This is a genomic window from Streptomyces sp. NPDC005262, from assembly GCF_042872425.1.
GTDB lineage: Bacteria > Actinomycetota > Actinomycetes > Streptomycetales > Streptomycetaceae > Streptomyces.
Window position 1 is genome coordinate 113304 of the sequence record NZ_JBIAKK010000015.1, and the last position, 55252, is coordinate 168555.

General features: G+C 67.2%; 57 protein-coding genes, 3 pseudogenes and 1 riboswitch (2 of these 61 only partly in view). Of the genes and pseudogenes, 22 read left to right on the forward strand and 38 right to left on the reverse strand.

What is annotated here, in order from left to right; genetic code table 11:
- Window positions 1-449: the 3' portion of a TetR/AcrR family transcriptional regulator gene (locus ACFYP5_RS29840; protein WP_389041902.1), read on the forward strand. Its footprint begins 109 nt before the window's first position; only the last 449 of its 558 coding nucleotides appear in the window; its start codon lies beyond the left edge, outside the window; it ends in the stop codon at window positions 447-449.
- A 212-nt stretch (window positions 450-661) separates the two neighbouring features.
- Here the strand turns inward: ACFYP5_RS29840 and ACFYP5_RS29845 are convergent.
- Window positions 662-1201 (reverse strand): annotated as a pseudogene (locus ACFYP5_RS29845) (peptidoglycan DD-metalloendopeptidase family protein); the annotation flags it as partial.
- 200 nt (window positions 1202-1401) lie between these two features.
- Between ACFYP5_RS29845 and rpsB the strand changes: the two are divergent.
- The 5 genes from rpsB (at window position 1402) to ACFYP5_RS29870 (ending at window position 6026) form a co-directional block, all read left to right on the forward strand.
- The gene (rpsB, locus tag ACFYP5_RS29850) at window positions 1402-2313 is read left to right on the forward strand and encodes a 30S ribosomal protein S2 (RefSeq protein WP_389041786.1); all 912 of its coding nucleotides are present in this window, start codon (window positions 1402-1404) and stop codon (window positions 2311-2313) included.
- Between the two features lie 102 nt (window positions 2314-2415).
- The gene (gene tsf, locus ACFYP5_RS29855; RefSeq protein WP_030928372.1) at window positions 2416-3252 is read left to right on the forward strand and encodes a translation elongation factor Ts; all 837 of its coding nucleotides are present in this window, start codon (window positions 2416-2418) and stop codon (window positions 3250-3252) included.
- 160 nt (window positions 3253-3412) lie between these two features.
- Entirely contained in the window at window positions 3413-4189 is a 777-nt protein-coding gene (pyrH, locus tag ACFYP5_RS29860; protein WP_376266742.1) for a UMP kinase, read from the forward strand.
- A 182-nt stretch (window positions 4190-4371) separates the two neighbouring features.
- Entirely contained in the window at window positions 4372-4929 is a 558-nt protein-coding gene (gene frr, locus ACFYP5_RS29865) for a ribosome recycling factor (protein ID WP_030928366.1), read from the forward strand.
- Window positions 4929-6026 carry a phosphatidate cytidylyltransferase gene (locus ACFYP5_RS29870; RefSeq protein WP_389041789.1) on the forward strand — a complete coding sequence of 366 codons (1098 nt, stop codon included), beginning with the start codon at window positions 4929-4931 and terminating at the stop codon, window positions 6024-6026. Before frr ends, ACFYP5_RS29870 begins: the two co-directional genes overlap by 1 nt.
- 157 nt (window positions 6027-6183) lie before the next feature.
- Here the strand turns inward: ACFYP5_RS29870 and ACFYP5_RS29875 are convergent, their stop codons facing one another.
- From ACFYP5_RS29875 to ACFYP5_RS29890, 4 genes and pseudogenes are all read right to left on the reverse strand, one after another.
- Window positions 6184-6477: a hypothetical protein gene (locus tag ACFYP5_RS29875; RefSeq protein ID WP_389041791.1), complete on the reverse strand. Its 294-nt coding sequence runs from the start codon at window positions 6475-6477 to the stop codon at window positions 6184-6186.
- A 26-nt stretch (window positions 6478-6503) separates the two neighbouring features.
- Window positions 6504-6845, reverse strand: a complete 342-nt coding sequence (locus tag ACFYP5_RS29880) for a DUF6233 domain-containing protein (RefSeq protein ID WP_376266752.1) — start codon at window positions 6843-6845, stop codon at window positions 6504-6506.
- 552 nt (window positions 6846-7397) lie between these two features.
- Window positions 7398-7997: an SMI1/KNR4 family protein gene (locus tag ACFYP5_RS29885; protein WP_389041793.1), complete on the reverse strand. Its 600-nt coding sequence runs from the start codon at window positions 7995-7997 to the stop codon at window positions 7398-7400.
- A gap of 74 nt (window positions 7998-8071) precedes the next feature.
- Window positions 8072-8323, reverse strand: a pseudogene (locus ACFYP5_RS29890) (IS5/IS1182 family transposase); the annotation flags it as partial.
- Between the two features lie 307 nt (window positions 8324-8630).
- Here ACFYP5_RS29890 and ACFYP5_RS29895 point away from each other — a divergent pair.
- Complete coding sequence (locus ACFYP5_RS29895; RefSeq protein WP_389041795.1) at window positions 8631-9044, forward strand: hypothetical protein; 414 nt, start codon at window positions 8631-8633, stop codon at window positions 9042-9044.
- On the forward strand, window positions 9028-10404 hold the full coding sequence (locus ACFYP5_RS29900; RefSeq protein WP_389041797.1) for a caspase domain-containing protein: 1377 nt from the start codon (window positions 9028-9030) through the stop codon (window positions 10402-10404). The genes ACFYP5_RS29895 and ACFYP5_RS29900 overlap by 17 nt, the downstream gene beginning before the upstream one ends.
- Window positions 10405-10494: 90 nt before the next feature.
- On the opposite strand, the gene ACFYP5_RS29905 is transcribed toward ACFYP5_RS29900, so the two are convergent.
- From ACFYP5_RS29905 to ACFYP5_RS29985, 17 genes are all read right to left on the reverse strand, one after another.
- Window positions 10495-12213 (reverse strand): DUF4231 domain-containing protein, encoded by a 1719-nt coding sequence (locus ACFYP5_RS29905; RefSeq protein ID WP_389041799.1) that lies wholly within the window; start codon window positions 12211-12213, stop codon window positions 10495-10497.
- 103 nt (window positions 12214-12316) lie between these two features.
- Window positions 12317-12703 carry a hypothetical protein gene (locus tag ACFYP5_RS29910; protein ID WP_389041801.1) on the reverse strand — a complete coding sequence of 129 codons (387 nt, stop codon included), beginning with the start codon at window positions 12701-12703 and terminating at the stop codon, window positions 12317-12319.
- A 203-nt stretch (window positions 12704-12906) separates the two neighbouring features.
- Window positions 12907-13401, reverse strand: a complete 495-nt coding sequence (locus ACFYP5_RS29915; RefSeq protein WP_389041803.1) for a hypothetical protein — start codon at window positions 13399-13401, stop codon at window positions 12907-12909.
- A 177-nt stretch (window positions 13402-13578) separates the two neighbouring features.
- Window positions 13579-14847, reverse strand: a complete 1269-nt coding sequence (locus ACFYP5_RS29920; protein WP_389041805.1) for a tyrosine-type recombinase/integrase — start codon at window positions 14845-14847, stop codon at window positions 13579-13581.
- 80 nt (window positions 14848-14927) lie between these two features.
- Complete coding sequence (locus ACFYP5_RS29925) at window positions 14928-15170, reverse strand: helix-turn-helix domain-containing protein (protein WP_389041807.1); 243 nt, start codon at window positions 15168-15170, stop codon at window positions 14928-14930.
- Between the two features lie 299 nt (window positions 15171-15469).
- The gene (locus ACFYP5_RS29930; RefSeq protein ID WP_389041809.1) at window positions 15470-17011 is read right to left on the reverse strand and encodes a YfjI family protein; all 1542 of its coding nucleotides are present in this window, start codon (window positions 17009-17011) and stop codon (window positions 15470-15472) included.
- Entirely contained in the window at window positions 17008-17388 is a 381-nt protein-coding gene (locus tag ACFYP5_RS29935) for a hypothetical protein (protein WP_389041811.1), read from the reverse strand. Before ACFYP5_RS29935 ends, ACFYP5_RS29930 begins: the two co-directional genes overlap by 4 nt.
- Window positions 17385-18254, reverse strand: a complete 870-nt coding sequence (locus ACFYP5_RS29940) for a bifunctional DNA primase/polymerase (RefSeq protein WP_389041813.1) — start codon at window positions 18252-18254, stop codon at window positions 17385-17387. Before ACFYP5_RS29940 ends, ACFYP5_RS29935 begins: the two co-directional genes overlap by 4 nt.
- Window positions 18251-19102 (reverse strand): hypothetical protein, encoded by an 852-nt coding sequence (locus tag ACFYP5_RS29945; protein ID WP_389041815.1) that lies wholly within the window; start codon window positions 19100-19102, stop codon window positions 18251-18253. The genes ACFYP5_RS29940 and ACFYP5_RS29945 overlap by 4 nt, the downstream gene beginning before the upstream one ends.
- A gap of 87 nt (window positions 19103-19189) precedes the next feature.
- Window positions 19190-19789, reverse strand: coding sequence for a hypothetical protein (locus tag ACFYP5_RS29950; protein WP_389041817.1), 600 nt, complete (start codon window positions 19787-19789; stop codon window positions 19190-19192).
- Window positions 19790-19800: 11 nt separating this feature from the next.
- On the reverse strand, window positions 19801-19989 hold the full coding sequence (locus ACFYP5_RS29955) for a hypothetical protein (protein WP_389041819.1): 189 nt from the start codon (window positions 19987-19989) through the stop codon (window positions 19801-19803).
- Between the two features lie 25 nt (window positions 19990-20014).
- Window positions 20015-20266, reverse strand: coding sequence for a hypothetical protein (locus ACFYP5_RS29960; RefSeq protein WP_389041821.1), 252 nt, complete (start codon window positions 20264-20266; stop codon window positions 20015-20017).
- 141 nt (window positions 20267-20407) lie between these two features.
- Window positions 20408-22636, reverse strand: coding sequence for a cell division protein FtsK (locus ACFYP5_RS29965; RefSeq protein WP_389041823.1), 2229 nt, complete (start codon window positions 22634-22636; stop codon window positions 20408-20410).
- Between the two features lie 291 nt (window positions 22637-22927).
- The gene (locus tag ACFYP5_RS29970; RefSeq protein ID WP_389041825.1) at window positions 22928-23314 is read right to left on the reverse strand and encodes an RRQRL motif-containing zinc-binding protein; all 387 of its coding nucleotides are present in this window, start codon (window positions 23312-23314) and stop codon (window positions 22928-22930) included.
- The gene (locus ACFYP5_RS29975; RefSeq protein WP_389041827.1) at window positions 23314-23961 is read right to left on the reverse strand and encodes a GGDEF domain-containing protein; all 648 of its coding nucleotides are present in this window, start codon (window positions 23959-23961) and stop codon (window positions 23314-23316) included. Before ACFYP5_RS29975 ends, ACFYP5_RS29970 begins: the two co-directional genes overlap by 1 nt.
- Window positions 23958-24968 carry a DUF2637 domain-containing protein gene (locus ACFYP5_RS29980; protein WP_389041829.1) on the reverse strand — a complete coding sequence of 337 codons (1011 nt, stop codon included), beginning with the start codon at window positions 24966-24968 and terminating at the stop codon, window positions 23958-23960. Before ACFYP5_RS29980 ends, ACFYP5_RS29975 begins: the two co-directional genes overlap by 4 nt.
- On the reverse strand, window positions 24965-25258 hold the full coding sequence (locus tag ACFYP5_RS29985) for a hypothetical protein (protein WP_389041830.1): 294 nt from the start codon (window positions 25256-25258) through the stop codon (window positions 24965-24967). The genes ACFYP5_RS29980 and ACFYP5_RS29985 overlap by 4 nt, the downstream gene beginning before the upstream one ends.
- Before the next feature lie 674 nt (window positions 25259-25932).
- On the opposite strand from ACFYP5_RS29985, the gene ACFYP5_RS29990 reads away from it, so the two are divergent.
- Together ACFYP5_RS29990 and ACFYP5_RS29995 are read left to right on the forward strand one after the other, a co-directional pair.
- On the forward strand, window positions 25933-26703 hold the full coding sequence (locus ACFYP5_RS29990; protein WP_389041832.1) for a helix-turn-helix domain-containing protein: 771 nt from the start codon (window positions 25933-25935) through the stop codon (window positions 26701-26703).
- The gene (locus tag ACFYP5_RS29995; protein ID WP_389041834.1) at window positions 26700-27173 is read left to right on the forward strand and encodes an NUDIX hydrolase; all 474 of its coding nucleotides are present in this window, start codon (window positions 26700-26702) and stop codon (window positions 27171-27173) included. The genes ACFYP5_RS29990 and ACFYP5_RS29995 overlap by 4 nt, the downstream gene beginning before the upstream one ends.
- Here ACFYP5_RS29995 and ACFYP5_RS30000 read toward each other — a convergent pair.
- Both ACFYP5_RS30000 and ACFYP5_RS30005 read right to left on the reverse strand, forming a co-directional pair.
- The gene (locus ACFYP5_RS30000) at window positions 27161-27727 is read right to left on the reverse strand and encodes an HD domain-containing protein (RefSeq protein ID WP_389041836.1); all 567 of its coding nucleotides are present in this window, start codon (window positions 27725-27727) and stop codon (window positions 27161-27163) included. The genes ACFYP5_RS29995 and ACFYP5_RS30000 overlap by 13 nt on opposite strands.
- 11 nt (window positions 27728-27738) lie before the next feature.
- On the reverse strand, window positions 27739-28185 hold the full coding sequence (locus tag ACFYP5_RS30005) for a GntR family transcriptional regulator (RefSeq protein WP_389041838.1): 447 nt from the start codon (window positions 28183-28185) through the stop codon (window positions 27739-27741).
- An 866-nt stretch (window positions 28186-29051) separates the two neighbouring features.
- Here ACFYP5_RS30005 and ACFYP5_RS30010 point away from each other — a divergent pair.
- The 3 genes from ACFYP5_RS30010 (at window position 29052) to ACFYP5_RS30020 (ending at window position 32068) form a co-directional block, all read left to right on the forward strand.
- On the forward strand, window positions 29052-29504 hold the full coding sequence (locus ACFYP5_RS30010) for a DUF4282 domain-containing protein (protein ID WP_389041840.1): 453 nt from the start codon (window positions 29052-29054) through the stop codon (window positions 29502-29504).
- A 262-nt stretch (window positions 29505-29766) separates the two neighbouring features.
- Complete coding sequence (locus ACFYP5_RS30015) at window positions 29767-30177, forward strand: NPCBM/NEW2 domain-containing protein (RefSeq protein ID WP_389041842.1); 411 nt, start codon at window positions 29767-29769, stop codon at window positions 30175-30177.
- 865 nt (window positions 30178-31042) lie between these two features.
- Complete coding sequence (locus ACFYP5_RS30020; RefSeq protein WP_389041844.1) at window positions 31043-32068, forward strand: hypothetical protein; 1026 nt, start codon at window positions 31043-31045, stop codon at window positions 32066-32068.
- Here ACFYP5_RS30020 and ACFYP5_RS30025 read toward each other — a convergent pair.
- A complete protein-coding gene (locus ACFYP5_RS30025) occupies window positions 32001-32423 on the reverse strand; it encodes a hypothetical protein (protein WP_389041904.1) in 423 nt (140 codons plus the stop codon). The two genes, ACFYP5_RS30020 and ACFYP5_RS30025, sit on opposite strands and share 68 nt — an antisense overlap.
- Window positions 32321-32773, reverse strand: a complete 453-nt coding sequence (locus ACFYP5_RS30030; RefSeq protein ID WP_389041846.1) for a hypothetical protein — start codon at window positions 32771-32773, stop codon at window positions 32321-32323. The genes ACFYP5_RS30025 and ACFYP5_RS30030 overlap by 103 nt, the downstream gene beginning before the upstream one ends.
- A gap of 835 nt (window positions 32774-33608) precedes the next feature.
- On the opposite strand from ACFYP5_RS30030, the gene ACFYP5_RS30035 reads away from it, so the two are divergent.
- Entirely contained in the window at window positions 33609-34619 is a 1011-nt protein-coding gene (locus ACFYP5_RS30035; protein WP_389041905.1) for a Kelch repeat-containing protein, read from the forward strand.
- A gap of 330 nt (window positions 34620-34949) precedes the next feature.
- Here the strand turns inward: ACFYP5_RS30035 and ACFYP5_RS30040 are convergent.
- Both ACFYP5_RS30040 and ACFYP5_RS30045 read right to left on the reverse strand, forming a co-directional pair.
- Window positions 34950-35108, reverse strand: a pseudogene (locus tag ACFYP5_RS30040) (transposase); the annotation flags it as partial.
- 156 nt (window positions 35109-35264) lie between these two features.
- A complete protein-coding gene (locus ACFYP5_RS30045; protein WP_326817832.1) occupies window positions 35265-35606 on the reverse strand; it encodes a DUF6233 domain-containing protein in 342 nt (113 codons plus the stop codon).
- Window positions 35607-35836: 230 nt separating this feature from the next.
- Here ACFYP5_RS30045 and rlmN point away from each other — a divergent pair, with 230 nt between their 5' ends.
- From rlmN to ACFYP5_RS30070, 5 genes are all read left to right on the forward strand, one after another.
- Window positions 35837-36943, forward strand: a complete 1107-nt coding sequence (rlmN, locus tag ACFYP5_RS30050; RefSeq protein ID WP_389041848.1) for a 23S rRNA (adenine(2503)-C(2))-methyltransferase RlmN — start codon at window positions 35837-35839, stop codon at window positions 36941-36943.
- A 35-nt stretch (window positions 36944-36978) separates the two neighbouring features.
- Window positions 36979-37095: riboswitch (TPP riboswitch) on the forward strand.
- A 73-nt stretch (window positions 37096-37168) separates the two neighbouring features.
- On the forward strand, window positions 37169-38290 hold the full coding sequence (locus tag ACFYP5_RS30055; protein ID WP_389041850.1) for a thiamine ABC transporter substrate binding subunit: 1122 nt from the start codon (window positions 37169-37171) through the stop codon (window positions 38288-38290).
- 116 nt (window positions 38291-38406) lie between these two features.
- Window positions 38407-40020, forward strand: coding sequence for an ABC transporter permease (locus tag ACFYP5_RS30060; RefSeq protein WP_389041906.1), 1614 nt, complete (start codon window positions 38407-38409; stop codon window positions 40018-40020).
- Between the two features lie 22 nt (window positions 40021-40042).
- Entirely contained in the window at window positions 40043-41068 is a 1026-nt protein-coding gene (locus ACFYP5_RS30065) for an ABC transporter ATP-binding protein (protein ID WP_389041852.1), read from the forward strand.
- Between the two features lie 171 nt (window positions 41069-41239).
- Window positions 41240-41692, forward strand: coding sequence for an SRPBCC domain-containing protein (locus tag ACFYP5_RS30070; RefSeq protein ID WP_389041854.1), 453 nt, complete (start codon window positions 41240-41242; stop codon window positions 41690-41692).
- 220 nt (window positions 41693-41912) lie between these two features.
- On the opposite strand, the gene ACFYP5_RS30075 is transcribed toward ACFYP5_RS30070, so the two are convergent.
- The 4 genes from ACFYP5_RS30075 to ACFYP5_RS30090 form a co-directional block, all read right to left on the reverse strand.
- Entirely contained in the window at window positions 41913-43097 is a 1185-nt protein-coding gene (locus ACFYP5_RS30075) for a hypothetical protein (RefSeq protein WP_389041855.1), read from the reverse strand.
- Entirely contained in the window at window positions 43079-43816 is a 738-nt protein-coding gene (locus ACFYP5_RS30080) for an ABC transporter ATP-binding protein (protein WP_389041856.1), read from the reverse strand. The genes ACFYP5_RS30075 and ACFYP5_RS30080 overlap by 19 nt, the downstream gene beginning before the upstream one ends.
- Window positions 43817-44096: 280 nt before the next feature.
- The gene (locus ACFYP5_RS30085; RefSeq protein ID WP_037823046.1) at window positions 44097-45476 is read right to left on the reverse strand and encodes an aspartate aminotransferase family protein; all 1380 of its coding nucleotides are present in this window, start codon (window positions 45474-45476) and stop codon (window positions 44097-44099) included.
- Complete coding sequence (locus tag ACFYP5_RS30090; protein WP_030928325.1) at window positions 45461-45952, reverse strand: Lrp/AsnC family transcriptional regulator; 492 nt, start codon at window positions 45950-45952, stop codon at window positions 45461-45463. The genes ACFYP5_RS30085 and ACFYP5_RS30090 overlap by 16 nt, the downstream gene beginning before the upstream one ends.
- A 178-nt stretch (window positions 45953-46130) precedes the next feature.
- On the opposite strand from ACFYP5_RS30090, the gene ACFYP5_RS30095 reads away from it, so the two are divergent.
- From ACFYP5_RS30095 to ACFYP5_RS30105, 3 genes are all read left to right on the forward strand, one after another.
- On the forward strand, window positions 46131-47570 hold the full coding sequence (locus tag ACFYP5_RS30095; RefSeq protein WP_389041859.1) for a gamma-aminobutyraldehyde dehydrogenase: 1440 nt from the start codon (window positions 46131-46133) through the stop codon (window positions 47568-47570).
- A gap of 180 nt (window positions 47571-47750) precedes the next feature.
- A complete protein-coding gene (locus ACFYP5_RS30100; protein WP_389041908.1) occupies window positions 47751-48914 on the forward strand; it encodes a spermidine/putrescine ABC transporter substrate-binding protein in 1164 nt (387 codons plus the stop codon).
- Between the two features lie 55 nt (window positions 48915-48969).
- Window positions 48970-49515: a hypothetical protein gene (locus ACFYP5_RS30105; protein ID WP_389041861.1), complete on the forward strand. Its 546-nt coding sequence runs from the start codon at window positions 48970-48972 to the stop codon at window positions 49513-49515.
- A gap of 1 nt (window position 49516) precedes the next feature.
- Here ACFYP5_RS30105 and ACFYP5_RS30110 read toward each other — a convergent pair whose 3' ends face one another.
- The 6 genes from ACFYP5_RS30110 to ACFYP5_RS30135 all read right to left on the reverse strand — a co-directional run.
- Entirely contained in the window at window positions 49517-50710 is a 1194-nt protein-coding gene (locus tag ACFYP5_RS30110) for a serine hydrolase domain-containing protein (protein ID WP_389041910.1), read from the reverse strand.
- A gap of 96 nt (window positions 50711-50806) precedes the next feature.
- Window positions 50807-51514 (reverse strand): response regulator, encoded by a 708-nt coding sequence (locus tag ACFYP5_RS30115; protein WP_389041863.1) that lies wholly within the window; start codon window positions 51512-51514, stop codon window positions 50807-50809.
- Entirely contained in the window at window positions 51511-52722 is a 1212-nt protein-coding gene (locus ACFYP5_RS30120; RefSeq protein WP_389041864.1) for a sensor histidine kinase, read from the reverse strand. The genes ACFYP5_RS30115 and ACFYP5_RS30120 overlap by 4 nt, the downstream gene beginning before the upstream one ends.
- Window positions 52723-52735: 13 nt before the next feature.
- Entirely contained in the window at window positions 52736-53542 is an 807-nt protein-coding gene (locus tag ACFYP5_RS30125; RefSeq protein WP_389041912.1) for an SAM-dependent methyltransferase, read from the reverse strand.
- Between the two features lie 74 nt (window positions 53543-53616).
- Window positions 53617-54321, reverse strand: a complete 705-nt coding sequence (locus tag ACFYP5_RS30130; RefSeq protein ID WP_389041866.1) for a glycerophosphodiester phosphodiesterase — start codon at window positions 54319-54321, stop codon at window positions 53617-53619.
- Between the two features lie 23 nt (window positions 54322-54344).
- Window positions 54345-55252: the 3' portion of an adenosine deaminase gene (locus tag ACFYP5_RS30135; RefSeq protein WP_389041867.1), read on the reverse strand. The gene runs 127 nt beyond the window's last position; 908 of the gene's 1035 nt are visible here — the last part of the coding sequence; the start codon falls outside the window, past its right edge — the gene reads right to left on this strand; the stop codon is at window positions 54345-54347.

Below are 55252 nucleotides of genomic sequence, written 5' to 3' on the forward strand. Positions count from 1 at the left end.
CGGGCCTCGCCAGGTCCTCCGTCTACGAGTACTTCCGCTCCCGCGCGGCCGTCGTCGAGGAGCTGTGCGCCGTCGACTTCCCCGTCTGGGCGGCCGAGGTCGAGCACACCATGGAGCGGGCCGGGACCCCCGAGGGAAAGATCGAGGCCTATGTGCGCCGTCAGCTCGACCTGGTCGGGGACCGGCGGCACCGGGCGGTCGTCGCCATCTCCGCGAGTGAGCTGGACGCGGGTGCGCGCGAGAAGATCCGGGCCGCGCACGGCGGGCTGATCGCCATGATCGTCGAGGCGCTCGGCGACCTCGGCCACGAGCAGCCGAGGCTCGCGGCGATGCTGCTGCAGGGCTCGGTGGACGCCGCCGTGCGCCGTATCGAGCTGAGCGTGGCGGAGGCACCGGACGTGATCGCGGACACCGTTGTCGCCATGATCCTGCGGGGCGTCCGGGGCTGATCCCCGGGCCGCAGGGCCGCCGTGGCGAGCAGCGCGGCAGGGGCCGCGTATCCGATGGCGCCCGGTGGGTCCGGCGCCGGTTCCGGTACGCCGACGACCGGCAGCAGCCGGGACGGGCCGCGTCGAAGCAGTGACGGCGGCAGCAGGGTCAGCGGGTCCAGATATGCGTCACCGCGCCGCAGCCCCCAGTGCAGGCACCCGGACGCACAGTGGAACGGTCCGGCCTCCAGGACCGCGACCACCTGCCCCGCGACGGCCTCCTCGCCCTTCTCGACCCGCGCGCGCACCGGTTCGTACGTCGTGCGCAGCGGTGGATCACCCGTTCCCGCCACCTCGATCGCGACAACCCCACGTCCCGCGACGCGCCCTGCGAACGAGACCCGGCCGGAGGCGGCGGCGCGCACCGGCGTGCCCGGCCCCGCGGCGAGATCGACGCCACGGTGCCCCCGTCCGTAGGCACTGGCCGGCGGTTCCCACCCCCGTACGACCGCAGGGTGCCCCTCGAGCGGCCACACGCGCTCGGCGCCGGGCCCGGAGCCGGCAGCGGTGGCGGTGTGCGCACCGCACAGCAGAGTGAGTACGGCCAGAGCCACCCCCGCGAGCAGGCTCCGCGCCCGACGGGGACGGCTCGGCGCACCGCATCGGGAAGCAGGCGGTTCAGGTGTGTATCGCATGACCGGAACCGTCCCGCATCCCGCGGATCCATGGGGATCATGGACCGGATCTGTGGACCACCGGCCGGTTGTGGACATCGCCGTCACCCGGCACCCGACGGGTCCCGTACACTTCTTGTGGCGATCCGGGTCACCGGGTCGACTTCGCACGCCCCGCCACCTCCCTCTCTGCGGACGGTGGCCGCGCTCCTCGGTCCCTTGTGGCACGGCGCGTCGGGGCGTCAGGCGCGACAGCAATCCTGCGGTCGCGACAACCGAGCACCTCAAGGAGTACGGCCATGGCCGTCGTCACGATGCGGGAGCTGCTGGAAAGCGGCGTCCACTTCGGTCACCAGACCCGTCGCTGGAACCCGAAGATGAAGCGCTTCATCTTCACCGAGCGCAACGGCATCTACATCATCGACCTGCTCCAGTCGCTGTCGTACATCGACCGCGCCTACGAGTTCGTCAAGGAGACCGTCGCGCACGGCGGTTCCATCATGTTCGTGGGTACGAAGAAGCAGGCCCAGGAGGCCATCGCCGAGCAGGCGACGCGCGTCGGCATGCCGTACGTCAACCAGCGTTGGCTCGGTGGCATGCTCACCAACTTCTCCACCGTCTACAAGCGCCTTCAGCGTCTGAAGGAGCTCGAGCAGATCGACTTCGAGGACGTGGCCGCCTCCGGCCTCACCAAGAAGGAGCTCCTGGTCCTCTCCCGCGAGAAGGCCAAGCTGGAGAAGACCCTCGGTGGTATCCGCGAGATGCAGAAGGTGCCCAGCGCCGTCTGGATCGTCGACACCAAGAAGGAGCACATCGCCGTCGGTGAGGCGCGCAAGCTCCACATCCCGGTCGTCGCGATCCTCGACACCAACTGCGACCCCGACGAGGTCGACTACAAGATCCCGGGCAACGACGACGCGATCCGCTCCGTCACCCTGCTCACCCGCGTGATCGCCGACGCCGTCGCCGAGGGCCTCATCGCCCGTTCCGGCGCCGCGACCGGCGACTCGAAGCCGGGCGAGAAGGCCGCCGGCGAGCCGCTCGCCGAGTGGGAGCGCGACCTGCTCGAGGGTGAGAAGAAGGACGACGCCGAGGTGCAGACGTCCGCCGAGACCGAGAAGGTCGCGGACGCCGCCGAGACGCCGGCCGAGGCCGAGACGCCGGCCGAGGCCGCTGCCGAGGCTCCGGCCACGGACGCCGAGCAGGCCTGACCACTGCGTCACGGCTGAAAGACGGCGGGGGCCGGTGCCACAAGCACCGCCCCCGCCGTTCACCCGTAGATCTTTCAGACTTCGAGAGAGAATCACAGACTCATGGCGAACTACACCGCCGCTGACGTCAAGAAGCTCCGTGAGCTCACCGGCGCCGGCATGATGGACTGCAAGAAGGCGCTCGACGAGGCCGACGGCAGCGTCGACAAGGCCGTCGAGGCCCTCCGTATCAAGGGCCAGAAGGGCGTCGCCAAGCGCGAGGGCCGTTCTGCCGAGAACGGCGCCGTCGTCTCCCTCATCTCCGAGGACAAGACCTCCGGCGTCCTGCTCGAGCTCAAGTGCGAGACGGACTTCGTCGCGAAGGGCGAGAAGTTCCTCGCCGTCGCCGACGCGCTCGCCGCCCACGTCGCCGCGACCTCGCCGGCCGACCTGGCTGCTCTGCTCGCCTCTGAGATCGAGGCCGGCAAGACCGTCCAGGCGTACGTCGACGAGGCCAACGCCAACCTCGGTGAGAAGATCGTCCTGGACCGCTTCGCGCAGTTCACCGGCGGTTACGTGGCTGCGTACATGCACCGCACCATGCCCGACCTCCCGCCGCAGGTCGGCGTGCTCGTCGAGCTGGACAAGGAGAACGCCGAGGTCGCCAAGGACGTTGCGCAGCACATCGCCGCCTTCGCCCCGAAGTACCTCAACCGCGACGAGGTCCCGGCCGAGACGGTCGAGAACGAGCGTCGTGTCGCCGAGGCCACCTCTCGCGAGGAGGGCAAGCCCGAGGCCGCCCTTCCGAAGATCGTCGAGGGTCGCGTCAACGGCTTCTTCAAGGACGTCGTCGTCCTGGAGCAGGCCTTCGCCAAGGACAACAAGAAGTCTGTCCAGAAGGTCCTGGACGAGGCCGGTGTCACCCTGAAGCGCTTCTCGCGCATCAAGGTCGGCATCTGAGTCCGTCCGCGAAAAACGGTGGACCCGGATAGGGTCTGGTGCAGTCGTACGGCCGCACACCTGCCGTACGACCGCAGATCTGACGAGGAGGCCATTGCCGCTGAGGGACACCAGACCCACCGGCAATGGCCTTCTTCGTATGTGCACGAGGAGAAACTCCATGAACAAGGGCGCGGACGCCGCAAAAGGTGACCAGAAGCGCGAGGACGGCAAGGTGCCCGGGCGCTTCATGCTGAAGCTGTCCGGCGAGGCGTTCGCCGGCGGCGGGGGTCTCGGTGTCGACCCCGATGTCGTACACGCCATCGCCCGGGAAATCGCGGCGGTCGTCCGGGGCGGTGCCGAAATCGCGGTCGTCATCGGCGGCGGCAACTTCTTCCGCGGCGCCGAGCTCCAGCAGCGGGGCATGGACCGGGCGCGCTCCGACTACATGGGCATGCTCGGCACGGTCATGAACTGCCTCGCGCTCCAGGACTTCCTGGAGAAGGAGGGCATCGACTCCCGGGTCCAGACCGCCATCACCATGGGCCAGGTCGCTGAGCCGTACATCCCGCTGCGCGCCGTGCGCCACCTGGAGAAGGGCCGCGTCGTCATCTTCGGTGCCGGTATGGGCATGCCGTACTTCTCCACCGACACCACTGCCGCCCAGCGCGCCCTGGAGATCGACGCCGAGGGTCTGCTGATGGGCAAGAACGGTGTGGACGGTGTCTACGACTCCGACCCCAAGACCAACCCCGACGCGGTGAAGTTCGACGCTCTGGAGTACAGCGAGGTGCTCGCCCGCGATCTCAAGATCGCCGACGCCACCGCCATCACGCTCTGCCGTGACAACCGGCTGCCGATCCTTGTCTTCGAGCTCACCGCGACCGGCAATATCGCCCGTGCCGTCAAGGGTGAGAAGATCGGCACGCTCGTGAGCGACCAGGGCACCCGGGCCTGAGAACCGGGGGACGGCTCCGGGGGACCCCCGGTGCGGTCCCGGGGCCCTTCGGGAACACTCCTGGAGGGGCCCCGAAGGATGGACAACGGCCTGCCGGTCGGACACCGTGCAGGTGAGGACGCGACGCAGGACCCGCCGGGCCGGAGCAAGCCGGGCCCACTCTAGACACGCAGGAGCACGTGGTGATCGAAGAAACCCTCCTCGAGGCCGAGGAGAAGATGGAGAAGGCCGTCGTGGTCGCGAAAGAGGACTTCGCCGCGATCCGTACCGGCCGTGCGCACCCGGCGATGTTCAACAAGATCGTCGCCGACTACTACGGCGCGCTGACACCGATCAACCAGCTGGCCTCTTTCTCGGTTCCCGAGCCGCGGATGGCCGTCGTGACGCCGTTCGACAAGAGCGCTCTGCGCAACATCGAGCAGGCGATCCGCGACTCCGACCTCGGCGTCAACCCGAGCAACGACGGCAATATCATCCGGGTGAACTTCCCGGACCTCACCGAGGAGCGTCGCCGCGACTACATCAAGGTCGCGAAGACGAAGGCCGAGGACTCCAAGATCTCGATCCGGGCCGTCCGCCGCAAGGCCAAGGAGACCCTGGACAAGCTGGTCAAGGACAAGGAGTCCGGCGAGGACGAGGTGCGCCGCGCCGAGAAGGAGCTCGACGACACCACTGCGAAGTACGTCGCGCAGGTCGACGAGCTGCTGAAGCACAAGGAAGCCGAGCTGCTCGAAGTCTGATGAACGACTCTTCCTGGGGCGCGCCGCAGGCCGGCTACCGGGGTACGCCCGAGATGCAGGCTGCTCCAGCTGGTCCTGCATACGATGTGCATGACGCCCAGCACACTCGGCCCATGCCCGTCGTGCCTGACGTTCCCGACGCAGGTAGAGACGCTGACGACCGTGACGACCGTGACGACCGTGACGTGCGGGACGGGGGAGCCGCCCGCCGCGGCGGTGGCCCCCTGTTCCGTGACGAGAAGCCGCAGGAGCCCATGTCCACCCCGCCGCCCCCGCAGAAGAAACGTGCGGGCCGTGATCTGCGTGCCGCCATAGGGGTCGGCGTGGGGCTCGGTGCCGTCATCGTCGCCTCGCTCTTCGTCGTCAAGGCCGTCTTCATCGGCGTGATAGCGATCGCCGTCGTCGTCGGCCTCTGGGAGCTCACCTCCCGGCTCGAGGAGCGCAAGGGCATCAAGGCGCCGCTCGTGCCGCTCGCGGTCGGCGGCGCGGCGATGATCGTGGCCGGTTATGTCCGTGGTGCCGAGGGCGCGTGGGTCGCGATGGCGCTGACCGCCCTGGCGGTGCTCGTCTGGCGGATGACCGAACCGCCGGAGGGGTACCTCAAGGACGTCACGGCGGGAGTCTTCGCCGCGTTCTACGTACCGTTCCTGGCCACCTTCGTCGCGATGCTGCTGAGCGCGGACGACGGGCCGCAGCGGGTCCTCACCTTCCTGCTGCTGACCGTGGTCAGTGACACGGGGGCGTACGCCGTCGGCTGGCGCTTCGGCAAGCACAAGCTCGCGCCGCGGATCAGCCCCGGGAAGACCCGCGAGGGCCTGTTCGGCGCGGTGGCCTTCGCGATGGTCGCCGGTGCGCTGTGCATGCAGTTCCTGATCGACGGGGGCACCTGGTGGCAGGGTCTGCTGCTCGGCCTCGCCGTCGCTGCCAGCGCCACCCTCGGTGACCTGGGTGAGTCCATGATCAAGAGGGATCTCGGAATCAAGGACATGGGCACGCTGCTGCCGGGCCATGGCGGGATCATGGACCGGCTGGACTCGCTGTTGCCGACTGCTCCGGTGGTCTGGCTGCTGCTGGTGCTTTTCGTCGGCGCCAACTGAACGGTCGGGTCGCCAGCCATCCTGACCTGCGTTTTTGTGAGTGAGGGTCCGTTGCCCACAGGGCGACGGGCCCTCACTCTTCTGTCTGTGAGACCGAAAGAACCATGCCTATTCACCGCCACGGCGGCGGCGTGAAACCGGACTCCCGAAGCGGGTGTCAGCCGACCTGTCCCGACTCGGACGTCGCCGTGGGGTCCACCTGAAGCGGCGGGCCGAGCGAGCCGGCAGCCTCATCGACAGCGGCCTCGCCGTATTCGTGCGGGCGGCCGCCCTGCCATTGCACCCATCGTGGGTCGTCTAGTGCGTCACCGGCGTCGGGGAGGCCGGCGCGGCGCAGGAACTCGATCACGTCGTTGTCGCTGCGGGCGAGGCCGGCGACCTGGGTGCGGATCGTCACCCGGCGGCCACCCGCGCCGGCTGGGCGGTGGATGACGATGGGTGTTTCGCTCATGTCCTCGGGTTCTGGCGGTCTCGGGTTCACAGCACTCCAAGCTCTCTGTCCGGCCGGCAGTACGGGCAGGCCGTGATGCCGTCTTCCGTGAGCGCGCGCAGGGCCTGCTCGCGGGTCATCGGTTTTGTTCTCTTGCCGCCCATGCCGCAGTCGCCCGTGTGGACGGCGTCGGCATGGGACGTGCCCCCCGCGCGCTGCAGGGAGAGTTTCCAGTCGGGTGCCGGTGGCGGCAGGGTGCGTGCTGCCCGGGCGGCTGCGGCCTCGCGTTCTTCCAGCTCGGCGATAGTCCGATCGGTTCGGCCGAGCTGGTACGCCTGCCACTCGCGCACGATGCGCAGGCGATCCAGACGAGAGAAGTTTTCGGACACGTATTCGATTCTAGGTCTCGGTGGAACGCCGTGCGTACCACTCGCCTTTGGTGCGATCGGTCACTGTCGTGCACGCGGCCCGGGCCGTCTGTGGGCCGTGGGAGGGCCGACAAAGGCCCCCGACAACGGGCGATGCCGATCGGTCGCGGTCGAGCGTTGCCCGCCTGAGCAGGCGACGGCCGTTGGTACCACGGCGTGTCTGCAACACTGGAGGAACCATGCCTAAGCCCGGAGAACTGGCAGCGAACGGACAAGAGTAGGCCCCCTACCTGCGCGTTTGGCGCACATGAGGGGTCTGCTTTGGGTGGCTGGGCCGTCTCTGGGCCGTCTGGGTTCAGCTGGGCTCACTCTCGGCCGCGCTCGATGCCCAACGGCCCTTTGGGCTTTTCGGCCCTACTGATCATCTGGCTGACCGCCCTGTTCTGGTCGAGCATCAACCCTTAGGCGCCTTCCGCCTCGACATACGCAGGCGGCTCGACCTGCCTATGTCCCCCGTGGTGCCCGGACCGCCCCCTTAGAGGTGATCTCCGCTGCGACCGGACCGGTGGTCTCTCAGACGCCGCGGTCTGGGCCGTACCAAGGCTCGGGGCGCTCGTCGGCGGACATCGGCAGGCGCCGCAACTGCACGGGGCCGGGGTAAAAGGCTGCGCTGTTGGGTCCGGTCATGTCTTCGCCGATGAGGTAGCGGTAGAGCCATTCTGCGAAGCTCATGCGATGCTCCGCCCAGGTTTCGTCATAGTTCACCAAGAGCCTTGGGGTATCGGTGGCAGCGTGCAGGAAGATGGTCTCTCCTCGGTCGGTGCTCGCGATCGGCCACAGCCCGTTGCGGGTGCCAAAGCTCAGCTCGTCGAGTCCGAAGAGCTGGCGGGGGTCCTCATCCGCGTCGAGGTCTAGGTCGTCCCACGGCACCTCGGACCACGCCTGGATCTGGCCCCGGATGTGTTGGCCCAGGTTCCATCGCTCGGTCGCGGGGTGGGAGAGATACAGGTGCCCGTTGATCTGAATGGGGGCGAACGCGTCCACAACGATCCTGTAATCGGGAGGCAGTTGTATGCCGAGCTCTGCGTGGAGACGGTCCCAGGCAGCCGGGTCCGCATGGCGGTTCTGGGCCGGGCCGAGCATCGCCATGGCGGCGGACAGATAGTCAGTCATGAGTTCCTCGATGATGTGTGCCCGGCGCGGTCCCTCGCGTGGGGCCAGCGTCGTATAGGGCCGTACTTTACGGATCACCGCGAGTTGATGGCCTTCGCAAGCCTGCGATAGCAGATCAAGATGGCGGCGCTTCCGGCGAAGGCGAGGCAGTGTTCCGCCTTGCGTTCGTACCGACGGTGCAGGCGACGGCACCCGGCCAGCCACGCCACAGTCCGCTCCACGGTCCAACGGTGGCGGCCCAGCCGATGAGAGGGCTCGATGCCCTTGGGGGCGATGCGCGGGATGATGTTCCGGGCCCGGAGCCACCGGCGCAGATGGTCGTAGTCGCCATCTGTCGAGCGCACGCACAGGTTCAGGTGCGATGGCCAGCGCCTCACTGCTTGACCGGTCTACGCCTTTGCCGAAGGTGAGCATGCCGGGCAGAGTCAGCACCCGGGGCCGATCGGCGGACGCGGCTACGTCTTGTTACGCACGAGTCCCCGCCCTGCCTGTCGGGGCTCTCGCTCTGTGGTGCCTCCCGACTTCCGGACGTGCTGCGGGAAGGAGGGCGGCGCCCGCGGGATGGCTCGTCGGGCAGATCTGCGTCTCATAAAGTTCACCACACAAGCCCTCAGGCTCGCCTATTCTCTTCCTATGCACCCTACTGACGAAAAATCGATTCGGTTTCTAGCTACGCTGAAAGAAGCTGAGCCCCACGATTTCATCGAGTCACTCCAGGAGTGGCTTACGCAGGACGCGGAAGCTTCCCAATCATCGACGATTGAGTTGGCGAACAGCGTGAAGAGCCCAGAAAATATGTCCGGCTCCTTCGACACGATACTCGCTGTCGCTGGCCAAATGACTGGGCTGGGGAGCCTTATTCTTGCCTACCTTACTTGGCGAAAGACGATGTCGCAAAGTGTCGAAGTGACCCCGCCCATTAGGGTACGCGCCGAACTTAACGGCATGAGTATCGAAATCGACGGAATGAGTGACACCCAAATTACGGCGTTCGTATCCGGCCTTCAGCGAGACGAGATTGAGATGCCCAATGTTGGACCCGAATAATTCGCGCCTCATTATCGCTGGATCTCACACCTACACGAATCTGGATGACCTCCCTTCGGTGCGAAATAATATTTCACGTCTTGCGGCAGCCTTTACCAATCCACTAACCGTCGGATTGAATCCAGACGTCTGTCGCGTTCTGGAACAGCCGAAGGACCCGCAGGAAATTTTGGACGCCGTATATGACGCGGCAGCCGAATGCACCGATACTCTTATTTTCTACTATGCGGGCCACGGGTTGACCTCACTTAGCGAAGGCGGGCTCTCTCTAGCGTTGCCAACTACTGTGGCACCCAGACCTCACACCGCTGTGCGCTTCGATGACGTTCGGTTGGGGATGCTTTCGGCTCGCAAGGCTCCGCGAAAGATCGTAATTCTGGATTGTTGCTTTAGCGGCAGGGCGATGGTTGGCAGCATGGGCGACTCTTCGGAACTAGCCGCAAAGTCGGAGATTGAGGGAACCTACATTCTTGCCGCTGCAGCCGAGACGAAGACGGCTCTAGCGCCCATGGGGGAGGAATGTACAGCATTCACCGGGGAGATGCTGCATATTCTGGAGAGCGGCATCCCAAACGGTCCTAAGCTACTAACCATCGACCTTATTTATGCAAGCCTGCATGCCCGTCTAACATCCAAGTCTCGCCCTCTCCCGCAACAACGGAACAGGAACGAAGGAGCTAAAATTGTTCTAGCGCGTAATGCAGGATACTCGACTGGTGCTGACAGGGAAGGTCGGATCATTGGCTATATGACGAGTGCAGTCAAGGCAGACATAGAGCCACACGTCGTTCGGGTGGAGATGAATTCATCCGCTCTCTCCTATGCGAAGCGTATTCGAAGCGCTCAATTGCTGGCTTACTACGACTCGGGCCTTAAGGTTGAAGTATGCGCAGCTTTGGAGGGCTTCTTGAAGTCGTCGGACATTAGAGGGATGGAGAGGGTTTCTGCGATTCTGGCAATTGCGACAGTTGATGCATCCCGCACCGATTGGGCTCAAGAAACTCTGATTTCCATCACCGACGACTCCGGAGCTCTACCGTACACCCGAGAAAAAGCATGTGCCGCCCTGCATTCGATCGGAGCAGAATGGCATTCGCTTCAGGGCTATAAATCCATCCTTGCGGATAAGAGTATCGAGCTTGATCGAAGGGTCTCCACTGCCGAGCATATGGTCGAGTGCCACCCCAAAGAGACCGTCACGGCAGTGCAATTTATGTGGTTTGCGTCCAGGAGTGCAGACCTAAATCCGCGCGAGCGTATCGATGTGCTTCGCAAGTTGTGTGAATTGCACCCAGTAAGCATCTCGGCCGCCTCGGAGGAAATCGACAGAATAAATCAAACTCTTCAAAGTGAATCTTAGATTAGGGGTGCTATTAACGAGCGTGTAATCAGCCCCAACTTGGATTCCATGGGCGGCGGGGAGTGGCCTGCGGGGTGCGGCTGCGGCCGTTCAGATGACGTCGTTCTGCCCCTGATGGGGCTGCTCTAGCTGCTGCTCGCGCTTGCGCTGCTCCACCCGCAGTGACTCGACGGTTTCGGCTAGCCGCTCTAGGTTGGCTTGCGCCTCACTGTGGTTGTACGGGGAGATCGCCAGATCGTAGGCGGTGACGTGCTGCTCGATGGCATCGGCCGTCTGTTGGAGGTTGAAGGCGCGTTCCCTGAATTTGAAGTATCCGGTTACCGCCGTGGTGAAGGAAATGAACGCACCGAGACTGATAAGGATTCCCTTACCGGGCTGCGGCGGGTCGTAAACCGCCGCGGTCACCGACATGGTGACGGAAGCGACGAACAGGCTCCACTGAAAAAAGTTGTGAACCCGCCGGTATCGTCGCGTTTCGCGCCGTAACCGGTCGATCTCGTGAGGGATCGTCTCCCGGTACGAATACTGACGCTCATAAGACGAGCGGGCGGAGTGGGCCGCTTCGAGGATGCGACGCTCTTCCAGAAGATCCAGCTCTAGACGCAACTCAGCAACGGACTGTTCTTCTTCGCCTTCCTTCATCCCTGTGTCCATGCGCCTTCCGGTGATGAAGACGATCAGGAGGAGAAGTAGCAAGAGGAGCGCGGCCGTGTTGTACGGGGCCATGTCGAACCGCTTCCAGGTGGAGACGGTGAAGCCGGCCGCGGTCATGAAGGTGACGCACGCGGCAATGGCCGGCCCGACAACCAGCCCCCGCGCTATACGGACCAGACGTATCCGGCTGCGCAGGTGGGCGGCCGCGCGCCGCTTGGTCTGCATTTGCTCGATGCGCTCCTCGCGCGCTTTCTGTGCCGGCGGAGGGGTACGACGGTCGGCAGTGGCCGGTTTGAGCTGTGCCACGCTCGACAAAGTATGAGTAATCAGTTCACCCCAGGTTGGCGCCTCGGAGGCAGGCCAGTGGTCGGCGATGTCTACGGCGGTCCACACACTCTCGGACTCATCATCGTGCAGGTAGCGCAGGGTCGCCTTGCCGGCGTCAATCGGCGTGACAAGCCAAGGGGCAACTGAATCCAGGCCAACGTTCATCGCGGTGTCAAAAGCCACTGCGACGAACTCCCAGTTGGGTTGGCCGGGGTATGGCTCGTCCGCAGCTTCCCTTCCGAGCGTGCGGCCGGCGCGGATGATCTGATCGAGGACATCGAGGACCCATGGCAGGTAGGGCCCGGCATTCTCCTCCGTCGACTCGTCGTCGTCCTGGTCGTTCGCGGGCATCGTCGAGGGCTCCCCTTCAGACCGGTCATGGTCCTCTTCGTCGCCGGGAGCCATTCGGCGGGCGGTTGCCCGGCTGAGGGCTTCCTGGTGCAGGGTCAGGCCTTTCAGACTTGTGGAGGTGTAAGAGACGACGTCAGCCCAGGTAGGCGCCTCGGAGGTAGGCCAGTGGTCAGCGATGTCCTCGCTGGTCCACAGACTTTCTGTGCCGTCGGCGTGGGAGTAGCGGACCACCGCCCTCCGGCCTTTGTTGCGGAACGGGTAGACGAACCAAGAATCGAACGACGACACCTTTGCGCGGGTCGCGGCGTCGATGAGGTCATCGACGATTCCCCAGTCTTCTTCGCCGGGGTACGGCACGCCGGCGTCGGCGGGTCCGAGCGTGCGGCCGTCGTAGGTGAGGTGGGAGAGTATTTCGTACACCCACGGTTCGTAGGGCACTACTGACGGATCGTCGGCATCCGGCTCGGGCGTGGGCATGGTGAAGGTCCCCCTCTGTGTCGGCACGTGGCGGGATGTGGCCCGTCAGGTATCGCCTGGTCAATAGGCAGACGGACACGTCGCCTGAACGACGCCGCCCTGCTCAGCGTCCGCGAAAGCCATTGAGCGTAGTCCCTGCGCCGCTGGCCGACTTCAGGTACTCGTTCTTCGCCACCGACTCCGCCAGCTCAACCAGCAGTCCGCCAGCCATAGACTTCAGTCCCTTGTTCTTCCAGGCGAGAACCCCAATAGTGGCGGCAGCTAGAAGGCCGAGGCCGACCTCAGCCGCGACCCTGCCTTTGCCGGACTTGCCTTCGGTTGGCTCGGCCTCTTCCACAGCCTCGGCGACCTCAGGAGTCTCGATGCCGTCCTCCTCAAGAATGCCGTCCTTCTCGCGGATGCTGACGTGGCCCGTTTGGTGCGAGTGCTGTCGAAGCTCATCGAGATCGTTGCTCCCATAGGAGCACGACCCGCATTGATGATCGGTCACCAGTCAATCCTCCACGAAGTAGTAATAGCTGACGGGAATGCAGGCCACATCAACCCCACGCTTGACCACACAAAGGCTTGCCCCGTAATACCTCGCCGCAGTTGAGATTTTTCGGCATTGCCTGCCTCCGAGACCTGCTCCTCGAAGCTGAGGTTCTACAGGTAGTGGCGGCTGCGGTGGGCAGAAGATGGATGCGGATTACCTTAGGGCTCGATCGAGTCCTTCGTACTGGGCATCGGAGAGCGTTTGACACCGCTGCACGCCAAGAGCTCGGTCCCGGTGGCGTCGAAGTACAGGGTGAAGAACGAGAGCCGGTCCGCTGCGAGGATGGTCCCGGTACGTAGTTGCTCGCCGCGGTGCCGCGCGAGGATTTCAACGGTCTCGTCGAGGCCGAGGGTCTTCGGCAGACCGCGCTTCAACGACCGTCTCAGCCTCGTTGCGGCGATACCGTGGACCATCCAGTGAGGCACCTCCCTGTCCGAGACCTGTACCTCGCCGCCAGCGGCGATGGCGGCGCGTGCTGCCTTGCACGCGCTCGTCTGGTCGGTGAGCATCGCGGCGATGTCGGGGTGACTTGGGTGCTCGTCCTCGATGGCCATGAGCTGACTGTAGAGACTGAATGTGGGCCTTGCTACAGGATTCGGCGTGGTCGCGTCGAACATCACCATGTCGCGCTCGACGCTGCGTTCATCGCCCACGCGCAGAGTCGAGAATGGACTGTTCCGCAGCTCGGTCACCGGGACTTGCTTGCCATGGAAGCCGCGCTATTCGATGACTCCGCGGATTGATGCCGGTGTCAGCTGTCGCTCACACCGGATCCCGCGCCAGAGGTCGTGAGCCTGGCCGCAACGCTGTCCCGCTACCGCGCCTGAGTTCTACGCGGCTTGGGCCGTACCTGGACCGTCATCGCTCTTGCTGGCGCCCTCATAGAGCCTGTTCATGGCCTTTCGCGTACGGCCTTCACTGCTCGGCATGAGGTGCGTGTACACCCTCAGCGTGAAGCCAGGGTCCGTGTGACCGAGGTAGTTGCTCAGGGCCTTGATGTTCTCTCCCGCGTCCAGGAGCACGGACGCGTAGAAGTGCCGTAGTGCGTGCATGCCGTGCTCGCGAGCCGAGGGCAGAGGCTGCCTCTTATCCTCCGGCTTCGTGATGAGCCCTGCTGTAGCTAGGGCGGGTTTCCATGGGCTGATGTTGAAGTTGCTTCGGTAGACGTGGTTGCCGCGCGGGCCTGTGAAGACAAGAGATCGGGTGAGGGGCGGGCCGTCAGGCTTCAGCCAGGGGAGGGTCACGCTGACGGGCGGGTATCGCTTGATGTGCTGCGCCAGCACCTGCCCTACCTGGTCAGGTAGCGGCACATCGCGGGTCTTCTCTCCCTTTGGCAGGGCGAAGAACGACCGGCCCTTCACCACCTTGATTTGCAGACCAACGTGCAGCCAGCCCGTAAGGAAGCCCACCGCATCAACTGGGAGCCCGAAGATCTCGCCCTGCCGCAGACCGCATCCCGCACCGACATCCACCATGGCTTGGTACCGCTGGGGAAGTGCCTCCCGTACGGCGAACGTCTGCTCCCTGGTCCAAGGTGCGACGCGCTCTCCACTCGGCTTCGGTGCGTTGACGGAGCTGGATCGGCAGGGGTTCCGAGGAATGAAGGTGTCGTCAACGGCCGCGGTCAGCACAGCCGAGACCGTCGCGAAGATGCTCCGCCGGTAGGACGATGCCAATCCGGCGTCTTCCAACTGACGCGTCCACGTCCGGATGTGGCTCGGTCGGAAGGACGCGAGCGGACGCGATCCGAGGTACGGGAAGGCGTGCAGGCGAAGCTGTGTCTCCGTCGTCGCTCGCGAGGCCACGTTCGTGGTCTGGGCGGCGATCCAGCGTTCCGCGTACTGCCGGAAGGTGGTCCGGTTGGAGGCTGGATCGATGTAGTGGCCCCGAGCCATGTCGGCTTCGATCTGCGCGAGCCACTGATCAGCGAGGCGCTTTTGTCGGTCGGCGAAGGACTTGGACTTCTCGGTGCCGTCGGGGCCTACGTAGCGGGCGCGGTAGCGCGTGCCGGTGCCGTGACGGTCTGTCTTGACCCGGATGGTCTTGCCGTCGCTGGTGGTTTCGGTCTTGTACCAGCGGTCTTGGATGTGGCCTGCCATGAGTGGCTGCTCCTGGGTGACATGGAGCAGGGGCACGGCTCCGTACAGGCCGTGCCCCTGCTGGTGTGTTGGCCTGTTGGTTAGGCCACGTCCGTCTCGATGAGGCTGTCGGCCCAGGCGCGGACGGCGGCGGGGTCGTAGCGCAGGTGCTTGCCGATGCGCATGGCCGGTGGGCCGGTGCGCTTCTTGCGCCAGGCGTAGACGGTCTCGACGCTCGGCAGGCGGAACATGGCGGTGAGGTCTTCCGGGGTCAGGTAGTGGTCAGGGAGTCCGGCACGCAGGGTGGTGAGCGCGTCAGGTTGCTCGGGGCGGGTGTGGGTCACCGTGGCTCCTCGGGCGCGGCGGGTGGTGCTGAGGGGCTGGGATCGCTGACAGAACTGACAGAACCTCGCCGAAAGCCTGTTGACCTGCTGTTTCTCCGGTTTTGAGTGCTCTGACAAAACCTCGAAAAACTCTGACAGAACCTCCGAGTGGGGGGTTCTGTCAGAGCGCCCGTTTCCGGGTGGGGAGGTTCTGTCAGAGTTTTCGGAGGTTTTGTCACAGCGGTGATCAAGAGTGTTTGTGCAGGTCAGCGGGCTGGAGTGGGGGTTGTGTCAGTTCTGTCAGCGGGTTGGGGGTTCTGTCACGCGCCGGCGAGCGGCGGGGTGATGCTGGGGTGGGTGTCGTAGCGGGGCGAGGGTGGCCGGCCCCCGCGTCCGGTGCGTGGGGGCAGGGGCTGTTGGCGGACCCATCCGTGTTCTTCGAGCAGGGCCAAGGCGGGGTCGAGGTCGGTCATGACGGGGAAGTCCCCGCGTGCCAGTCCTCGGAACAAGTCCCGCTTGGTGAAGCCGGACAGGCGCTGTTCCTTGAGGTGGGTCAGGAGCTGGTGGGCTGCTTCCTGTGCGGGGTCGGCGCCCATGTCGTCGAAGACTTCGAGGGCGTGGGCGGTGAAGTAGTCGCCCAGCTCGGTGGCGGCCGCCATGGTGGCGGCTTCGATCGGGAGCTCCCATCCGTTGTCGGGGTGGGTGGCCAGGTGGAGCAGGGCTGCGATGCGGGCCACGGCCCCGTCCCGCTTGGACGCCCATTTCACGATCGGGGCGAGGGAACCGCCCTTGCCGATACGGGATTCGGTGACCTTCTGGTAGGCCAGCATGACCGCGTCGGCCTCGGGAGTGAGGCTGAGCAGGGCGGGGTCGGTCCAGTCCGCGATGGCCATCGTCAGGCCACCGAGGCGCTGGGCGTAGGTGGCGGTGGTCTCTTCGGTGATGAGGTCCGGGGTGAGGTTGCGGGATCCGACGAGGGAGACGGGCTTGGCGTAGAGGAACCGTGCGAGCAAGCCGCGCCCGTCGGCTCCCTTGACCCTGCCGATCGAGTCCAGGACCTCGGGCTGAATGGCCAGGGCCATGGTGACGGCGGGGTTCTCGATGTGCTGGGCGTCGCGGCCCTGTCGGTTGACGCGGGTCATGTCCCCGGCGTGGCCCTTGAGGAAGACGCCCATGTTCGGGGCGCCGGAGTAGCGGCCGGCGATGATGTCGAAGATCTCGCCTTCAGCGGACATGACGCTGATCCGGCCGCCCTGCTCTGCCAGCAGGGTGGCGAGGCTTTCTGGGGTGACGTCGTCCGCGACCAGTTGAGGCTTGCACGGCACTGCTAGTTCCTCGGCCTGCTGGGCCAGGTGGACGGCTTCGGCGGTGAGTTGGTCCCGCAGCCCCGGTTCAGCCGCTGCCGCTTTCTGAGCGGCCTTGTCGGCTGCTGCCTTGGCGAGGCGAGCGGTGGTTTCGGCCTCGGCCCGCAGCGGTCCGGAGAGTTCTACGAGCGTCTTCTCGACCGCGAGCAGCGGGCCGGTCATGAGGGCGAACACGGCGGACTTGCGGTTGCCGGGCGGTAGGGCGACGGCGGTGTAGAGGTTCACCGGCTCCCGCCAGTGCCCTCGCACGCACACGGTGGCACGGCCGCCAGCCGCCGTGGCGATGACCCCGAGGGCCAGGCACCCGGCGAGATCGGTCGGGGTCTGTGTCTCCTCGGCCACCGCAGCGACCATGTCCCCCAGCCACGGCGGCAGGGTGTGGACGGGGAAGGCGGGGAGCGTGCGGCGGTGGTTGAGGGGTACCGGCTCGTCCCACATGGGGCCGGTGATGGACTCGGGGTCTAGGGCGTCGAAGCCCTCCCACAGATCGGCGGTCATGCGGCCTTGCTCCCTTCCGTGTTGCCGAGCAGCGGGCATTGTGCGGGGTGGTCGGTGTGGGCTTCGATCAGCGCGAGGACCCCGGCTCGGCCTGTGGCCTTCCGGTCGAATCCGCACGCGCACCAGGAGCGGGCGGACGGGGTTGTGGAGTAGGACGGAGGGGCGACGATGTGCAGCCACCGGACCGCACGACGGGGTTGGTCGGTGCCCGTGGGCGGCTGCTGGTCAGGGCGGACAAGACGAAGCGGACGGCCTGCGGCCGACGACTTCTGGGCAACAGCCGCACGCCCGGTACGGGGCTGCTGTTCGGGGGCGTCTGGCAGGCCCGTCAACCCGAGCTGCTCGCCCTTCGGGAGGGCGACGGTTCGGCCGCTCATGCGGCCCTCCCCGTGCTCGTGTTGAGGCCGTTGGTGACGGCGCGTTCCGCGTACGACGCGGGTACACCCACGGAGATGGCTGCGGCGATGATCTGCCGTCCCAGAGCGTCCAGGCCGCACGGTCCGGGGCACTGCGCGTGCTGCGCAGCCAGGAACTGAGCCACCCCGAACGCCTGCGACCCTGCGCCCGATTCGGTGCGGGATCGCACCAGGGCCAGACCTCGTTCCAGGCCGGTGCGCACGTACCGCTCGGTGTGCCGGCAGCCGGTGGCCACCGTCGAGTCCCACTCGGCTCGCCCAGGGGCGGAAGAGACCACCTCCCCACGGGCGGGGGTGGTCTCTTCCCTCTCGACCAGGGCGCGGACGGCCGACGGCAGGTGCGTCATGGTGCCGATGCCGGGCCCGAGCCAACGGGCGTAGGCCATGGCTGACTTGATGTCCACGCCCGGCCGAACCGAGTTCGCCGACCGCATCGCACCCAGGTAGATCCAGTGCTCCCCGCGGGTCGTGGGGACGGTTCGGGTTGCGGGCAGGGTCTGACGCGCCCAGGAGACGGCCTCTGTGTCGTCCAAGTCCAGCACGGTCAACCGGGCGCCCGCCGGGTGGTAGGCGACCGCCTGAGCCTGGCGCCAGGCCCCGGCCCAGGCTGGAGAGGTGAGTGTGTCGGTGTCGGTGGTGGCGGCTGCCCACCCGTGACAGACGCCCGGGCAGGAGCAGGCCCCGGCGTTCTTCATGCTGGGCCGCCCGCCGCAGGCGTTGCCGGCGCATGTGACGCAGTTACCGAACGGAAGCTTCCCCGCCCGCAGGGGCAGTACAGGAACCCCCGCCCTCGCGAGTCCCAGGGCCGTGCGCAGGTGGCTGCTCATGCGGCTTCGCTCCCTTCAAGGGTGGGCTGGTGCCAGGGCGGGATGGCGTTGATGACGTGGGTGCGCCAGCGCATCGCGTAGTCGATGCAGTTCGCACAGTTCTTGTGGGTGTGGCCGGCCAAGGGTGGGCGGTAGCGGGCGTGGGAGCTCCACGCGGCAGAGTCCGCGGACGCGAGCAGGTGGCCGACCTTGGCCAGGCCGAGGGTTTTGAACCCGAAGCCGTGTAACCGCAGGCCGTGAGCGGCCATGGCGGTGACGATGGCCGCTCCTTCGTTCGTGGACTGCAAACGGCATACGGAGCCGAGCCCCACGGTCGGCTCCGCCCGCAGGTCCACCCCGGCGCGTTCGTAGAGCTCCCGGCAACGCTCGTACTCCGGGATCGTGCGGCCCTGAAGTACCGGAATGATCCGCAGGTCCGGGGCGAGGGAACGCAGTTCGAGGAAGTTGGCGACGGTGCGGCGCTGGTGCTCGGTGACGCTGAGGTGTGTGCCGACGAAGAGGTTGGGTCCGGCCTGGCCGCCGTGGATGATGAGGTCTTCGCACATCCAGTCCTGCGGTGCGGCCCAGTCGTAGGGGCCGACGCATTCCCAGATGCGCCGCAGATCATCGATGTACTGGCGTGGGGTCCGGGTCCAGCGGCCGTGGCGCTGGAGTTCGGAGAAGCCACCGGAGTCCACCGCGTAGGGGCCGAGCGCTTCCGGCAGGGTCCGTGCGACGGCGAAGTGCTCCGACTTCAGGAACAGCGGCTTGTTGGTGAGCTTCACCCAGTGGCGTTTGTGGGTGGTCAGGTAGAACCTCATGCCACCGACGGGCGGCGGCATCTCCCGGATGGGGACAGGTTGAGTCATGCTGGATGTCTCCAGTTCTCTGATGTGAGGTGCTGGACGAGGGCGGCCCCGGACCATTGGCGTGAGAGGGGGCCGCCCTCGGCACAGCTACCGGTCTGCGGCGGGGAGTTCGGGGAGCCCCGCGCGGGTGAGTGCCTGCGGGTCGAAGCCGGGCAGGGCGGCCCGGGCGGTGAGCGCGGCGGCGAGGGCGTCGGCGTAGGCGACGGATTCGTGGGCCACCTCGATCTGCGTGCGGCTGCGCAGCATTTCCACTCGCTCGATGTGGGCGTGGTCCTCGCGCCGGACGGTGGTCTGCCGCTCGTACGCCACGGCGTCGCGGTGATCGGTGCGCCAGTACCGGGCGGCGATGCCGTATGTCACGGCGGTAGCGAGCACCCAGAGCAGGAGTGGGAGGGACAGCCCGTCGGCGTATCCGGCGACCCCTGCAAGGGCGAGCCCGCCGGAGGTAGCGAACGCGGTTGCAGCGAGCACTCCGTCACCGCCACCGTGCCCGGCGGCGGCGAACGCGCCGGCCGTCGCGGCGCCCGTTGCGAGGACGATCATCAACGCGGCGTTGCCGGTGCTGTGTTCGGCGCCGTTGGCGTTCCAGATCCGTCCCAGGATCAGCACGGTGGATGTGGCGACGCCCGGGGCTGCCTTGGGGGCCGAGAGCGTGACCCAGTGGTGGGCGACGATCTGTTCGTTCATGGCGGGGTCTCCTACAGGTCCGGGATGGCGTCGATGACGGCGTGGGTGAGTTCGTTGATGGGTCCGGAGGCGCCGGTGGAGGCGAGGAAGAACCCGAACATGACGGCGATGAACGCGGAGCCCCAGCCGAGGGTGTTGGAGCGGAGCAGGAAGAACAGGACCAGTCCGAACAGCAGGACCAGCGAGACGGTGACGGCCACGACGGGCCCCTTTCCGGTGGGTGGGTTAGCGGGTGCCGTCGCGGTTGAGGCGGGCGGCGACGTTGTAGAGGTGGCGGCCGACGCGTATCCGCTTGCCGGTGGCCTTGCAGCGACGGCAGTCCTTGCCGCGCTTGGCTTTGCCCTTGCGGTCGGTGGTGATGGCGTGGCCCATCCCGCGGCACTTGCGGCAGTCACCGAACGGACTGGCCGCACACAGCCCGCCGTAACAGAACGTGAGAATGAGCAGGAAGGCGATAGCGAGCAGGGCAGGGGGCATGAAGGGCCTCCAGAGGCGGTTTCAAGGGGTTTCCGCAGGCGGGTCGCTATGCGCTAGAAGCCTGATCAGGGCCCATGTGAGCCGCTATCGGGGCTGCTATCGATAGCAGGTGCGCGCGCTATCGATAGCGGCCCCGGGCGGTCAGCTCGCGTCCCGATTTCGGTTACGTTCCGCTACTGCTGTGGTGATGTCGTCACGCTTGATGCCGCGCTTGTTGACGAACTTTCCTTCGATGCGACGCCCGACCTGCCCGGCGGCGATGCCGTAAGGCTTGAGGGCTGCGGTCAGGTGCGCGGTCTGGTCCTCACCGCTCATCCGGGCCCAGTCGCCGTAGCGCTCGGGCCGCAGCTCGGCGAGGCGCTCGACCACGGTCTCGTTCCACACCTTGGCCTCATCGGCGGGGATGACCGCGAGGATGTCGACCAGCAGTGTGTCTGCCACCCTCTCCTTCTTCGGGGCGTCCGGGTCGGGCAGGTTGCCGGCCGCCGCGCGGGCGGCCTTGGCCTTCTGGCAGATCACTTCGGCGTTGGCGTTGTCGATGTAGTAGGAGCGGACGATCTGCGGGTTCGGTCCTGCCCCGACGAGGTAGCCGATACCGAGGTCTTCGGCGGTGAACGAGGTGGCGCGGATGCCGTTCTTGTACATCGAGGTCCCCAGCACCATGTCGTTCTCGGGCTGGCCCATGACCTGCAGGCAGAACCGGATGCCGACGTTCGCGCTGATCGCCTTGGGCAGGGAGTCCGCGTCGGGGCGCTGGGTGCCGAGCAGCAGGATCACTCCGAGGGCGCGGCCCCGCTTGATGATGGCGGTGGCGAGTTCGGCGGCCTTCTTGCCGAGCCGCTCGTGGGTGAACACTTCCTGGCACTCGTCGATGGACATCACCAGCGGGTGCAGGCCCAGTGACTTCTTCGCGGCGAGTGCGGGGGTGACCTTGTTCTCCGGGCAGATGTCCTTGGGCAGCTTGTTGATCACCCGGGCGCGGCGGTCGAGTTCGCCGTAGACGTACTCCATCGCGTCCACGCAGCCCTCGACCGTGGCGTCATCGCCGGGGCCGGAGCCGTAGGAGTGGGAGATGGGCTGGAAGGAGGAGAAGTCGCCGGTGCCCTTGAACTCCCAGGTGTGCAGCTCAGCGGTGGGATCCATCGCCGCGGCGAGGAGCAGGATCCGCAGCGCGAACGTCTTGCCGCGGCCGGGCATGGCGCCGGTCAGGAAGTTTGCGTACATCAGGTCGAACCCGACCTGCCGGCCGCGCGGATCCGTACCGTACGGGACGGGCTTGAACAGTGAGACACCACCGGACTTGAGCAGCGGCCAGGCGGGCTGAGGGGCGCGGGCCATGTCCTGGTCCCCGACCCACAGCATCACCCGCCCGGGGTGCTCCCCGGGCACCGGCTCCGGCCACACACAGCCCAACGACTTCCGCAAGCCGGAGGCGAGGCGTTCGCGCCGGTCGAGGACGTCGGACACGGTCACCCCGTACGGGAGATCCAGGTCGGCGCGCCAGCCCTTGCCGTCCCGCTGGATCGGGGCCTTGAACTCGATGCCGGGCTTGCCCTTGGCCGCCTGTTTGTTGATCTCCGCGATGCCGAGGGCGGCGAACGCCCGGGCCACGATGTCCGAGGTCAGGCGCTGCACCTGCGGCAGGTCCACCGCCCGGGTGATGACCGGCGCGTCCTCGGGCCGCCCGGCACAGCCGAGAGCCAGCAGCAGGGCGGTGACCGAGACGGCCTGGAGCCAGCCCGGGGCCAGCACATACAGGGCCAGTGCGGCACCGAGCCCGAAGAGCGAGGCAAGGACCGTAACCAGAGTCCGCAGCCTGACCCGACCGTCGCGCTGCCGGGACAGCTTGAGGTACTCGGCCGCATCCTCACGCCGCACCGCGGCGAGCCGGACCGGCTCGCCCTCGCGGTCGGCGACCCAGCGCATCGTGCCGCCGATGAACTTCGCGGCCCCGCGCGGGGAGAGCAGCGCCAGCCGCGCGACGTAGACCGGGGCACGCAGCGCGTGGTACCCCGCCTTGTGGCCGTAGTGCCCGGCCACGAAGCCGGTGGCGGCCCTGAGTTCCGTCGCGGACTTCAGCCACATCGGCACGACCGGTCGGCGCTTTGCGCCGGCGAGGCGGTCCATGAGGCCCGTGCCGACCGGGGCCGGACCATCCACCATCACCGGCACGGTCGGGTCGCCCGACCCACCACCCGACCCGCGCGTGTGGGAGTCGGCCGACCGGTCGGCGGTCGAGTCGGCCGACTCGGTGCGGGCCGACCGTGCCTTGTCGAGGTCGACCACATCGGCCCCGGAGTCGGACCCGGGGTGGCTGGCCATGTCGGCTTCGAGTCGGTTGAAGAGTTCGCTTTCGTCGTCGTGATTCACTGACTGTCCTTCCCGGACAACTGGGGTTGGAAAGGGGTCCGGACGGCGCTTTGGACGGCCTACCGTCCGGACCCCGCTTGGCGGGCGCTGTACAGGTGGGGTGCCGCTAAGGTCGCGGCATGGGTGGGAAGTTGGGGTTAGGGGGTAAGCCGCCGGTCTGCCCGTGGTGCGGGCGGCCTGTAGCGCCCCGCAGGTGGTGGCTGCCGCGACGCTTCTGCAATGGCTGGCACCAGGTGAAGTTCCGAACGACGTCGCTCATCGCCCGCGTGCTGGACAACCTGCTGTAGCGGCTCAGCGGACCGGCTGATCCCCTGGATAGGCGCAGGCAGGGCACATGCCGAGCGAGGTCGGGATGCAGTACCCGGCATCCGTCAGGCACTTGGGGCAGGTCCGGCGTGCTCGCATCGCCTTGGCGAGGGCCGCGGCACGGCCCGGTGTCATGGGGCGGACCGGTTTGGCCATGTCGATGCGGTAGAGGTAGGCGATCGACACCCCGGCTTTGCGGTGGCGGGAGCGGCGCATCACCTGCGCGGCGACCGGCTGACCACCGGGCCGCAGTCCGCGGTCGCGGAGCTGGCGGCGGGTGGCGTAGCCGTCGGGGGCGTACTTCCACGGGAAGGTCGGTATGCCGTGCAGGGCGCCGGTCGGGTCGTAGCACTTGCCGAACGTCGGGGACATCAGGCCGCCACCCCCGGGGCCGTATCGGCGCCGGAGCCGCGTCGGCCGGCACGGCGTCCGGACCAGGTGGCGAACAGCCTGCCGAGCCCGGCCCGACGAACTCCGGCCTGTCCCTGCTTCGCCGCGTACATGGCCTCATCGGCCCGCCGCAGCAGTCCGGACAGGTCCTCATCGGGGTGGTCGGCGGCGCGGACCCAGCCGAGCGACACCGTGGTGTGCGCCGCTGGGTCAAGGCCGTCGGCGGGGCGGGCGAGTACTCCGTGCAGGACGGCGAGGAGGTCGGCGGCGGTGCCGTGGTTGTCGATGACGACCGCGGCGAACTCATCACCCCCGAGCCGTCCGGCCACCCCATGCCGACCGACGTAGCGGGCCAAGCGGTCCGCGGTCGCCTTCAGCAGTGCATCGCCCGCGGCATGGCCGAAGCGGTCGTTGATCTGCTTGAAGTGGTCGACGTCCGCGAGCACCACCACTGCCCGCGGGTCCTTGAGTAGGACCGTGGCGCGGCGAGTGAAGCCGTCGCGGGTGCGCAGCCCGGTGAGCGGGTCACGGCGGGCGGTGTGCAGGCGGCGGCGCATCCACACCGTGTGGACGGACCAACCGGCCAGGAGCGGACCAGCGGCGGCAAGGGTCGTTAAGAGGCTACTCATGCCGCCACCGCCCCGGGGTCGTCACCGTCGTCGTCCTGCTCGGTGTCTTTGTCGACGCTGTGCAGCTGGTGGGCTGCGGCTCGATCGGCCTTGAGGGTGTCGCGCAGGGTGCGGGCGGTGGCCTGGGAGACGTGCACCGCGGTCCGGATCCGGTCCGCGGTCAGCGCCGCGTCCGGCCAGGACGCGGTGACGTCCCGTGCCTCGGACAGGATCTCGTCCGGGGTCCGCTTCCCCTTCGCCTTGCTCGGGGTACGGGGAGGGGGCCGCTTCACGGTCGGCTTCGGCTTGGTCTCGGGGCCGCCGTCCTGCTCCGGCTTCTCGGTGGGCAGCTTTGCTTCACTCGGAGGATTGAGCTCCCCGAGCTTGAGCAGGACCCGTTCCGGGCGGGGCGTCTTCGACCGCCACAGGCGGCCGTGCCGCTCGCGCAGCTCGGCGCGGGCCAGCTGACGTTCCCGCTCGCGGGCCAGCGCGTCGCTGTAGGAGGTGATCTCCCACAGCGTCATCCGGCGCCAGAGGGCGAATGTGGAGGGAAAGGCGAGCAGCCAGCGGGAGGCGCGGATCTTGTCCATGCGCCGGCCGGTCACCGCACCGATCCGTACCGCATAGATGTGGGCCCCGATCTCGGAGAACACCACCCACAGCAACGGCATCGTCCCGTGCGCGACCTTAGCCCAAGTGCCGTGGCCTGCCGAGACGTTCAGCCCGCAGGTCACCAGGGTCAGGACCCAGGGAACGAACCGCACCCAGGCCAGCGCCATATCCATCCGGATCAACAGCAGGTTCGCCACCGAGAACACCGGGATGGACACGTCCATGCCGACCGGCACCATCCAAGGCTCACCGAACCCCCACCGCAACGCAGCAGCGGACACCGCGTCGAACGAGGAGATCAGGCCCAGCGCGCCGACACTGGCCGCGGCGAGCGCACCTAACCCGGCGAGTCCCATTTCCGGGCGGGTCAGCGGCGGAACCGCCGGCTGATCCGTCGTCTGCGTGGTGGTCGTCATGCTGCTGCCGCCTTCCGGGACGGCAGACGGCGGCCGACGGGCCGCGACAGCGCGACGACGTTGAACAGCTCCGGTGCGAACGCCTCGATCGCCTCGGCGGCGACCCGGCTCACGCGGTCGGGGAAGTCGGGGTTGTCGGCGAGGATGTCGCGGGCCGCGTCCATGCGGGCCGCCCGCTCCAACTCGCTCTCGCCCTCCACCCCGAGCCACAGCTCAACCGGGGTGCCCAGGGCCAGTTCTACAAACTCTGCAGTGCTGGCCGCGATGTGACCGGCCACAATGTTCATCATGGGTCGTGTGCTCCTTCATGGTGGAACGGCCCAAAACAGCGGCCCTGGTGTTCGAGCACCGGGGCCGCGCGCCGTGGGGTGGGTCGGTCGGTAGGTACGAGCGACCGCGGCAACCCGACACCGCAGCCCGCCGGAAGGGCAGGGCGAATGTCGGGCACCGTGAGCGCTGGTACGGGTTCGGTTCTCCTGCTCGCACGGCGCTGCTCGTTCCGGGGAGTTCCGAAATCCCGGAAGTCATCGCAGTTTCAAGGTGTGCCGTAGCGGTTCTTTGGAGCCGATGGCGTGTCCCCCACACGGAGGGGTGAGGCCCGGTTGTGACACCGGGTCCGGTCTCGATCGGCTGTTCTCCACTCGCCTCGGCTGGATCGGTCACGGCCGTCGTACTGCGGTGGATCACGCTGTGGAGTTGTTAAACGGCGTGGCAGAAGTGCGCGTTCGCACCAGAGATGCCAACGCGGCTGCATGAGGAACATGTATTACCTGTTCCTCATCATGCGGAGGAGAGTTCGCGCCGTCAAGCCCTTCGGCCGTCCGGCTCTGCGAGCCCCTCTCACTCGATGCGCTTCAAGACTGGCGCCAACGCCTAAGACGATCGACCCCGCACATGTACGACTGGCAGACGACTTCGCTACGGTGAAGTCGTCCCAAGTCGTCCCACTGGGGGAGAGCGCGACATGGCAAACGAAAGGCTGCGCGGAGCGATCGTTGAGAGCGGCCTGACGCTTGATCAAGTGGCCGAGAGGCTCGGTGTATCGGCCAAGACCGTCGATCGATGGATCAGCGAGCCGAACCGCAAGCCTTACCGACGATTCCAGTACGCCACCGCGTCGCTACTGCAATCCGAAGTGTCTTACCTGTGGCAGGAAGAGCGGACGTCGGCCGAGGTGACTGAGGCCGGAGCAGCAGAACTTGTCCAGCTGTACCCACATCGGTCCGTCGTGCCGAACCGCCTTTGGCCGCAGCTGTATGCGCAGGCGAAGGACCACTTCGACGTGCTCGTGTACTCCGGGTTCTGGCTCACCGAGGACGCTGCGTTTCACCGCGTGGTGAAGGAGAAGTCCGCGGCCGGCGTCTCGGTTCGATTCATGCTGGGCGATCCAGGTTGTGCCGCCGTCGAGGCGCGCGGTGTGGACGAGGGCATTGGCCGCGCCATGTCGAGCAAGATTCGCAACGCCCTGCTCAACTACAGCTCGCTGTTCGGGCTTCCTGGCGTTGAGTTCCGCCTCCACTCCACGACGCTGTACAACTCGATCTACAGGGCGGATGACGAGATGCTGGCAAACGGCCACTTGTACGGCGTCGGCGCGTACATGGCGCCTGTCCTGCACATCCAACGTGTGCCAGGGGGAGAGTTGTTCGACGCGTACGCTGAGAGCGTCGAACGAGTCTGGGAGAACGCCCGGCCCATCTCCAGCCCCGACGACGTCGGAGGCCAGCGCACATGAGCCGAATCGACCACCACAACGACCCGACCGCCCCCAAGGCGAACTCCGTCGTTCCTTCGGTTACGGCCATCGTCTGCGATGGCTCGGGACGGCTGCTCCTCATCCACAAGACGGACAACGATCTGTGGGCGCTGCCGGGAGGTGGTCACGACATTGGCGAGAGCGTGGCCGAGACCGTCATCCGGGAAGTAGCGGAAGAGACCGGGATCGCCGTCGAGGTGGACAGCATTGTGGGCCTCTATACCAACCCGCATCATGTGATCGAGTACGACGACGGCGAGGTCCGGCAGCAATTCTCGATCTGCTTTCGCGCCCACCCCATCGGTGGTTCGCTCCGTACGAGCAGCGAGTCGAAAGAGGTCCGCTGGATAGATCCAGCGGACCTGGATGGCCTCGACATCCATCCGTCCATGCGACTGCGCATCACGCACGGCCTGGACGGCTCACGGCATGAGCCCTACATCGGCTGATCGGTGGACCGGACCAGCGCTACACGCCCCTGGACTCGATCTGCGGCTGCGTGGATCTCTGGGGCTGCACGCTGAATGAAGCGCCCAACGATCGTGTCGGGGCCGTACCGCTTCACGATCTCGTCAAGCCGCTCGGACGGAGTGGTCTCCATACCGTCCGGCGTTGTCGTCATGTCGCAGAACACGAGGGCGTCCACGAGCTCGGTGCGCTCAAGCTCGAACTCGCGCTCAAGCTCTTCTCGGAGTCCACGTTCCTCAGCTTCGAGGAGAGCGCAGGAATGATGAGCCACAAGGCGAATGACCCGTTCGTTCGCCCCCTGCTTGCGGAGGAATCGTGCGCCGTCCAGCGGGTGAAAGCCTGTGACAGCCAGGGCGGGCGAATACCCGATGTCATGGAGGACCGCGGCGGCTTCAAGGAGCTCCGCATCCTCGCCGAGGACGGGGGCAAGGGCCCGAGCCCGCTTGGCGACCCCGAGGGAGTGGGCCCACCTCTGCGGCAGCGGTTCGGACAGCAACGACTCGGATAGTGAGTGCGCCCACTCATTCAGTCCCATGGCGGCCAAGACTACGACCGGCCGGCCGACGTTGGGAGGGCGCGTACCGTGCGTCCCTTGCCGTGAACCGTTGCGAGCAAGCCCGTCCCTTCCATCTGAGCAAGGCTGCGCCGCACAGCCGTGCGGGAGACCCCGAACCGCACGCAGAGCTTCGCCTCCGACGGGTACGCGTCTCCCACCGCTAGAGAGTCGTCTTCGATTACGGCGATCATCCGTTCCACTAGGGTTCGCTGATCGCCACCGCGAGCGGGGCGCCAGCCGACCCCCGGCGCGGACTCGAGTGCCCCTTCAGCTTCGAGCACCTTGAGGGCGCGGCGAATCGTGTTGCGCGCGACACCGTAGGAGCCCACAAGGTCCGCCTCGGAGGGCAGGCCGTCGGCAAACTCACCCTTCTCGAACCTCTCCCGCAGCGCCTCCGCGATGACCAGGTAGGTTCCGCGCGGACTGGCCTCCGACACGTGGGCTCCTCTCCCGTCTCCGTCACTCTGATGCCAAAGGTCCCATGATGCCCGACCGCGCGCTGGAAGGTCTTCGCGGACAGCAAGCCCGTCAAGATCGCACTCCGGCTGGAGTTTAAGGCGTGCCACGCCTTCCTCGATGCGGGCGACACCCTCGTGGTCCCCTCGCTCGCGAGGCCAGCGCGGAAGTCACGCGGCTTCTCCCCCAGCGACGCGCCGCGAAAGTCGCTGTCCAGGTTGCTGGCCGCGCACAGCTGGTCGATGCCCTCCTCGAGGAGCTCGAACAGTCAAGGCAGTTCGTGCGCGCCAGGCGGGTCCCGGGCGGGAGGGCGCGGCGCCTGAGAGACGGGTGGTCAGGCGGCATTCGCGGATTCCGTCACCGTAGGAGCCCTAGGTGAAAGTCGCGTAGCCAACAGGGATTGGCCCCAGTCAGTGGGCTCGGGCCGCCACACACGCGCGGTGCGTGATGGATTTGTAGGTGAGTTTCGAGAACGTCTGTTGCTCAGCGTTGGGATGGCCCAGTTCCACGGGAGAGTGATGCCGAAATCCACCGACATCTGTTTCTGCTTTCCACCTACGCAGCCACGCGTGACGACCACGGCACGCCCAGCACCCCGAGTTGCCCACCCTTCAGGCAGGGGTGAAGCTGGCATAAGGGCGTCCGCCATAACCACGCTGGAACTAGCGACACCGGTAAGGCCGAAGCTGTCCTGCGACTCACTCCCGGCGGCTTCGGCTGGCCCGTCGACGCGAGGAGCGTGCGGATCATGCCAGACACGGCTCACTGTCCCAGTTGCGGCGCCCTGATGACGCCGACTGACCAGGCGTGCGCAGCATGTGGTCACCGGCCGCAATCCTGGGGGCGCATGTCCAGCCCGACCGGGACGTCTTCCGGCCCACCGCCAGGCTTCGGCCCCGCACCGCAGCACCCTGATCTGCCATCAACGTCGACAAAGGGCTTCCTCGCGGGGTTGTTCGACTTCGGATTTACCACCTTCGTCACGCCGCGGGTCATCAAGTTCGTTTATGTGCTGGCTGCAATCATCATTGCGATCATTTGGCTCTTCTACGTCATCGTAGGGTTCAGTGTCTCGGCGATCGACGGCTTGCTGGTGCTAATCATCGGCCCGATAGTGGCGCTTCTCTGGCTCCTCCTTTGTCGGATCGCTCTCGAACTAACGATGGTGTTCTTCCGGATAGGTGCCGATATTCACACCCTTAGAGATCGCAACGATTTCGGTAACCGGCGAGCTCTCAGTTCCGAGGAGATTCCCGCGCGGCCGCTAAGTCAACCGGAGGTGCCTCCTGATGAGCATTGAGAGCCGCGGATCTCGTCCGCGGCACCTTCATGGGACCGCTCTGGCTGTAGTCTGTGCCGCCACCGCATCGGTGATGTTCGTGGCAACGTCTTGCAGTTCCGGAGGGACAGCGACAGCCCCTCAGTCGTCACCAGAGACGACGAGCGCGCCGCAAACCAGTTCCTCCCCTGAGCCGCAAACCAGTTCCTCCCCTGAGCCGCAAACCAGTTCCTCCTTTACGACGACTCCCACGGAGTCTGCAAGCGGGTCGGCCACCCCAACAATGGGGGTGCAGTATCTCAGCGACCTACAACCTCTAAGTTCTTCAAGCGGCACGGATACCGGATCAGCAGAAGTCAATGGCCGCAACTACGCCCGAAGTACGTCTCTTCGCGTAGACAAGAGTTACATCCCAGAGAATGACGCCGAGTACAATCTAGGGCGTGACTGGCGGACATTCAAGGCCACTATCGGTCTTCGAGATGACGCCCCAACCGGATGTCGGCTAAAATTCGAAGCATTCGCAGACGGGAAACTGATTAACGATGCGACATTGCCTCTCGGTGAAACACGCGACCTGAAGCTGGATATCTCACACGTACTGCGCCTGAAAATACAGGTCACTTACGTCTCATCGACGGATATCAGCAATTACTGCTACGGCGCCTGGGGGGACGCGCGCCTGGAAACCTAGTTCCCTGACTCCGATTGTGTCCAGAGAAGTGGTTGAGAGCGTCGGTATGTCTTGGTCTCGGATTGCGTTGAAGGGAACGGATCCCGTGATCCACTCCCCGGACACTCCCCAGTGGCTCCCCGGGGACGATGGAAGTCAGAGTCGGCACACCGCTATGTGGATTATGTAGCGGACGTGCTGGGCGGTGAAGTAGCCGCAGATGATGTGTGTGTGGCGTCGTCGGCGCCGTAGGAGCCGACGCGTCGCCCGGGTGGGATCGTCCCACCCCGACGAGCTGCCAGTGGAATGCGCCTGGCAGGGGCTCACGAGCGTCCCGGTGGGGCGGTGCCCGAGCGCAGTGTCGGCAGCTGATGCACCGCCACTGGGCGGCTCCCGAGCGCGAAGCCAACGCTGCTCATTGAGTAGATGGTAGCCAGCTCTGCTGTGCCAAATAGGTGGCGAAGCGGTTGTACACCGGGTATGGCGCGGCCAAACGGCGCACTCCGAGTGCGGGTGCCGGGCGGCAGTGGTGCCATGGTCGAGGAGCTCGCCTCGCGGGCCTATATCGCGGAGGTCTGGGATGTCTAATCCGATGGTCCGTCTAGGATGCGCGGCAACAGTCACCGCCCTGTTGCTATCCGCCTGTACCGGCCATAAGCCTGTGACTCGCCCGGAGCCGGGCCTGTCTTCTGGGGCAGCTGACATCTCCGTTCCTTCATCTGCTGCTACTGAACCGAGTGTTCAAGGCTTCCTTGCGCAGCCCGGGATCCTCCTGGCGCGTTGCGACACGGCGGAGTCCACGGCAGAGTCCACGTCGGGATCCGCATCGATCTCGTACAACGTCTTCGACCCGAGTGCTGGAACACTTTCAACGTACCTGCAGTTCGTGGTGCCGGACACATACAAGGAAGCCGACGTCAGCACGAGCTTCTGCAGTTACGGGGACGATGCCGCGCGGGACTCATTCAATCCTTACGCTGCTAGGGACTATTCCAAGATCGCGGTGAGCCTTACCGGATTCTCCGACGGCTCGTCACACGTTGGATATTATGACGTCGACTCCCAACAGATTGTCGACCTTACAGCGGCCCGACAGGCGCCCTCCGCATTCACTTCCAATGTGCAGAACGAGGTTGAACCCGTCTTTTTCAGCAGTGACATCCTGCGGTTTCTGAGTGGTGCCAAAGTGGTGTCGACCGGAATCTGGACAGGCGGGAAGGTTAAGGCTGTATCAGTAAGCCACCCCGCCAAGCTCGTGTCCGACCCTGACCCCGCCAAAGGCCGCGAGTTCGTGGCAGTTGGTGTTTTCGCCTCCGGGGCTGAGCCTGACGCCAGCAAGGTGGACACCGGGCTCGAGGACCTCGTCGAGGTCCCGGGTGGAAAGATCGTGCCGACAGAGTGGGTTGTAAGTGCTTCAGGAAATCGGGCTGCCGACCATCTGGCCGGCGGTGAGTCCGACGGCGACACCGGGATCATCAACAGCGGATCGAATAGCCACTGGCCAAGCGCCAAGTACGTCTCATACAAGCAAATCGAGTCGCTCGGAACCTACGGCGTGTGGCAGAAGGAAGTGCTTCCACCAGAGGTCGCGTTCTGGGCCGCAAACCATTGCGGTATCCCACTCGCATGGGTCGACGATGATCACTTCATCACAGATTCCATTCAGATCGGCTCAGTGAACCTCAACGCCCACACGGTTGAATGCACCAACCTGTTGCCGGCCAATTCACGCGTTAACGAGAACGCGATTCTCGCACCTGACAGGGGTTCAGTGCTCTTCACCTCGACCCAGGGCAGCCAGCGGGCCCTCTACCGGACGGGACTCAAACCGGGGAAAGAGCCCGTCAAGGTAGTCGACCTACCGGAGGAATGGGAAGCCCCGCTCGGCACGGTTGTGAAGCGAAACGCCTGATTACTGGATTGGGTAGCGGACGTGCTGGGCGGCGAAGTAACCGCAGATGATGTGGGTTAGCGTTGTGTGCGCCATAGGAGCCGTCGTGTCGCGCAGGCGAGGTCGTCGACCGGCGGCGCGAGCGGCGTGGACGTAGGTGTTTCAGGTCGGCGTTCAGCACCTCGTTGGGGTCTAGCTTGGGGCTGTAGACGGGCATCAGGGGAAGCTCGATCCGCTTGACGCCTCTATGCCAAGCGGCGAGCTGGTGTTGGGTCAGTTTCTGGACGATGGATGCGGTGTAGAGCACGCTGTTGAGCCGTCGGTTGCCGCCGCGGTGCAGCCGGTGGCGTCCCCTGTCGGAGGAGTAGACCGGGATCGGAACGCATCCGGTGTAGCGGGTGAGCTTGGCCGAGATGGCAAGGGAGTGATGTCACCGATCTCGGCAAGGAGGACCGCTACGGAGACGTGGCTGATCCCGGTGATCTCCAGCAGTGCGGGCTTCAGTGGGCTGACGAGTTCCCGGATGGTGCCCTCAAGACCGCGCACCCGTTCGTTGAGCTCAGCTATCTCCGTGACCATCTCGACCAGCATCCGGCGGACGTGCGCGTTTCTCTCTGGGGCGTCCAGCAGGGTCGGCAACGAGGTCAGGCCCGGGGCGCGGGTGAGATCGCCTGGGGTGTGGTCGAGCCAGAGGTGCGTGTATGCCTTGACCTGGTTGCTCACCATGCCATGGTGCGGCGCTTGACGAGGTCGGCCCGCAGGTCGACTAGGACGCGCAGCTCGCGCGCGCTCGTCGATGCGGTGGCGGTCCAGGCCAGGGGTGGCGATAGCGGCATGGGCCGACCGGGTCGGGCTTGGAGCCGGTGGCGGCGTGCAGCTTGCGGTGGGCGGCCATAAGCCGGGTGGGGACCCAGACCGCCTCGTGGCCGGCCAGCAGCAGGCCGTCGGTCAGGCGGCGGGCGCAGCCGCGGCCGTCCTCGATCACCCAGGTGACGGGCGTGCTCGTCGGCGATCGAGCGGATTCACTTGCTGTCGCGGATGACGAGACAGATGCGAGTCCCCTGGCCAGGGAACAGACCTATTACGAAATGACGGCTCAGCAGGCTTCTATCAAGTCACTCCCGGACAGGGCTCTCGCCCTGTGGACCGCCGTGGACAGCTCAACCAAAGGCCTTCCGGCACGTGTTCTCCGAGTCACCCAGCGGTCCCGCCGAGCACCTCCAGCGAAGAAACCCGGCCCGCTCAGCCTGCACCAATAGGTGTTCTCGGCAAGCCCGCCGTTTGCCGTTTGCATACACCCCTTTGCTTTCCAACCTGATGGTGCTGGCGGGCAGTTGGTGGGCTGTACGAACTGGTGAAGCTCCTAGGGGACGGGTTCTCGATCAAGACGCCCGTGTCTGCCAGAAGCTTGGTCACTCGAACGGAGTACGGCAGATTGCTCCCATCGGATCTACCCAAGAAGATTGGGAAGGGCCAAATTACGCCTGAGCCAAACTAATGGCGGTGACAACGCATGCAGAGTCATTATTTCGCACCCAGAACGCACCGGCGCCTCACAGCGATGCTCGGCACTTTGCTGTTCGTGGCTTCTTGCAGCACATCAGAGAAGGAAGCAAGCTTCACTATTCCCACCTGTCTCGAGACAAGCCAGTCACCTGCCAACGGAGAGGGTAATTCATGGGCGTCCGCCACACCAACCCCCTCCAGGCGCTACTTGCTAGCCGCCACGACTGGCTGCGACGGAAAAATATACGCACTTGGAGGAATGGAGCCAACAGGAGAGACCGAGGAAACCGGTGACACCCTCACCATCGGCGCCGTACAAATATACGATCCGACAGCACACACATGGACCCCGTCAGCATCCATGCCCACTCCTCGCTCCGACCTAGGAGCCGTCACGGGGCAAGATGGGCGCATCTATGCTATCGGCGGCACCACAGAACAATACGACGCTCTGGACGTAGTTGAAGTCTATTCGCCGCAGTCAAACACTTGGGAAACAGCAGCCTCATTGCCAACCGCAATGAGCGACGTCAACGCCACCACTGACGCCAAGGGAAATATATACGCAATCAATGATGAGGCCATGGCCATCTATAACGAAGAAAAAGGGACGTGGAGTTCGGCCCCGGCGATGCCAATACCACGACAGCGAATGGTGGTAGCCGCAGGCGAGGATGGAAATATATATGCCATAGGCGGGTTTGATGAAACCAGCAGAAGTAAGACGGGACCTTCTGATGTGGTTGAGGTTTACCTGCCGAGCACGCGCGAGTGGCAGAAACGGAAGTCCATGCCCGTCGCCTTGGGACAAACGGCTGGCGTAACCGCATTCAACGGAAAAATCTACGTATTCGGCGGAAATCAGGGTCCTGACTGGGATGTTAGCGATGTCGTCTATGCCTACACGCCCAAGAGTGACACTTGGGAGAAAATGCGCAGCATGCCAACAGCCCGGGAAACGCATGCTGCGGCAGTTGGCCCTGATGGGCGGATATACGTAATCGACGGTGACGCGCGGGGGGTGGATGTCACTAACCGGGTAGATGTCTATACGCCGGGTAGCTGATGTTTCCGATCCGCAAAGCTCCTGGAGGCCGTGAGTTCGACTTGAGCATCACGACGGACAACATCGGCTTCCTGAACGAGGAGCTGACTGCCACGCATTCCGAGGTTCGTGGCGGCTCTGCCGGAGTGCTACGGCGAGTTGTGCGGAATGTTCTCCGTGGATGGGCCCGACGGAGCGCCAGCCAGGCTCCTGACCAGTACTCGGCGACGCTGCGAGCTCTCTCGAAGGCCCGGAAGGACTTCCTGGAGAAGCGCACGGAGCTGCTCAATGCGAGGAACCGACACACCGCCTCGTCTAAGACGGTGTCCCGGTGAGTTTGAGGAACCGTTTTTAGCAGCAGAGGGCGGCGGCCAGGCCGAGAAAGGCAAGGTAGTTGCGGGGATAGCGTTCGTAGCGGTGGTTGAGTCTGCGGTATCCGGTCAGTCAGGACATGGTCCGCTCGAGGATCCATCGCCGGCGTCCTAATCGTTCGCTGGACTCGATGTCTTTGGCCAGCGCGGCGTAGGAACTCGATCACGTCGTGGTCGCTGCGGGCGAGGCCGGCGACCTGGGCGCGGATCGTCACCCGCCGGCCACCGGCGCCGGCTGGGCGGTGGATGACGATGGGTGTTTCGCTCATGTCCTCGGGTTCTGACGGTCTTCGGTTCACAGCACTCCAAGCTCTCTGTCCGGCCGGCAGTACGGGCAGGCCGTGATGCCGTCTTCCGTGAGCGCGCGCAGGGCTTGCTCGCGGGTCATCGGTTTCGTTCTCTTGCCGCCCATGCCGCAGTCGCCCGTGTGGACGGCGTCGGCATGGGAGGTGCCGCCCGCGCGCTGCAGGGAGAGTTTCCAGTCGGGTGCCGGTGGCGGCAGGGTGCGTGCTGCCCGGGCGGCTGCGGCCTCGCGTTCTTCCAGTTCGGCGATGGTCCGATCGGTTCGGCCGAGCTGGTACGCCTGCCACTCGCGCACGATGCGCAGGCGATCCAGACGAGAGAGGTTTTCGGACACGTATTCGATTCTAGGCCTCGGTGGGCTGCCGTGCGCCCGCCCTCTCTGTAGTGCAATCGGTCACTGTCCCTTGGGGTGGCTGGGCCGTCTCTGGGCCGTCTGTGGGCCGTCAAAGGGTCGCCGACGTCGACTAATGACGACCAACGACGACCGGTCGTCTATACACCGCACCCTTCCTGACCTGGCGAAGGGCTCTGCGACCACGGCGTGTCTGCAACACTGGACGGACCATGCCTAAGCCCGGAGAACTCACTTTCGTCGCGCCCCGCGGAGCCAAGAAGCCGCCGCGGCACCTCGCCGACCTCACGCCCGCCGAGCGCAAGGAAGCCGTCGCCGCGATCGGCGAGAAGCCTTTCCGCGCGCAGCAGCTGTCGCAGCACTACTTCGCGCGGTACGCGCACGACCCGGCGGAGTGGACCAACATCCCGGCCGGATCGCGGGACAAGCTCGCCGAGGCGATGTTCCCCGACCTGATGTCCGTGGTCCGGCACATCAGCTGTGACGACGACACCACCCGTAAGACGCTGTGGAAGCTGCATGACGGGACGCTGGTCGAGTCCGTCCTCATGCGGTACCCGGAGCGGGTGACGATGTGTATCTCGTCGCAGGCCGGATGCGGGATGAACTGCCCGTTCTGCGCGACGGGGCAGGCCGGTCTGGACCGCAATCTGTCGACCGCCGAGATCGTCCACCAGATCGTGGACGGCATGCGGGCGCTGCGCGACGGAGAGGTGCCGGGCGGGCCGGCCCGGCTCTCCAACATCGTCTTCATGGGCATGGGCGAGCCCCTGGCGAACTACAAGCGGGTGGTCGGCGCGATCCGCCGGCTGACCGACCCCGAGCCGGACGGTCTCGGCCTGTCGCAGCGCGGGATCACCGTCTCCACCGTGGGCCTGGTGCCGGCCATGCTGCGCTTCGCGGACGAGGGCTTCAAGTGCCGGCTCGCGGTGTCGCTGCATGCGCCGGACGACGAGCTGCGGGACACGCTGGTTCCGGTGAACACGCGCTGGAAGGTCCGCGAGGTGCTCGACGCGGCATGGGAGTACGCGGAGAAGTCCGGCCGCCGGATCTCCATCGAGTACGCGCTGATCCGGGACATCAACGACCATGCCTGGCGTGGTGACCTGCTCGGCCGGCTCCTCAAGGGCAAGCGCGTGCATGTCAACCTGATTCCGTTGAACCCGACGCCCGGCTCGAAGTGGACGGCTTCGCGGCCCGAGGACGAGAAGGCCTTCGTCGAGGCGATCGCCGCCCACGGGGTGCCCGTGACCGTGCGGGACACCCGCGGTCAGGAGATCGACGGGGCGTGCGGGCAGCTGGCGGCATCCGAGCGCTGAAAACGGCCCGTGTAATCTGGGCCGAAATCAATTTCATATTCCGACAGGGGAGCGCCACAGCGCTGAGAGTGCGGCACCGACGACAGGCTGGCCGCAGACCCTCTGAACCTCGCCCGGGTCATTCCGGGTAGGAAGTTCGGTCATCAACTCATGCTGTTGCGCCCTGCCCGCCTCCCGGCGGGCAGGGCCGCGTCTCTTCCTGGTCCAACCCAGGAGGAATCAACAATGAGCACCACCAGTACCACGCGCCGCACCAAGCAGCTTGCGGCGACGGCCGTCACGGCCGCGCTCGGCGTCACGGCACTCGCCGGCTGCGGCAGTTCCGACGGCTCGGCCGCCGGGTCCGGCGGCACAAAGGGCTCCGGGTCCAAGACCGTGACCCTGGTCAGCCACGACTCCTTCAACGCCTCCAAGGACGTACTGAAGGCGTTCACCGAGGAGACCGGCTACACCGTCAAGGTGCTCAAGAGCGGTGACGCCGGTACCGCACTCAACCAGGAGATCCTGACGAAGGGCTCCCCGCGCGGCGATGTGTTCTTCGGCGTCGACAACACGCTGCTCTCCCGCGCCCTCGACAACGGTCTGTTCACGCCGTACGAAGCGAAGGGCAGCGACCGGGTCGCGGCCGACACCCAACTGGATGCGAACAGGCACCGCGTCACGCCGGTCGACACCGGCGACATCTGCATCAACTACGACAAGAAGTACTTCGCCGACAGGAAGCTCGCGCCGCCGACCACCTTCGACGACCTGGCGAAGCCCGCGTACAGGAACCTCCTCGTCACGGAGAACGCCGCGACCTCGTCGCCCGGGCTCGGCTTCCTGCTGGGCACCGTCGCCACCTACGGCGAGAACGGCTACCAGGATTACTGGAAGAAGCTGAAGAGCAACGGCGTCAAGGTCGTCGACGGCTGGGAGCAGGCGTACAACGAGGAGTTCTCCGGCTCAGCGGGCGGCAAGAAGGCCAAGGCCGACCGGCCGCTCGTCGTGTCGTACGCCTCCAGCCCGCCGGCCGAGGTGCTGTACGCGAAGCCGCAGCCGACCGAGGCCCCGACGGGGGTCGCGACCGGCACCTGCTTCCGCCAGATCGAGTTCGCGGGGCTGCTGAACGGCGCGAAGAACGAGGCGGGGGGCAAGGCGCTGCTGGACTTCCTGATCAGCAAGAAGTTCCAGGAGGACATGCCGCTCAACATGTTCGTGAGCCCGGTCGCCAAGGACGCGAAGCTGCCGGAGATCTTCACCGAGTTCGGCGCGACGGTCGACAAGCCGACCACCGTGGCCCCCGACACCATCGCCAAGAACCGTGAGCAGTGGGTCCAGTCGTGGTCCTCGCTCGTAGTGAAGTAGCGAAGACGCCCGCACCCGGCCCGGGCGCGCGGGAGGAGGGTCCGCGCGCCCGGCCGGGGCGCGTGAGCGCCGCGCGCCCGAGGGCGTGGCGCGGGGGCGCGGTGCGGCTCGGACTGATGGCCGTGCCCGTCGCGTTCTTCGCGGTGTTCTTCGCCTACCCGGTCGTCGCGATCGTCGGCCGCGGGCTGAAGGCCGACGGCGTCTGGCAGTCCGGCCGGATCGGCGAGGTGCTGAGCCGGCCGGACATCCTCGGCGTCCTTGGGTTCACCACCTGGCAGGCACTCGCCTCGACAGCGCTGACCCTGCTGATCGCACTGCCCGGCGCCTATGTCTTCGCCCGCTTCGACTTTCCCGGCAAACAGTTGCTGCGGGCGGTCGTCACCGTGCCGTTCGTCCTGCCGACCGTCGTCGTCGGGACAGCCTTCCTGGCGCTGCTGGGGCGCGGCGGCTTCCTCGACGAACTGGCGGGCGTACGGCTCGACACCACCGTGTGGGCGATCCTGCTCGCCCATGTCTTCTTCAACTACGCGGTGGTCGTACGGACCGTCGGAGGGCTGTGGTCGCAGCTCGACCCACGGCAGGAGGAGGCCGCCCGGGTGCTGGGCGCCGGGCGGTTCGCGGCGTGGCGTCGGGTCACGCTGCCGGCTCTCGCGCCTGCCGTGGCCGCCGCGGCGCTGATGGTCTTCCTCTTCACGTTCACCTCCTTCGGGGTCGTTCAGATCCTCGGCGGTCCGGCGTACTCCACGCTGGAGGTGGAGATCTACCGGCAGACCGCCCAGCTGCTCGACCTCCCCACCGCCGCCGTGCTGACGATGGTGCAGTTCGCCGCCGTCGGCGCTGTCCTGGCCGTACACGCCTGGACCGTGCGGCGCAGGGAGGCGGCGCTGAAGCTGGTCGACCCGGCGCAGACCGCCCGCAGGCCGCGCGGCGCCGGGCAGCGGGCGCTGCTCGGCGGCGTCCTGCTGACGGTGCTGGTGCTGATCCTGCTGCCGCTCGGTGTGCTGGTGGAGCGCTCGCTGGACGTGCCCGGCGGCCATGGCTTCGACTACTACCGCGCCCTGCGGTCCGCGGACGCGAGCGGCGGCACTTTCCTGGTCGCGCCGCTCGAAGCGATCTGGAACTCACTGCAGTACGCCCTGGTCGCGACCGTGATCGCACTGGTCGTCGGCGGACTCGCGGCGGCGGCGCTGACGAGGCGGGCCGGGCGGCTCGTCCGCGGCTTCGACGCGCTGCTGATGCTGCCGCTCGGGGTCTCCGCCGTCACTGTCGGCTTCGGTTTCCTGATCACGCTGGACAAGCCCCCGCTGGATCTTCGGACCACCTGGATCCTGGTGCCGCTGGCCCAGGCGCTGGTCGGTGTGCCGTTCGTCGTACGCACGATGCTGCCTGTCCTGCGGGCCGTGGACGGGCGGCTGCGCGAGGCGGCGACGGTGCTCGGCGCGTCACCGCTGCGGGCCTGGCGCGAGGTCGACCTGCCGCTGGTGCGTCGTGCGCTGCTGGTCGCGGCGGGCTTCGCATTCGCCGTGTCACTTGGCGAGTTCGGGGCGACGGTGTTCATCGCGCGGCCCGACAACCCGACGCTGCCCGTCGCCGTGGCCCGGCTGCTCGGGCGGTCCGGGGAGCTCAACTACGGCCAGGCGATGGCCCTCAGCACCATTTTGATGCTGGTGTGCGCGGCGTCGCTGCTGCTGCTCGAACGTATCCGCCCGGACCGGTCCGGGGAGTTCTGAAGATGCTCGGGGTGTTCTGGACATGCTGACACTGGAAGCCGCCACCGTCCTCTTCGGGAAGCGGGCGGCGCTCGACGCGGTGGATCTGGAGGTCGCGGACCACGAGATCGTCTGTGTGCTGGGGCCGAGCGGCAGCGGGAAGTCGACACTGCTGCGGGTGGTCGCCGGACTGCACCCGCCGGACGACGGCAGGGTGCTCCTCGACGGCGTCGACCAGACCGACGTACCGGTGCACCGCCGCGGTCTGGGGCTGATGTTCCAGGATCATCAGCTCTTCCCGCACCGGGACGTCGGTGCCAACGTCGCCTTCGGGCTGCGGATGCACGGAGTGACCGGTGCCGACCAGGTCCGCAGGGTCGCCGAACTCCTCGAACTGGTGGGCCTGCCCGGCAGCGAACGACGGGCGGTCGCCGCGCTGTCCGGCGGCGAGCAGCAGCGCGTCGCTCTCGCACGGGCGCTCGCCCCGCGACCGAAGCTGCTGATGCTCGACGAACCGCTCGGCCAGCTCGACCGCAGCCTGCGCGAACGCCTCGTCGTCGAACTGCGCACGCTGTTCGCCCGGTTGGGTACGACGGTGCTCGCCGTCACCCATGACCAGGGAGAGGCGTTCGCCCTCGCGGACCGGGTCGTCGTGATGCGCGACGGACGCATCGCCCAGGTGGGCACCCCGTTGGAGGTCTGGCAACGCCCCGCCTCCGCGTTCGTCGCCCGGTTCCTGGGTTTCGACAATGTGGTGGATGCGACGGTGAGCGGCGCGGCCGCGGCGACGATGTGGGGAAGCGTGCCGGTGCCGGACGGGGCGCCGCAGGGCCCGTGCGCTCTGCTGGTGCGTCCGGCGGGCGTACGGATGGGCGACCCGGCGGACGGCCTGCCCTGTACGGTCGGCGCCCGCACCTTCCGGGGCAACCATGTCGCCGTGACACTGCACCCTGACAGCGGTCCGCTCCTGGAGGCGGAGTGCCCGCTGCGGGACACCCCCCGGGAGGGGGCGAAGGTCGGCGTGACGTTCGACGCGTCGGAGACGGTGGTGCTGCCCGCCGCCGGCTGATCGTGGTCGGCGGCTCGGCGGCTCGGCGGCTCGGCGGCTCGGTGCCGCTCGCGATGCCACGCGGCGGGGGACCACTACCGGGTGTCCCGGAAGAGCAGTTTCGGCCGTTTCGGGGAACACCTCTTGCGACCGGGGAAGATCCGGAACGACTCCGAAAAAAGGGCAGGGGCAATGACTGGAACGGCACGCGAGGGCATCGACATCACCCGCGTCCTCGACGCCCCGCGGGAACAGGTCTTCGCGGCCTGGACGACCCCCGAGCACTTCGCCGCCTGGTACGGCGGCGATGCCGATGTGCCGCTCGACCGGGTGTCGATGGACGTCAGGCCGGGGGGCGCGTGGAGCCTGGTCATCGTGGTGCCGGGCACCGAGATGCCGTTCCACGGGGTCTACCGCGAGGTGGTCGCTCCGGACCGGCTGGTCTTCACGCTGAAGGACGCCGGAGCGCCTGCCGACATCGAGGGCGAGACCGTCACCGTCACCTTCGCCGAGCGCGGCCGCAAGACCACCGAGATGGTCTTCCGGCAGCGTGGCGGCAACCTCACGCCCGAGCAGTACGCGGCGGCCGAGGACGGCTGGGAGGCCTTCTTCGACGCGCTGGTCAACCGGCTCGCGGCGGTCTGAACCGGACAGGCTCCCGCCCCGCCCCTCGGCCGGTCGGCCGGGCGAGTGCCTCGGGGGCCTCGTCCACCGTGTCGACGAGTGCTTTCGTACGGTCACATGCCCCGGAGTCGGAGCTCGCACGCGCGGCGCCGCGGGGGCGCATTGGGATCGTGGGAGTCCGTGGTTGCCTTCCGGCACCTCGGCTGACCGTCGACCGTCTCCACAGCCGGCCGACGGCCCCTCAGCCGGTCAGCGGCAGCGCGGCCAGTTCCGCGATCGCCCACGTGATCGGGGTGAACACGACCAGCAGGATGGCGACGCGCAGGGCCGTCGCGGCCCGCAGCGCCGAGGCCGGCGCACCGAGCCGCAGCAGCATCCGAACCACGTGGGCGCGGGCCTGCTTCGCCTCCAGGGCGGAGGTCAGCAGCGTCGCCGTCGTACATCCCAGTACCAGTACGGCGCCGAGTGCGGTGAGCGGGCCGAAGGGACGCGGTCCCGTCCCGTACAGCGCGAAAGCAGCGATCACCGCGGAAAGCACCGCGCAGACCGCGCCCAGCGGGCGGCCGATCCGGTGCGCCTCGTCCATCAGCATCCTTCCGGCCAGCAGGCGTACGGCTCCAGGGCGCATCGCCTGCAGCAGCCGTCCGGCGAAGTGCGTCAGCCCGGGGCCTGCCATGGCCAGACCGATCGCGGTCAGTGACCATCCCGCCAGCACCCATGCCGGGGTGGTGTCGAGCTTCCCCGGCAGGGGGAACGCGCTGCCCGCGCCATCACGGCTCGAGTACGCCTCGACCGCGAGACCGACCGCTGCCAGCGCCACACCCCACGGCAGTCCGGTCGGCGCCGGTGCCGGTGCCGGCATCTGCTCGTCCGGCGCGATGTCCTGCTCGTCGTCGTCGGGCACCGCCGCCTGCACCGGCCGGGTACGCAGCGCCATCGCACTTGCCGTCGCCGCGGTCAGCGGTGCCAGCGCCAGCAGCACGAGGGCCGCGGCCACCGGCAATGGGGCGCCTGCGCCGAGCAGTCCGGCCGCGGCCCCGTCGAACGGCAGCCCGGTCAGATCGCCGCGCAGATGCAGGAAGAGGAGCAGCGCCACCATCGACCCGAGGGTGCAGGACACGGCGGTGGAGACCGCGGCCAGCACGCTGAGCCGGAACGGCCCGAGACCGACGGCGGACAGTCCTGGACGCGGGCGCGTACTGGGATCCGTGCGGGCGACCGCGACCGCGAACTGCACGGTGGCGGCCAGCGGTACGAAGCACCACAGCAGCCGCAGCGCCGCGGTGGTCGAGTACGCCGGATGCGTGGACGCGTACTCCAGGGCGCACAGCAGCAGGAAGCCGACCCCGGCGGAGGCGGCTGCGACCAGCAGCCGCCGTACCTGGACCAGCGGATGGGTGCGGCGGGCTAGACGGAGAGCGAGCACGCCGCGCGGCCTTCCGTATCGGACACGGAGGGCAGGGCGACGGTGGTGACACGGCGGCCGTCCAGCAGCGGGACCGTGCGGTCGGCGAGCGAGGCGACCTCCGCGTCATGGGTGGCGAGCACGACCGTGATGCCGTGCGAGCGGGCCGCGCTCGTGAGGGTCCGCAGCACGTGGGAGCGGTCGGCGCGGTGCAGTGTCGCGGTCGGCTCGTCGGCGAAGATCACTGTGGGCGTGCCGGCCAGTGCGCGGGCCACGGCGATCCGCTGGCGCTGCCCCTGGAGCAGCGTGTGCGGCCGCTTCTTGGCGCACATGCCGATGTCGAGCCGCTCCAGCCATTCCATGGCGGCCTTCTTCGCGGCGCGGTGCGAGGCGCCGCGCAGCAGCAGGGGGAGGGCCGCGTTCTCCCAGGTGTTCAGCTCCGGTACGAGCTGGGGCTCGGGCGCGATCCAGCCGAACCGGTCCCGGCGCAGCCGCTCGCGCAGCCGCGGACCCATGGTGTGGACCGGGACGCTGTTGAACCACACCTCGCCCTGCTGGGGCACCAGTTGACCGGAGAGGCAGTGCAGCAGGGTCGTCTTGCCGCTGCCGCGCGGGCCGGTCACGGCGAGGATCTCACCGTCGCGGACCCCCAGGGAGACCCCGCCGAGCGCGGGTGAGCCGTTGTGGGAGTGGTGCAGGGAACGCGCCCAGATCACATCGTTGTCCGGCGGAGCCACCATGGCGTACACCTCGGTTCAGATCAGAGTTCCCGTCCCCTGTACGGGGGAACGAAGAGGGGGCCGATCGGTCACTGGGCACCGTAAGGATTCGAACCACGGCATCACGGCAGCACGCGGCCCGGGTGCGCTCCTTCCCACTCGAATGGGCGCATCCGGGCCGCGTTGACCGTATGAAATGACTGCTGGAAGCAGCTGTGAGCGATGATCCGGCCGTGGTCAATCGGTCAGTCGATCCGTGGTCGATCGGCCGATCGACTCACGATCCGGATCATCGTTCGGATCAGAGCTTCGTCCAGGCCTCCGTCAGCACCGACCGCAGGATGGACTCGATCTCGTCGAACGTCGACTGGTCGGAGATCAGCGGCGGGGCGAGCTGGACGACCGGGTCGCCGCGGTCGTCGGCCCGGCAGTACAGACCGTTCTCGTACAGCGCCTTGGAGAGGAAGCCGTACAGGACGCGCTCGGTCTCCTCGTCGGTGAAGGTCTCCTTGGTGACCTTGTCCTTCACCAGCTCGATGCCGTAGAAGAAGCCGTTGCCGCGGACGTCGCCGACTATCGGCAGGTCGTGCAGCTTCTGCAGCGTCGTGAAGAACGCGTTCTCGTTGTCCAGGACGTGCTGGTTGAGACCCTCGCGCTCGAAGATGTCGAGGTTGGCGAGGCCGACCGCCGCGGAGACCGGGTGGCCACCGAAGGTGTAGCCGTGCAGGAAGGTGTTGCCGCCCTCGTAGAACGGCTCGGCGATGCGGTCCGAGACGATGCAGGCGCCGATCGGGGAGTAGCCCGACGTCATGCCCTTGGCGCAGGTGATCATGTCCGGCACGTAGCCGAACTTGTCGCAGGCGAACATCGTGCCGAGGCGGCCGAAGGCGCAGATGACCTCGTCGGACACGAGCAGCACGTCGTACTTGTCGCAGATCTCGCGTACGCGCTGGAAGTAACCGGGCGGCGGCGGGAAGCAGCCACCGGCGTTCTGCACGGGCTCAAGGAAGACCGCGGCGACCGTTTCCGGGCCCTCGAACAGGATCTCCTGCTCGATCTGGTCGGCGGCCCAGCGGCCGAAGGCCTCCGGGTCGTCGCCGTGAATAGGGGCGCGGTAGATGTTGGTGTTCGGCACCTTGTGCGCGCCGGGCACCAGCGGCTCGAACGGGGCCTTCAGGGCCGGCAGACCGGTGATCGACAGGGCGCCCTGCGGGGTGCCGTGGTAGGCGACCGCGCGCGAGATGACCTTGTACTTGGTCGGCTTGCCCTTGAGCTTGAAGTACTGCTTGGCCAGCTTCCAGGCCGTCTCGACGGCCTCGCCGCCACCGGTGGTGAAGAAGACCTTGTTGAGGTCACCCGGCGCGTAGTCGGCGAGGCGCTCGGCCAGCTCGACCGCCTTCGGGTGAGCGTAGGACCACACCGGGAAGAAGCCCAGCTCCTGGCCCTGCTTGTACGCCGCCTCGGCGAGCTCGTGACGGCCGTGACCGGCGTTGACCACGAACAGGCCGGACAGGCCGTCGAGGTAGCGCTTGCCCTGGTCGTCGTAGATGTAGGTGCCCTCGCCACGCACGATGGTGGGAACGGGCGCGTTCTCGTAGTCCGACATGCGGGTGAAGTGCATCCACAGGTGGTCGTACGCGGTTCGGCTGAGGTCCTTGCTCACGGCTATCGGGTTCCCCACATATAGGTCTGCTTCTTGAGCTTCAGGTAGACGAAACTCTCGGTGGAGCGCACGCCGGGGATGGCCCGGATGCGTTTGTTGATCGTTTCCAGCAGGTGGTCGTCGTCCTCGCAGACGATCTCCACCATCAGGTCGAAGGAGCCCGCGGTCATCACCACGTACTCGCACTCGGCCATGGCCGACAGCGCCTCCGCGACGGGATCGAGATCGCCCTCGACATTGATGCCGACCATCGCCTGCCGCCGGAACCCCACGGTGAGCGGGTCCGTGACGGCGACGATCTGCATCACGCCCTGGTCGAGCAGCTTCTGAACGCGCTGCCGTACAGCCGCCTCGGAGAGGCCCACGGCCTTGCCGATCGCGGCGTACGGACGACGCCCGTCCTCCTGGAGCTGCTCGATGATTGCGAGGGACACGGCATCGACCGCTGGTGACGATCCGTTCCCGGTCCTGGAGTCTGCGCTGCGACTGGCCACGGACCCACTCTGCACCGGGACTCGTCTGTCTGGCAACCCTGGATCGATGAAATTCGTTGTTTGGAGGCCTAGATCTAACTGAATCCGAAGTTCGCGGCGGTTGGGTATGTCGAAAGCGTTACCCCAGCGACTAGGCTGAACATCTCACCCATTGGACGTGTCGACAGGAGGGGTGGTTGTGACCACCGAGGTGCGCCGTCTGCGCAACTACATCAACGGAGAGTTCCGGGACGCCGCGGACGGGCGGACCATCGACGTGGTCAACCCGGCGACGGAAGAGGTCTACGCGACCTCGCCGCTCTCCGGCCAGGCCGATGTCGATGCCGCCATGGCCGCCGCGGCCGCCGCCTTCCCTGCCTGGCGCGACGTCACGCCCGCCGAGCGCCAGAAGGCCCTGCTGAAGATCGCGGACGCCTTCGAGGAGCGCGCGGAGGACCTGATCGCCGCCGAGTCCGAGAACACCGGCAAGCCGCTCGAACTCACCCGCACCGAAGAGATCCCGCCGATGGTGGACCAGATCCGCTTCTTCGCGGGTGCCGCGCGGATGCTCGAAGGCCGCTCGGCCGGCGAGTACATGGAGGGCCTGACCTCCATCATCCGCCGCGAGCCGGTCGGCGTCTGCGCGCAGGTCGCGCCGTGGAACTACCCGATGATGATGGCCGTCTGGAAGTTCGCCCCGGCGCTCGCCGCGGGCAACACCGTCGTCATCAAGCCGTCCGACACCACCCCGGCGTCGACCGTGCTGATCGCCGAGATCATCGGCCAGATCCTGCCCAAGGGCGTCTTCAACGTCATCTGCGGCGACCGGGACACCGGCCGCGCGATGGTCGAGCACCCGACCCCGGCGATGGCCTCCATCACCGGTTCGGTACGGGCCGGCATGGAGGTCGCCGAGTCGGCCGCCAAGGACGTCAAGCGGGTCCACCTGGAGCTCGGCGGCAAGGCGCCCGCCGTCGTCTTCGAGGACTCCGACATCGCCAAGGCCGTGGAGGGCATCTCCGTCGCGGGCTTCTTCAACGCCGGCCAGGACTGCACGGCCGCAACCCGCGTCCTCGTCCACGAGTCGGTCCACGACGAGTTCGTCACCGCGCTCGCCAAGGCCGCCGCCGACACGAAGACGGGGCAGCCGGACGACGAGGACGTGCTGTACGGCCCGCTCAACAACGCCAACCAGCTGAAGCAGGTCAGCGGCTTCATCGAGCGGCTCCCCGCCCACGCCAAGGTCGAGGCGGGCGGCCACCGGGTCGGAGACAAGGGCTACTTCTATGCCCCGACCGTCGTCTCCGGCCTGCGCCAGGACGACGAGATCATCCAGAACGAGGTCTTCGGCCCGGTCATCACCGTCCAGTCGTTCACCGACGAGACGCAGGCGGTGGAGTACGCGAACGGCGTCGAGTACGCCCTCGCCTCCTCGGTGTGGACCAAGGACCACTCCCGGGCGATGCGGATGTCCAAGAACCTCGACTTCGGCTGCGTGTGGATCAACACCCACATCCCGCTCGTCGCCGAGATGCCGCACGGCGGATTCAAGAAGTCCGGCTACGGCAAGGACCTCTCCGCGTACGGCTTCGAGGACTACACGCGCATCAAGCACGTCATGACGTCGCTCGACGACTGACCCTCAGCGCGTGCGGTGGACGGCCCCGGGCTCCGGCCCGGGGCCGTTTCCGTGCCCCGCTCCTGACGGGGCATCGACAGGGTGTGCGGGTGGGGCGCATGCCGCTGGACGAATGGTCCATTGTCCGCCGAACCCGCCGACCGGCATCCTGCGCAGGTGCGAGCGATCCCGAACCACCCCATGTCCCGCCGGTCCCTGCTGCGCGCCTTCGGGGCGGGAGCGGCCGGTGCCACGCTGGCCGGCTGCGGAGTGCCCGCCGCGTATGTGCGGCCCGGTGACCGTGCCGGACGCGACGTCTCCGCCACCGACCGCACGCTGCGGTTCGCCAACTGGCCGCTGTACATCGACACCGACGACGAGGACGAGTCCAAGCGGCCCACTCTCGACGCGTTCACCGAGCGCACCGGGATCTCCGTCGGGTACACCGAGGAGATCAACGACAACGACGAGTTCTTCGGGAAGATCAGCCCGGCGCTGATGAACCACCAGCAGACCGGTCGGGACCTGATCGTCATCAGCGACTGGATGGCCGCCCGGTTCGTACGGCTCGGCTGGGTGCAGGAGATGGACCGGACCGAGCAGCCCAACGTCACCAAGTACCTGGACCCCCAGCTGCGTTCGCCCGCATTCGATCAGGGCCGGACGCATAGCGTCCCCTGGCAGTCCGGGATCACCGGCATCGCGTACAACCGCAAGAAGCTCGGCCGCGAGATCAAGCACACGAGCGATCTCTGGGCAGCCGACCTGCGCGGCAAGGTGACGCTGCTCTCCGGGCTCGACGAGTCCTTCGCCCTGCTGATGCAGGGCAACGGCGTCGACATCACCCGCTGGACCCGGGACGACTTCCACACGATGTGCGACCAGGTGGAGAAGCTGGTGAAGGAGAAGCACATCCGCCGCTTCACCGGCAACGACTACATCAAGGACCTGTCCACCGGCGATGTGCTCGCCTGCCAGGCCTACTCGGGCGATGTCATCCAACTCCAGGCGGACAACCCGGAGATCGAGTTCGTCGTGCCCGAGGAGGGGGCCGAGCTCTGGGCGGAATCACTCATGATCCCCAACCTCGCCCGTCACAAGCGCAATGCCGAGAAACTGATCGACTACTACTACGAGCCCGAGGTCGCCGCGGAACTCGCCACCTGGGTCAACTACGTCTGTCCCGTCCCGGCCGCCCGCGAGGTACTGGCCTCGGCCAAGGACGAGGAGACCGCCTCCCTCGCCGAGGACCCACTGATCTTCCCCGACGACGCGATGCGCCGACGGCTGGCGATCGCCCGCGACATCACGTCCGAGGAACGCACCGAGTTCGCGAAGAAATGGAACTCCGTCGTCGGTCTCTGACGGAGGGCGCGGGGGCGGCGTAAAGAGCACGTAAAGCCGGGCGTACGCTGCGGGCATGAGCGAGCGAAGAGCCCTGCTGAGGCGCATACGCGTGTGGTTGGTCGTCTTTATCGTCTGTCTGGTGCTGAGCGGGCTGACCGCCTTCCCGCTCGTCCATGAACTCCACTGGACCGAGGACCTGCTGAGGTCCTCGGCCTCGCCCGTGCCCGAGCACTTCCCGGCTCTGATGGAGTGGATCACCCGGGTCCGGACCGGTCTGGACGAGGCCGACGCGAAGTACCCCTTCGTGCTGTACGGCACCGACTGGCTGGCCTTCGCGCATCTCGTCATCGCCGTCGCCTTCTACGGTCCGTACCGCGACCCGGTCCGCAACATCTGGGTCATCGAGTTCGGCATGATCGCCTGCGCCGGGATCATCCCGCTCGCGCTGATCTGCGGACCGGTCCGGGGCATCCCCTTCTGGTGGTCGATCATCGACATGTCGTTCGGTGTCATCGGGGTGATCCCGCTGCTCGTCGTCCGCCGAATGATCAAGAGCGTGGAGGCGATGGAGCGGACGCCGGATCCGGTGGCCGGACCGGCGGCGGCTCCAGCGGTCTGAGTCACCCGGCCGACGGGGCACCGAAGGCGGCCACCACGATGTTCAACGCCGTGGCGTTCATGCCCTCGCCCTTCGCGTCCGTCGCGTTGACGCTGTAGACGAGTGTCCGGGAGAGATCACGGGTGGCGACGACAGCCGTGTTGTAGCCCCAGCGGCCACCCGTCTTGCCCCACACCTCGCGCCCGCCAAGCCTCACCACCGACAGACCCGCGCTGTATGCGGCCGGCTCGCCCGTGCCGTACTCCCGCACCGATGCGTCCGGCAGCGTGAACATCTCCTCCAGGAGCGGTCCACGCACCACCTGCCCGCGGAACAGCGCCCGGATGAAGTGCTCCAGATCGGCGGTGGTGGAGATCAGGTCACCCGCCGCCCAGGCGTCCGTCGCCCCCCATACCGACACATCACGCAGCTCGCCGGTCCCGTCGGCCCCGGTGAAGATCTGGTAGCCGTGGTTGTACGGGCCGCGGATCGTCGGGTCGGTGCCGGGGAAGTACGTGTCCTTCAGGTGCAGAGGCTTCAGGATGCGGCGGGAGACCTCCGCCGCGTAGGTGTGGCCGGTGACCGCCTCGATGAGCAGGCCCGCCACGGTGTAGCCGATGTTGCCGTAGTGCTGCTGTGTACCGGGCGCGAAGTCCGGCTCGTGGGACGTGGCCTCACGTACCGTGTCCGCCGCGTCGTGCAGGTCGAAACGGTGCGCGTACCACTCGTCCAGGGTGTCGCCGCCGGAGCCGACGGACGGGATGCCGCTGGTGTGGTTCAGCAGCTGCCGCACCGTGACCTTCCGATAGCTCGCCGGGATCAGCTCCGGCAGATAGTGCCGGGCCGGACGGTTCAGGTCGAGCTTCCCCTCGCGCGCCAACTGGAGCACGACGGCGGCCGTGAAGACCTTGGTGACCGAGCCGGCCCGGAAGCGGGCGTCCCGGTCCGCCGGACGGTTGGACTCCAGGTCGTGGACACCGGAACTGCCCTGCCAGTTACCGTCGGTGCCCGCGACCCGGACGAGCGCGGCCGTGGCGTCGGCCTTCGGCAGCCCGGCGATCGCGGCGCGCAGGGCCTTGGCGTCCGGCGCCTTCTGGATGGTCGGGACGGCGGCTACCGGAGTGCGGGCTGCCGCGAGCGCCGGTCCGGCCGGGCCGGCGGCGATGCCGAGGACCAAGGCGGTGGCGACGACGGTACGGGTGGTGCGGGCGTTCATGTCCGGTGCCTCCGGGGAGTGGAATCCGTAACTGCTGGTGGACTCCATCCTGTTGATCCGCCGGCCCCGGCGGATCACCTGGGCGAGCGGTCCTCGTCATGAGGTCTTCTCGCCTGTGCGGGGGAGAAGGGGGGATGTCTCTCCCTCCGGCGAGGGAGTGACGAGACCGTACTCGTACGCGCAGATGACCGCCTGGATCCGGTCGCGCAGGCCCAGCTTGGACAGGACATGGCCCACGTGGGTCTTCACCGTGTGTTCGCTGACGACGAGTGCGGCCGCGATCTCCGCGTTCGACAGACCGCGTGCCAGGTGCAGCAGCGTCTCGCGTTCGCGGGCGGTCAGGACATCGAGCCGTGCGGACGGCGGTACGGCCGAGGTCACCGGGCGCGCGGTGTAGTCGGCGATCAGCCGGCGCGCCACCGACGGCGCCAGCAGCGAGTCCCCGGCCGCCACCACTCGTACCCCATGGACCAGATCGTTGCGGCGGACGTCCTTGAGCAGAAAGCCGCTCGCACCCGCGTGCAGCGCCTCGTAGACATACTCGTCGGAGTCGAAGGTGGTGAGCATGACCGTCCGGCAGTCGGTCTCCGCGCTGATCGTGCGGCACGCCTCGATGCCGTCCGTGCCGGGCATCCGGATGTCGAGCAGCGCCACCTCCGGCGCCAGCCGGCGCACCGCGGCGATCGCCCCGGCGCCGTCGCCCGCCTCCGCTACCACCTCGATGTCCGGCTGCGCGTTCAGGATCATCGCGAAGCCGCTGCGCACCAGCTCCTGGTCGTCAGCCACCACGACACGGATCGTCAACTTTCCACCCCTGTATGCGCCTCGCCGTGCGCGTCCGTCTGCGTGGCCGCAAGCGGAATCGTCACCCGGACCCGGAATCCGCGGCCACCCGGACCCGCGCCTGTGCTGGCGGTGCCGCCGTGTGCCGAAGCGCGTTCCCGGATGCCGATCAGACCCATTCCGGTGACGGTCCCGGGACCGCGCCCGTCATCGGTGACCGTGAGGGTCAAAGCTGCGGGTTCATAGGTCAGTTGTACGCGGACGGTGTCGGCGGCGGCATGCTTGACGACGTTCGTCAGGGCCTCCTGCACGATCCGGTACACGGTTGCCTCGACGTCAAGGCCGGGCGGCCGGGCCGGACCCGTGACCTCGTACGAGATCTCCGGGCCGCTGCCGCGTACTCGCTCGACCAGGCCTGGCAGCCCGGCCAGCGTGGGCTGGGGCTCCCGCGGCGCGTCGCGCGGGCTCTCGTTCTCGCGCAGCACGCCGAGCATCCGGCGCAGCTGCACCATGGCGTCCCGCCCCGTCTCCGAGATCGCGTCGAACGCCGCCTCGGCGCGCTCCGGTGCCGTGCGCACGGCCACCGGACCGGCCTCCGCCTGCACGATCATCAGGCTCACCGCATGCGAGAGGATGTCGTGCATCTCCCGTGCGATCCGGGCCCGTTCGCGGGCCGTCGCCTGCTCGGTCTCGATGCGGTGTGTCAGCTCCAGCTGCCGGGCCCGGTCCTCCACCGCCCGCAGGTACGCCTTGCGAGTGACGGTGAGCCGGCCGAAGGCATAGGCCGCGCCGAACACGAAGAGGGAGAAGAGCAGCTCCCTCATCTCGTCGCTGTTGCGTCCGGGCGAGGACAGCACCGCCACGGTCGTGAGCGCCGCGACCCCGAGCCGCTTCACCGGTGAGGAGAGTTCGGCCACCGTGTAGAAGGCCACGAGTCCGGCGTACGGGAGCGGCTGGCCCGGCCCGTCGAGCGTGAACTTGTACAGGCCGCCGACAGCGAGCACAGCGATCAGCACGGCGACCGGAGCCCGCCGTCGCGCGATCAGCGGCACCACGGTCAGGGTGGTCAGTCCGTACGCCGCCCACGTCGCCTCCGGCAGGTCCGGGGCGCGTGGGACGACGAACGGCATGGTTACCGCGGCTTGCACCAGCAGCGTGATGAAGAGGTCCACGGTCCGGGGGCCGGCCCCGAGTGCCCTCGGGCCGATGCCACGTAGATGTAGATGCATGGGACGGGCGCCGTCAGGGCTTCCGCGCCACTGCGCCGAACTGGGCGACCTCGGCCCCCACCGTGGCCGGGCCGGTGCGCCAGCGAGCGCACGAGACGATGCCGGGCCCGACGAGCTCCAGCCCCTCCAGGAGCGAGGCGAACTCGGCGCGGCTGCGGGCGGTGATCGGTGGTGTGGCGTTCTCGTTCCAGAACCGCATCGCCGCTTCGTTGCCCTCGCCGCCCAGCTCCAGCGTGGGGTGGGTGAGCACCAGATAGCTGCCGGACGGCATCGCGTCCATCAGCTTTCGCACGATGCTCCGTGCCTCGTCCGTGTCGAGAACGAAGTTCAGTATGCCGAGCATCATCACCGCGACGGGCTTCTTCAGGTCCAAGGTCGGTTCGATCGCTCGCAGGATCCGTTCCGGGTGGCGGGCGTCCGCGTCGATGTAGGTGGTCGCACCCTCCGGCGAGCTGGTGAGCAGGGCGCGGGCGTGCGCGAGCACGATCGGATCGTTGTCGACGTACACGATGCGGGCCTCCGGCGCGGTGTGCTGCGCGACCTCATGGGTGTTGTCCGCCGTCGGCAGGCCGGTGCCGATGTCCAGGAACTGGCCGATCCCCATGTCACCGGCCAGATGGCGGACCGCCCGCCCCAGGAACGCCCGGTCGGCGCGGGCCACTTCACCGATGCTCGGGTACATACCGGTGACCTGATCGCCGACCGCTCGGTCGACGGCGTAGTTGTCCTTGCCGCCCAGCCAGTAGTTCCAGACCCGGGCGTTGTGCGCGATGTCGGAACGGACCCGGGGGGAAAGGGGGTTGCTCCGCGGATCGGTCACATCAGTCACGTCTGCTCCTCCGGCGCCGGGGCGACATCACGATCGATGAGGCACCGTCCATCATGCCGGATCGATCAACGGGGCTCGGTGACGGTCGAGTTGGCGAGCAGACCGTGCAGGGCGTCGACCCGATTGGTGGTGATCGAGTCGACGCCGTGCGTGATCAGGCGGCGCATGGTGCGCCTGGTGTCGGCCGTCCAGGCCGAGACCAGCAGTCCGTCCCGGTGGACACGGTCCGTCAACTCCCGGCTCACCAGGCCGAACCGGTAGTTCAGCCAGCGCGGCTTCACCGCGTCCAGCAGACCGGCACGGGGCGGGGCGAGTGTCGTCCAGGTCAGGGCGATCTCGGCGGACGGATCGGCTGCGCGCACCCGCAGCATGGCCTCGGGGCCCGCGCAGTAGTACGTGCGCTCCCCGGCCCCGCACTCGCGGACCACACCGACGGTCCTGCGTACCGAGTCGTCGGTGGAGCCGGGCAGGTCGACCATGAGGCGATGCGTTCCGGCGGCGAGCAACGCCTCGCGCAGGGTGGGCACACCGCCGGCGGTCATTTCCGTGAGCTCCTGATGGGTGAGCCCGTCCAGCCTGCGGTCGTGGCCCCACAGCCGTTCCAGCGTGGAGTCGTGCAGCAGGACGGGCACCCCGTCGCGGGTGACCCGGACATCTACCTCGACCGCGTCCGCCCCCCGTTCGATCGCGGAGCGGATCGACGGGAGGGTGTTCTCGCGGACACGGTACGGGTCGCCGCGGTGAGCCACGGCGGTGACAGAGGTGGCCATGGGGCCATTGTCACCGCCTCCGGTCACCGGCCGGTGCCCTCCAGCCAACTCGTCGTGTACGTGTCGATCTCGGCGGCCAGCGTCCGCTTGCCGGCCGGGTCGAGGTACGAGGCCTCCACCGCGTTCTTGGCGAGTGCGGCGAGACCCCGCTCGTCCAGGTCGAGGAGACGGGCCGCCACCCCGTACTCGTTGTTGAGGTCCGTGCCGAACATCGGCGGGTCGTCGCTGTTGATGGTGACCAGGACGCCGGCGTCCACCATCTCCTTGACAGGGTGCCGGTCGAGGTCGGTGACGGCGCGGGTCGCGATGTTCGAGGTCGGGCAGACCTCCAGCGGAATCCGGTTCTGGGCGAGGTGGTCCAGGAGCCTCGGGTCCCGGGTAGCGCTGGTGCCGTGGCCGATGCGCTCGGCGCGCAGCTCGGTGAGGGCGTCCCAGATGGTCTGCGGGCCCGTGGTCTCCCCGGCGTGCGGGACGGAGTGCAGCCCCTCGGCGATGGCCCGGTCGAAGTAGGGCTTGAACTGCGGGCGGGGCACGCCGATCTCAGGGCCGCCGAGCCCGAACGCGACGAGCCCCTCGGGCCGCAGCCCGACCGCGAGCCGGGTGGTCTCCTCGGCGGCTTCCAGTCCGGCCTCGCCGGGGATGTCGAACGTCCAGCGCAGTACGACCCCGAGCTCGGACTCGGCGGCCTTGCGGGCGTCCTCGATGGCCTCCATGAAGCCCTGCTCCGGAATCCCGCGCCGGGTCGAGCTGAACGGGGTGACGGTCAGCTCCGCGTACCGGATGTTCTGGCGGGCCATGTCACGGGCGACCTCGAAGGTCAGCAGCCGGACGTCCTCCGGGGTGCGGATCAGGTCCACGACGGAGAGATAGACGTCGATGAAGTGGGCGAAGTCGGTGAAGGAGAAGTAGTCGGCCAGCGCCTCGGGGTCTG

Coding starts and splice junctions, on each gene's coding strand:
- rpsB (WP_389041786.1), top strand. CDS start 1,402: ATGGCCGTCGTCACGATGCGGGAGCTGCTGGAAAGCGGCGTCCACTTC.
- tsf (WP_030928372.1), top strand. CDS start 2,416: ATGGCGAACTACACCGCCGCTGACGTCAAGAAGCTCCGTGAGCTCACC.
- pyrH (WP_376266742.1), top strand. CDS start 3,413: ATGAACAAGGGCGCGGACGCCGCAAAAGGTGACCAGAAGCGCGAGGAC.
- ACFYP5_RS29870 (WP_389041789.1), top strand. CDS start 4,929: ATGAACGACTCTTCCTGGGGCGCGCCGCAGGCCGGCTACCGGGGTACG.
- ACFYP5_RS29875 (WP_389041791.1), bottom strand. CDS start 6,477: ATGAGCGAAACACCCATCGTCATCCACCGCCCAGCCGGCGCGGGTGGC.
- ACFYP5_RS29885 (WP_389041793.1), bottom strand. CDS start 7,997: ATGACTGACTATCTGTCCGCCGCCATGGCGATGCTCGGCCCGGCCCAG.
- ACFYP5_RS29895 (WP_389041795.1), top strand. CDS start 8,631: ATGCACCCTACTGACGAAAAATCGATTCGGTTTCTAGCTACGCTGAAA.
- ACFYP5_RS29900 (WP_389041797.1), top strand. CDS start 9,028: ATGTTGGACCCGAATAATTCGCGCCTCATTATCGCTGGATCTCACACC.
- ACFYP5_RS29905 (WP_389041799.1), bottom strand. CDS start 12,213: ATGCCCACGCCCGAGCCGGATGCCGACGATCCGTCAGTAGTGCCCTAC.
- ACFYP5_RS29920 (WP_389041805.1), bottom strand. CDS start 14,847: ATGGCAGGCCACATCCAAGACCGCTGGTACAAGACCGAAACCACCAGC.
- ACFYP5_RS29930 (WP_389041809.1), bottom strand. CDS start 17,011: ATGACCGCCGATCTGTGGGAGGGCTTCGACGCCCTAGACCCCGAGTCC.
- ACFYP5_RS29935 (WP_389041811.1), bottom strand. CDS start 17,388: ATGAGCGGCCGAACCGTCGCCCTCCCGAAGGGCGAGCAGCTCGGGTTG.
- ACFYP5_RS29940 (WP_389041813.1), bottom strand. CDS start 18,254: ATGAGCAGCCACCTGCGCACGGCCCTGGGACTCGCGAGGGCGGGGGTT.
- ACFYP5_RS29945 (WP_389041815.1), bottom strand. CDS start 19,102: ATGACTCAACCTGTCCCCATCCGGGAGATGCCGCCGCCCGTCGGTGGC.
- ACFYP5_RS29950 (WP_389041817.1), bottom strand. CDS start 19,789: ATGAACGAACAGATCGTCGCCCACCACTGGGTCACGCTCTCGGCCCCC.
- ACFYP5_RS29960 (WP_389041821.1), bottom strand. CDS start 20,266: ATGCCCCCTGCCCTGCTCGCTATCGCCTTCCTGCTCATTCTCACGTTC.
- ACFYP5_RS29970 (WP_389041825.1), bottom strand. CDS start 23,314: ATGTCCCCGACGTTCGGCAAGTGCTACGACCCGACCGGCGCCCTGCAC.
- ACFYP5_RS29975 (WP_389041827.1), bottom strand. CDS start 23,961: ATGAGTAGCCTCTTAACGACCCTTGCCGCCGCTGGTCCGCTCCTGGCC.
- ACFYP5_RS29980 (WP_389041829.1), bottom strand. CDS start 24,968: ATGACGACCACCACGCAGACGACGGATCAGCCGGCGGTTCCGCCGCTG.
- ACFYP5_RS29985 (WP_389041830.1), bottom strand. CDS start 25,258: ATGATGAACATTGTGGCCGGTCACATCGCGGCCAGCACTGCAGAGTTT.
- ACFYP5_RS29990 (WP_389041832.1), top strand. CDS start 25,933: ATGGCAAACGAAAGGCTGCGCGGAGCGATCGTTGAGAGCGGCCTGACG.
- ACFYP5_RS29995 (WP_389041834.1), top strand. CDS start 26,700: ATGAGCCGAATCGACCACCACAACGACCCGACCGCCCCCAAGGCGAAC.
- ACFYP5_RS30000 (WP_389041836.1), bottom strand. CDS start 27,727: ATGGGACTGAATGAGTGGGCGCACTCACTATCCGAGTCGTTGCTGTCC.
- ACFYP5_RS30010 (WP_389041840.1), top strand. CDS start 29,052: ATGTCCAGCCCGACCGGGACGTCTTCCGGCCCACCGCCAGGCTTCGGC.
- ACFYP5_RS30015 (WP_389041842.1), top strand. CDS start 29,767: ATGGGGGTGCAGTATCTCAGCGACCTACAACCTCTAAGTTCTTCAAGC.
- ACFYP5_RS30030 (WP_389041846.1), bottom strand. CDS start 32,773: ATGGTGAGCAACCAGGTCAAGGCATACACGCACCTCTGGCTCGACCAC.
- ACFYP5_RS30035 (WP_389041905.1), top strand. CDS start 33,609: ATGCTCGGCACTTTGCTGTTCGTGGCTTCTTGCAGCACATCAGAGAAG.
- rlmN (WP_389041848.1), top strand. CDS start 35,837: ATGCCTAAGCCCGGAGAACTCACTTTCGTCGCGCCCCGCGGAGCCAAG.
- ACFYP5_RS30055 (WP_389041850.1), top strand. CDS start 37,169: ATGAGCACCACCAGTACCACGCGCCGCACCAAGCAGCTTGCGGCGACG.
- ACFYP5_RS30060 (WP_389041906.1), top strand. CDS start 38,407: ATGGCCGTGCCCGTCGCGTTCTTCGCGGTGTTCTTCGCCTACCCGGTC.
- ACFYP5_RS30065 (WP_389041852.1), top strand. CDS start 40,043: ATGCTGACACTGGAAGCCGCCACCGTCCTCTTCGGGAAGCGGGCGGCG.
- ACFYP5_RS30070 (WP_389041854.1), top strand. CDS start 41,240: ATGACTGGAACGGCACGCGAGGGCATCGACATCACCCGCGTCCTCGAC.
- ACFYP5_RS30080 (WP_389041856.1), bottom strand. CDS start 43,816: ATGGTGGCTCCGCCGGACAACGATGTGATCTGGGCGCGTTCCCTGCAC.
- ACFYP5_RS30100 (WP_389041908.1), top strand. CDS start 47,751: ATGTCCCGCCGGTCCCTGCTGCGCGCCTTCGGGGCGGGAGCGGCCGGT.
- ACFYP5_RS30105 (WP_389041861.1), top strand. CDS start 48,970: ATGAGCGAGCGAAGAGCCCTGCTGAGGCGCATACGCGTGTGGTTGGTC.
- ACFYP5_RS30110 (WP_389041910.1), bottom strand. CDS start 50,710: ATGAACGCCCGCACCACCCGTACCGTCGTCGCCACCGCCTTGGTCCTC.
- ACFYP5_RS30120 (WP_389041864.1), bottom strand. CDS start 52,722: ATGCATCTACATCTACGTGGCATCGGCCCGAGGGCACTCGGGGCCGGC.
- ACFYP5_RS30130 (WP_389041866.1), bottom strand. CDS start 54,321: ATGGCCACCTCTGTCACCGCCGTGGCTCACCGCGGCGACCCGTACCGT.